This is a genomic window from Streptomyces sp. LUP47B, assembly GCF_001746295.1.
Classification (GTDB): Bacteria; Actinomycetota; Actinomycetes; order Streptomycetales; family Streptomycetaceae; genus Streptomyces.
This window is the reverse complement of the sequence record NZ_MJAH01000001.1, coordinates 115086-171843: the sequence shown is the minus strand read 5'-3', so window position 1 is coordinate 171843 and position 56758 is coordinate 115086. Positions and strand designations below refer to the sequence as shown.

Sequence of the window (56758 nt, the reverse complement as noted above, 5' to 3'; positions counted from 1 at the left end):
ACTGCTGTCCCTGCTCTGGCTGCTGCCGATCCTCCTGGTCCTGGTCACCAGCCTGCGCTCCTTCGACGACATCGCCGCCAACGGACTCGGCAGCCTCCCGCACTCCTTCACCCTCGCCAACTTCCGACAGGCCTGGGTCGACGGCGGCCAGCAGCGAGCCCTCATCAACAGCCTGCTCGTCACCATTCCGTGCGTGCTGATCACCCTGGCGCTCGCCGCGATGGCCGCGTTCGCCCTCAGCCGCTACGAGATGCCGCTGCGCCGCAGCCTGCTGCTGCTCATGCTCGGCGGCAACCTGCTGCCCCCGCAGATCCTGCTCATCCCGGTGTCCAGACTCAGCGAGCTGATGGGCGTCTACGACACCCTTCCCGCGCTGATCGGCGTGCAGATCGGCTTCGGCGTCGGCTTCTACGTCTTCGTCCTGCACGGCTTCATGCGGTCCATCCCAGCGGAGATCCAGCAGGCCGCGGTCGTCGACGGGGCCGGCCCCTGGCAGATCTTCTGGCGGATCATCCTCCCCCTGACCCGCCCCGCACTGGCCGCACTCAGCGCCCTGTCCTTCACCTGGATCTTCAACGACCTGCTCTGGGCCATCACCGTCCTGCGCAGCGACACCAAGATGCCCATCACCGCCGCCCTCATCGGACTTCAGGGACAGTACGTGTCGATGTGGAACGTGATCGCGGCCGGTTCGGTCATCGCCGCCGCACCCACGGTCGCCGTCTTCCTGCGCTTCCAGCGGCACTTCGTGGCCGGCCTCAACCTGGGAGCGGTGAAGTGACCTCCTACGAACGCTGGACGCTCCGCACGGAGCACACGAGCTACACCGTGCGTCTGTCCCCGGACGGACCGTGGGCCGAACTCGACGCCTGGGGCCCACTCGGCGTCGAGGACGGCCCCTCTGCCCTGGACTGGTCGCATCGCACCCACTTCATCACACCCGCCGACGCCGCCCCCGCCGAGTACCTGCCGTACGGACTGAGGCCGTTCACCGGTGCCGAGCTGGTGGCGGCACGCCCGGGGGAGGACCGCGGCGTGTGGTGGGAGTTCGACGGTGCCGAACAGAACGCGGACGGACTGCGACTGACGTTCACCGACAACGCCACCGGACTGCGGACCACGCTGTGCTACGCCGCCGTGCCCTGCACCGACGTCATCTTGCGCTGGACCGAGCTGACCTGCACCGGCGACGGCGAACTGCGCCTGGAGCGGTTCGACTCGGGCGCCGTCAACGTGCCCATCACCTCCGGAGCCCGGCTCACCTACCTCGCCGGACAGTGGTCGCAGGAGTTCACGCGCACCCAACTCCAGCTGGAGCGTGGCACGTTCACCATGGGCAGCAGGCAGGGTGCGCCCGGACACGCGTACGCCCCCTGGATGGCCATTCAGGACGGGGCGCTGTCCGACGGCGACATCACCCCCACGTACGGCATCGCCTTGGAGTGGCCGGGCAACTGGCACATCACGGCGGAGGCCGAACCGGGCGGCAGCGTGCGCGTGCGCGCCGGGCGCGTCCCGCACGAGGGCGCGGTCCTGCTCGCCCCCGGTGAAACCCTCGTGACACCCCGTCTCGCGTGCGCCTTCAGCCCCAGCGGACTCGACGGCCTCTCCCGTGTCTGGCACCGCTACGAACGCCGGCTGTCCGGCGCGCGGCTGCACCGCCCCCGCAAGGTGCTCTACAACTCCTGGGAGGCCACCGGCTTCGACGTCGAGGCGGCCGGACAGCTCGAACTGGCCAAGGCGGCCGCCGACATCGGGACCGAGCTCTTCGTCGTGGACGACGGCTGGTTCACCGGGCGCAGCGACGACACCGCAGGACTCGGCGACTGGCACCCCGACCCGGCGGCGTTCCCGGACGGCTTCGGCCGGTTCGTCGACGACGTCCGCTTTCTGGGTATGGACTTCGGCCTGTGGGTGGAGCCCGAGGCGGTCAGCCCCGGCAGCCGCCTTTACGCCGAGCACCCCGAGTGGGTCTACCGGATAGAGGGCCGCCCCGATCGGCTGGTGCGTAACCAGCTCCTGCTCGACCTCGGCCGCACCGACGTCCAGGACTTCGTGATCGGCACACTCGACCGGCTCCTGGGCACCTACGACATCGGTTACCTGAAGTGGGACATGAACCGCCCGCCGACCGAGCGCGGCCGGCCCGGCGCCGGCCCCGCAGACCGCCTCGACCTGGATGCCGGGCACGTCGCCGGATACCTGCGCGTCCTCGACCACCTGCGCGAGGCCCATCCCGAGGTCATCATCGAGGGCTGCGCGGGCGGCGGCGGACGGATCGAGCACGCCACGATCGCCCGCACCGACGTCGTCTGGCCCAGCGACAACACCGCCCCGCTGGACCGGCTCGCCATCCAGTTCGGTTTTCTGCACGCGCACGCGCCGCACGTCATGAGCTCCTGGGTCACCGACGCGCCCGGCGTCTTCGACCCGCGCCCGCGCAGCCTCGCCTTCCGCTTCGTGACCGCCATGTGCGGGGTCCTGGGCATCGGCGCCGACCTGCGCGCCTGGACGCCCGGGCAGCGGGCCGAGGCCGCGACGTGGATCACCCGCTACAAAGAGGTGCGGGACGTGATCCACCACGGAGAGGCACGGCTCCTCGGCACCCCCGACGACCGCACCTGCGGCGTGCAGTACGACACCGGCGAGCGCACGGTCGTGGCCGCGCTCAGTACCGGCCGCCTCGACGGCGCTCCACTCGTTCCCGGCCGCCCTGACCGGCTCCGGCTGCGCGGACTCGACCCGGCGGCGCGCTACCGGGACACGGCGACGGGAACGGCATACGGCGGTGCCCATCTGCTGCACCACGGGCTCCCGTTCGCCTGGAGCGCCGCGCACGACGCCGACCTGGTCGTACTGAGACGCGAGTGATCCCCTTATGTTTCGAGCAAGCCCTTACGCCCGAAGGAGTCGGATTCCACGATGGATCAGCCCGCACGACGGCATGGCGCACGCTTCACCGGCCGGACAGCCGTGGTCACCGGAGCGGCCTCCGGCATCGGAGCCGCAGCCGCCGCACGTCTGGCCGAGGAGGGAGCAGCCGTCGTGCTCGCCGACGTCGCCGAGGAGCAGGGCGAGGCCCTGGCGGAGCGGATCGGCAAGGACGGGGGCCAGGCCCGGTTCGTGAGAGCCGACGTCGCCCTCGAGGAGGACTGGGCGCGGGTCGCCGCCGCCGCGCACGACTTCGGGCCCGTGGACGTCCTCGTCAGCAACGCCTTCACTGTCGACGTCACGCCTGCCCACGCGATGACCCTGCCGTCGTGGCAGCGGCAGCTGGATGTGAACCTGACCGGCAGCTTCCTCGGCTTCCGCGCGGTGCTGCCCGATCTGCAGGAGCGCCGAGGGTCGGTGGTGCTGACCTCGTCCGTCCACGCCCACCGGGGCATCCCCGGGCATCCTGCGTACGCCGCCGCCAAGGGCGCCCTGCTCTCGCTGTGCGGCCAGCTCGCCGTCGAGTACGGGCCCGAGGTGCGCGTCAACGCCGTCGTACCCGGGCCGATCCTGACCGCGGCCTGGGACCGGGTGTCCGAGGACGAGCGCGAGCGCAGCGTCGCCGAGACTGCCGCCCGGCGCTTCGGCACACCCGAGGAGGTGGCCGCGGCGATCGCCTTCCTCGCCGCCGACGAGGCCTCCTACATCACCGGCACGAGCCTCGTCGTGGACGGCGGCTGGAGCGTCGTGAAGGCCTCCGCATGACCAGCCCGGGAACCCCGATACACACCACGCCCCCGAAACGCAGGACGCAGCAGAAAGGCCGTACAACATGACCCCCTATGCCCGCCGCGGCGTGCACGGCCAGACCGTGGAGGCCCTCGCGCGCCGCATTCTGGGCGGCGAGATCCCCGAGGGGGCCACGCTCGACCTGGTGGCGCTGCAGAGCGAGCTGGACGTGAGCCTCACCGTGGTGCGCGAGTCCCTGAAGGTGCTCGCCGCCAAGGGGATGGTCGACGCCCGGCAAAAGCGTGGCACCTTCGTCCGCTCCCGCGCCGACTGGAACCTGCTCGACGCCGACGTGCTGCGCTGGCAGTTCGAGGGCGGCCGGACCGGCGAGGCCGACCGGGCTCTGCTGCAGAGCCTCGCCGAGGTCCGCGCCATCATCGAACCCGCCGCGGTTCGCCTGGCCGCCGAGCGCCGCACCGACGCCGACCTGGCCGCCCTGGACGCGGCGCTCGCGGCGATGGATCGTAGCGAATCCGATCCGGCGCATGTCGTCGACGCCGACCTCGCCTTCCACCGCGCGCTGCTCGCCGCCACCCACAACGAACTCCTCGAACGCATGGAGATGGTGCTCGAGTCCGGTCTCGCCCACCGCGACCGCATCGTGCACAGCTCCCCGCACAGCGAGGACCCCCTGCCGGCCCACCGCGCGGTCCTGGACGCCGTACGCGAGCGGGATCCGCTCGCCGCCGAGGCCGCCATGCGGGCCCTGCTCGAACAGGCCGGGCGCGACCTGGACCGGGTCGGCACCTCCGACGACGAGACGGAAGGCACCCGCCCCCAGTGAAGATCACCCGCATCGAAACCTTCCTGGTCCCGCCGCGCTGGCTGTTCTGCCGCGTCGAGACCGACGACGGCGTGACCGGCTGGGGCGAACCCGTGGTCGAGGGGCGTGCCGAGGTCGTCCGGGCCGCCGTGGAGGTACTGGCCGAGTACCTGATCGGCCGGGACCCGCTGCACGTCCAGGACCACTGGCAGGTCCTGACCAAGGGCGGCTTCTACCGGGGCGGCCCGATCCTCTCCAGCGCCGTCGCCGGACTCGATCAGGCCCTGTGGGACATCGCCGGCAAGACATACGGCGCCCCGGTGCACGCCCTGCTCGGCGGCCCCGTGCGCGACCGGGTCCGGGTCTACGCCTGGGTCGGCGGCGACGAACCCGCCGAGCTCGGCGAGCAGATCGCCGAGCAGGTCGAGGCCGGCTTCACCGCGGTGAAGATGAACGCCGCCGGAGCCACCTCACCCGTCTCCACCGTCGCCGAGACGGCGGCCGTCGTGGCCCGCGTGAGCGCCGCGCGCGAGGCCCTCGGCCCGGACCGGGACGTCGCCGTCGACTTCCACGGCCGCTTCAGTGCCGCCGCCTCCCGCCGCGTTCTCGCCGAACTCGCCCCGTTGCACCCGCTGTTCGTGGAGGAGCCCGTCCTGCCCGAGCAGAATCACCTGCTGCCGGGCCTGGTCACCTCGACCAGTGTGCCGCTCGCCACCGGTGAACGCCTGTACTCGCGTGCCGAGTTCCTGCCCGTGCTCGGCGCAGGCGTCGCCGTGGCCCAGCCCGACCTCTCGCACGCCGGCGGGATCTCCGAGGTGCACCGCATCGCCTCGCTCGCCGAGACCTACGGCGCCCAGCTCGCCCCGCACTGCCCGCTCGGCCCGATCGCATTGGCGGCCAGCCTCCAGGTCGCCTTCGCGACACCGAACTTCCTCATCCAGGAGCAGAGCCGCGGCATCCACTACAACAAGGGCGCCGACCTGCTCTCGTACGTCGTCGACCCCGAGCCGTTCCGGTTCGTGGACGGGTACGCGCCGCGCGGTGACGCCCCCGGCCTCGGCATCACCGTCGACGAAGCCGCTGTACGCGCTGCCGACCGCACGGGGCACGCCTGGCGCAACCCGGTGTGGCGGCACCCCGACGGTTCGTTCGCGGAGTGGTGACCATGCCGCTCCTGTTCACTACTGATGCCGCGCACGGCGGGCGTTGGACCTCGCTGAACGCGGGCGGTCGCGAGTGGCTGTGGCGGCGTCAGGGCGTCGGGCGCGAGCGGGTGTCCCCGGGCGACGCCTTCGTGGATGCGGGCGGCCTGGAGGAGTGCGTGCCGACCGTGCGGGGCACGCCCGATCACGGTGACGTGTGGTCGCGGGCCTGGAGCCGCCATGGCGACACCGAACGCGTCGCGTGCAAGGCGTTCACCCTCGCCCGTACCGTCCGGGCCACCGCCGACGGCGTCCGGGCGGACTACACGCTCGTAGCCGACCCCGGCTACCGCTTCGTGTGGGCCGCCCACGCCCTGCTCGACCTCTCCGAGGGGGCCGAACTCCGGGCCCGCGCGGGCACACCCACCCGCGTCTTCCCTGAGGCTTCCTCCCTGCTTGACGCCCCTTGGCCGAACGGCGCTGCCTGGGTGGAGGGCAACTGGCCCGCACCGGGCGGACTGCGCCTGGACCGGTTCGGCCCGGACGACGGTACGGCTGTCGGCGCCGTCCTCACGTGCGGCCGTGCCTGCGTCCACGACGGCGCCGACCGGTTGTCCCTCGCCGTCGAAGCCGAGGGACAGCCGGTGTCAATCGCACTGTGGCGCAACCTCGGCGGCTTCCCGCCCCCCGACCCCTACCGCAGCACCGGGGTCGAGCCGATGCTCGGCCGTACCTTCGACCTCGCCGATGCAGGCCCGGGCGACGCCGCCCAGGTGCCAGCCTCCGGCGAGGTGCACTGGCGGCTCACCTTGACCGCCAGTTGCATCTGTCCCCGACCCTCCGGCTGCTGCTCTGCCGGGGGCAGCAGCGGGCGCATCCGCCCTGGGGCACGCCACAAGTAGCGAAAATCGATACAGAAGGAGCCCCTGCTCGTGGACCTTCGAGCCGCCCTGGCCGACCGCCGTCTCGTCGCCATTGTCCGCGGAAGCGACCCGGACGCCGCGCTGCGCACCGTACTTGCGCTGGCCGAGGAGGGTATCGATCTCATCGAGGTGTCCCTCAGCGGTGCCGACGCGCTCGGCGTCATCGCACGAACCGCCGCGGAACTCGGACCGGACCGGCCGATCGGCGCGGGTACCGTGCTGACCGCCGACGACGCGCACGCCTCGCGGGATGCCGGCGCCACCTTCGCCGTCACCCCCGGGCTCGGCGCGGGCTCCGTCACTGCACGCGACCTCGGACTACCGGTCCTCGCAGGAGTCATGACCCCCACCGAGATCATCGCCGCCCGCGCTCAGCACACCGACGCGCTCAAGCTTTTCCCGGCCGGCGACATCGGGGGACCGGCCTACCTCAAGGCCCTGCGCGCTCCCTTCCCGGACGCCGTGTTCGTGCCCGTCGGCGGCGTGGACCTCGATGCCGCCCGCGCCTATCTCGCCGCCGGTGCCACTGCCGTCGGTGTCGGCTCCCCGCTCGTCGCCGATGCGGCCGACGGCGGCAGCCTCGCCGCTCTGCGGGAGCGTGCCCGCGCCTTCCGCGCCACCGTTGAGGAGGCCAGCGCATGACCGAGCAGCAACTCCGGCCAACCCGGCCCGACCGCCTCGAACTTGGCGAGGGCATCCGCTGGACCGGCGACGGCATCGTCCTGGTGGACATTCTCAAGGGCCGCCTGCTCACCGCCCCTGGCGACCCCCATTCCCCGCTTTGCGAGGTGCTCCGGCTCCCCGTCTCGCTGGGTGCGGTGGCACCCGTCGCCGGCCGGCCCGGCACCTGGATCGCCGCTGCCGGTACCGGCGTCTGCCTCCTCTCTGCGGAAGGCATCACCACCTGGCTCGCCACGCCCGAGGATCGCCCCGGACCGGACATGCGCATGAACGACGGAGTCGCAGATCCCTCGGGCCGCTTCTGGGCGGGCAGCATGGCCTACAACACCACCGAGGGCGCGGGCACCGTCTACCGCGTCGACCACGACGGCACCGTTACCCCTGCCCTGAAAGGGCTCACCATCCCCAACGGCCCGGCCTTCACTGCCGATGGCCGCACCATGTACCTGGCCGACAGCGCCCACGCCGTCATCCGCAAATACCCGATCGACCCCGACACCGGCACCATCGGCGCCCCCCAGAACTTCCTCACCGTGGACGAGGGCAGCCCGGACGGCATGACGGTCGACGCCGAAGGCGCCCTGTGGTGCGCCGTCTGGGGTACCGGCACAGTCCGCCGGTACCTCCCACACGGCACCCTCGACCGGATCGTGCGCCTTCCTGCCGGACAGCCTGCCGGCGTCTGCCTCGAAGGCACGCTGCTGCACGTCACCACCGCTACCGTGGGCCTCGACGCCCCCGGCCCCTACGACGGCGCAGTCTTCAGCATTCCCGTCGAGGTGCCCGGCACGCCGACGCCTGCGTTCCGGCTCAACCCGTCGGCACCCGTGGCCGGAGGCCTCGCATGACGGACAGCTGGCGTCCGGCACGAGGACGCGTGGTCTGCATCGGCGAGACCATGGCAGCTCTCGCCCCCGACCCGCCCGCGCCCCTGGGCGACGCTCGCCGCCTGCGGTTGTCGGTCGCGGGAGCAGAATCCAACGTGGCGATGTACCTCGCGGACCTTGGCGTGTCGGCCACCTGGCTCTCGGCACTCGGCGACGATCCACTGGGCAGTCGGGTACGTGCCGCTGTGGCCGCCTCCGGGGTCGAGGTCACCCATGTACGCACCGACCCCGACCGGCAGACGGGCCTGATGTTCAAGGACCCGGCGCCCACCGGCACCCGCGTTCACTACTACCGCAAGGGGTCCGCGGCGTCCGCGCTCGGCCCGGACCTGCTCGACCTCGAGGTGCTGCGCACCGCCGCCGTCGTGCACTTCACCGGCATCACACCAGCCCTGTCCACATCCTGCCGTGAGCTGGTCACTCGCGCCCTCGCCGTCCCCGCTGCCGAACGCCCCTACGCGATCAGCTTCGACGTCAACCACCGCGCCCCACTGTGGCCCAAGGACACCACCGCCTCGCACGTACTGCGCAGCCTTGCCGGGCGCGCCGACATCGTCCTCGTCGGACTCGACGAGGCCCAGGACCTGTGGGGTACGAACCTGACCGCCACCGGCGTACGTGAACTTCTCCCGGAACCGCGGATCGTCGTCGTCAAGGACGGCTCACGCGAGGCCACCGCGTTCACCGATGCCGGTGCCGTGAAAGTTCCCGCTCTGCGCGCCGCCGTGGTCGAGCCCGTAGGCGCGGGCGACGCCTTCGCAGCAGGCTTTCTCGCCGGCATGATGCGCGGCGAACCCATGAACCGTGCCCTGCGCATGGGCCACATCACAGCGGTCTCCGCCCTGCAGGTGACCGCAGACCACGGCCCACTCCCGCCGCCCAGCACCGTCGACCAGTTCCTCGTCCTCACGGATAAGGAATGGGAGGCGTACGAGGAGCCACCGAGGTCCGCAATAAAGAGGCGCGAAGACGGGCACCGGGGGGCCAAGCCAGCCTGATGATTGTTCACATTGAGGGCAGTTGACCGTGCCAACTCATCGATCGCTACGGCCTGCACGGTCAGCCGGTCCGGCACCTGATCGTCGTCTCCTACATCCCGCGCAAGCGCAGTCGGCTGTGGACTACACCGCTATTCGCAACCTGACAGGCCGGGTGACGCTCGAAGGGGGGTTTGTTGGTGTGTGGAGTGGCGGCTGGCCTGATGTGTTGCTGGTGTGCTGAGGGGCGGCTTCGTCCTCGAAGAAGGCAAGGCTCAGCCGGTTGCCGGTGACGGAATCAGCGAGGTGATGGCCGTCGTGGATGCCAGGCTCGCTGGTTTCGGCCTCCAGCACCCCGTTGCGATCGTCGGCAGGACGCCACCCGGTCAGAGGAGGGGCGTCAGTTGCCGGCCAGTTCCTCGGCCGCGTTTCGCCCGGCGTCGGCTGTGCGGCGGAGGAAGTCGGCGAGCCGTTCGAGGTCGGCGTCGTCGTAATCGGCGCAGATCCGGTCCACCGAGGAGTTCATCCCGGCGAAGAGCTCCAGCAGTTCGGCGTTGCGGTCGCGCAGGGCTCGGACCAGGAAGGCCCGGCGGTCCGCCGGGTCGCGGTCGCGGGCCACCCAGCCGGCACGTTCGAGCCGGTCGAGAACCCCTGTCGTCGTGGCGGCGTGCAGCCCGGCCCGTCGGGCCAGCGCGGTCGGGCTCAGTGGGCCGTGGGTGTTGATGAGGTCGAGGCAGTCGAGGTCGATGTCCTTGAGTCCAAGGCGCGTGCCGACCCGGCGGTTGAGCAGAGTCAGCTCGGCGCCCAGCTCCCGCAGTCCCTGCTTGACCTCGACGGTGGCCCGCCGTCGACGACGGTCCGCATCCTCAGATGATACGGGAACCATAATGTACGCCCCTCAAACTAATATGCTACGGTTCTCGTATATTACGGCACTCGAACGAGGGCCGGATGAAGGGGGCACCGTCATGTTCGTGGTGATCGGAGCGACAGGGAGCGTCGGACGGGAAGCGGTCCGCCTCTTGCTTCAGGCCGGTGAGAAGGTGGTGGCGGTCACCCGCGATCCAGCCGCCGTTCTGCCCGATGGTGCGCAGGTGGTGACCGGGGATCCGTCCAGGCCGGACAGCCTCACAGCACTGCCGGACGGCGTGGAGGCGGTCCTGCTCAGCCCACGTGCTGTCAGTGGAGCCGCCGCTGAGCTGCTGGCGCTGGCCGCGGCGCGGGGCGCGCGGCGGGTGGTGACATTGTCGGCCTCGACCGTGGAACACCCTGCCGGCCACCGGCGGTTCGCCGACGAGTTCAGGGCGGTGGAGGAAGCGGTCAGGCGCTCCGGTCTGCAGTGGACGTTCCTGCGGTGCGCCGATTTCGCCGCCAACGCTCTGGCCTGGGCTCCGCAGATCCGCGCGACCGGCGTCGTACGGGGCGCCTACGGCGACGCGGTGACTTCGCCGATCCATCAGCGCGACGTCGCGGAGGTGGCCGTACGGGCACTCGCCGACCGTGCGCACGCGGTGCATGCGGGCCGCGCCTACCTGCTCACCGGCCCACAGTCGCTCGACCAGCGGGACAAGGTCCGGCTCATCGGCGAAGCCATCGGCTGGGACCTGGCCTTCCAGGAACTCGCCCCCGCTCAGGTCCGCCAGGCCATGCTCGACCAGGGCCTCGCCGAGGACATTCCCGACCGGCTCCTCGGCTCCCTTGCCGATTATGCGAACAAGCCGGGCCCCTCCACGGACACCGTGGAGCAACTCCTGGGCCGCCCGGCACTCACCTTCGCCGCCTGGGCCGCCGAGAACAGCGCCGCTTTCAGGCCCCCGGTCGGCTCATGAACCCGCGGCGCCGGAGAGGAGAGACGAAGATGCCGTACAGCCCGGTTGCCAAGGCGGCGCGAGGGGCCGGCTTGTTGTTCACGGGCGTCTTCACAGGCTTCCTCGTCGCCGTACTCGTCCTCGAACGGTCCCTGCGGGGTTTCGACCGTCACGTCTACACCCAGGTCCGTCAGGTCGAACTCGATGCACTGGACAAGCTTGCGGTCGTCACGCTCCTGCCTGCACTGATCATCACAGGACTGCTCGTCGCCTCCACGTTCAGGCAGGGAAGACGCACCTCCTGGTGGATGCTGACGGCACTCACCCTGCTGGTCGGGGTCCTCGCCCTGACCCTCGTGATCAACATGCCCATCAACGCCGACCAGCTCGACTGGAGCGTGCAGGCACCGCCCGCGGACTGGGCGTCCGTACGTGATCGCTGGCAGATCGCCCACAGCGTGCGGACCAGCGCGGCCGTGCTCGCGTTCGGAGCTCTGATCGCCGACGCGACGAGAACGTCGCACGGCCCCCAGCAGGAAACACCGGCTTCGCCGCCCGACGAACTCCCGGCGGCACCGGAGGACTCCGCACTGCGCCAACGGACAGGAAGGTGATCGCCGTGAGGGAGATCGAACTGTCCACCGGAACAATCGCCTACGAGGACACCGGCGGCGAGGGCCCTACGGTCGTGCTCCTGCACGGATGGATGATGGACGCCTCGCTGTGGGACGGGCCGATCGCCGACCTGTCCGCCGACCACCGGTGCATCGCACCGACCCTGCCGTTCGGCGCGCACCGTCACTCGATGTCCGCCGACGCCGACCTGTCGCTGCCCGGCATCGCACGGCTGGTCACGGAGTTCCTCGACCGCCTCGATCTCCACGACGTCACCCTCGTCGGCAACGACACCGGCGGAGCACTCGTCCAACTGCTCATGTGTGACGGGGCCGCACGTGTGGGAAGGGCTGTGCTCGTTTCATGCGACGCGTTCGACAACTTCCCGCCGGGCCTGACAGGCAAGACCCTTGCGCTCACCGTCAAGCTCCCGCCCCGCATGTTCGGACTGTTCATGCAGCAGATGAGGCTGCGGCCGCTCCGGCGCCTGCCCTTCGCGTTCGGGTGGCTGACCCTGCGCGGAGACGCCGCCACCGCCCGGTGGAGCGGCCGGTCATGAAGCAGCCCGGGGTTCGCTACGACGCCGTACGAATGCTTCGAGCCGCGCCGGCCGACGCCGAACTCCTGCTCGCCGCAGCCGAACGCCTGCCGAGCTTCGAGCGTCCCGCCCTGGTGGTCTGGGCGAGCGGCGACCGCGTGATGCCCCCCGAGCACGGCCGACGCCTCGCCGAACTGCTCCCTCACGGACGACTGGTCGACATCGCGGACAGCTACACTCTCATCCCTCTGGACCAGCCGACAGAACTCGCACGCACATCCGTGAGTTCACCCACCCCGCAGACGCTCCCCGGGACGCAACCCCAGCGGCGTAACTGGCTCTAACAAAAGTGAGTTCCTGGGAATCGCCGTCTGCCTGATCACCCACCAACACATCCAGAGGCTTTGTCAGGGCCAGTTATGCCCAGCCGTGCGGTGGCTCACGACTGTGCAGTGAGCTGGAAGTCCTGCGTGGCCGATCCGTCGCAGGTCCGCTTGGTGAGCTGGATACTGTTCGTCGGTATTGGGGCGGCCGTCAGACACTTGCCGCTGTGCCGGGCGACGAAGTGATAGCGCCCGCTTGTCTCACGCACCGGCTGCCATTGCTGATTCGTGCCACCGGAGTAGGCCCACAGCTGCAACGGCGCGTTGTCCGCCGTCGAGCGGTCGGTCACGTCGATCACCTGCGCGGGGTTGCCGCGGGCGGTGATCTGCATGTACCCGCTGTCGGTGCTCCGGAATTGGTACTGCTGCGCGGTTGTGCCGTTGCAGGCGTACTGCTGGATTGCCGTCCCGTTTACGGTGGCTGCCGAACGGGCGTCCACGCACGTGCCGTTACCGCCGTTCTGAACGGTGTACCAGGCGGTCTCGGAGATCTGGTCGCCGGTCGGCGGGGTCGTGGTTCCGCCCCCGCCCAGCCACTTGAGCCCGTCAAGCAGGAATCGGTTCTGGGTCGCGCTTGCGAACGTGGAGGAGAGCCGTGTGTTGGTCGTGTATTTCATCGCGTTGTGGCCGAAGTTTGCGTACAGCATCCGGTACTTCGTGTTGGTCCACAGGATCGGGTAATAGCCGCTGTACCAGGATTGGTTGGGGTCGGTGCCGACCGGAAAACTGCTGGGGTCGATCGATGCCAGGATCTTGATGTCCGGGTTCTGCCGCAGGTCCGTGGACCAGCTGTACCACTCGCTGACCGACGAGGTGAAGGTGGCCGGCAGGTTCACGGTGGCCGGGCTCGTGTGGTCCTCGACCTTCAGGGTTACCGCGGTCGGCCCCCAGGTGTTGGACGCGAAGTTGCCTGAACCCAGGAATGTGTTGTGGTACCAGGACCAGCTTGCCGCGTCGGTCGTGAACGCCGAGACGTGGAAGCCCATGAAGCCGCCCCCACCCCTCATGTACGCCTCGAAACCGGAGCGTTGGGCGGATGTCTGCGGCAGATCATCCAGAAATAAGACGACTTGGTAGGCGTTGACCCCGCCGTTGGCGAGCAGGTCCCAGTTGGTACTGGCCGTGTAGGTGAAGCCGTTGGCGGCCGCCTGCTGCGGGAACCATACGTTCGCCTCCTTGTCGAAGTCGATGTGCGCCGCGTCGTAAGTGCCGCTGTACAGGGCGAGGACCCTGAACGGGGTCGCGGCGGTGCTCGCCTGTGCGACGGGCGGTACGGCCGTGAGGCCCAGCAGTGTGGCCAGCAGGAGCAGGACCCGCAGCAGTGCGCGGGTGGAGCCGGATCGGACGGTGCTCATCTTCTGGTCGATCCTTTCCGTGTGGTCTACGGGTAGTTGCTCAGATGGCGATGGCTGCCGTAGTCGGATGGCTCGCGGGTGTCCGGTTGCCCTTCACCTGGTGGCCGGCCGTCGCCATGAGCGCTCTCGTCAGGGGAGGGGGCTGGTCGGTTTCTGCTCGGAGCACGGATACTGCTGTGGTGCGCGGAGTCGGGGTTCGGGTGCGGAGTGCGTGCGTCAGCCGGTGTACCGGGCGAAGATGCTGGTGAACTGCCAGTTGCTCTGGCTCACGCCCGAGCAGGTGTCGTCGTTCGGGTAGGCACCCGCACAGGGGCGGTCACGGTTCGCGGACCAGAACGTCAACCGCGCCAGGTGATGGGCCTGCGCGTAGCCGAGGATGGTCTGGAAGTCGGTGGTGGTGACGGTCTCGTTGTCGTCGGTGATGCCGTTCATCGACGAGATGCCCATGGCGCGGTAGGCCGCGTCGTCGCTGTAGCCGTACGCGTTCTTCAGCGCGGTCTTCAGCCCCTCGGCCGCCCGCTGGGTGAGGGTGCCCATGTTCTGGCCGGCGCCGCCGAAGTCGAACGGCATGATTGTCCAGGCGTCCACGGTCAGCCCGGAGGATGCGGCTCGGTTGATCAGGCTCGTGTCGGGACCGCTCTGCCCGGTGCCGATGGTGACGTACACCTTGATGCCCGGGTTGCTGGCCTTGACGGTCTTGAGCGCGTCCACGGTCCGTTGCTGCACGGTGGGGTTGCTGTACGCGTCGGCCTCCAGGTCGATGTCTATCGCCTTCAGCGAGTAGGTGCTGATGACCTTCTGGTACGCCGCCGCCAGCTCGCCGGCGCTGGAGCAGGAACTCTCCAGCTTGTTGCCGCTGTAGCCGCCGAAGGACGGGACGACATCGCCGCCGTTCGCACGCACTGTGCTGATCGTCTGCTGGTCGACTCCGCCTGTCAGCGCGCGGCCGCCGTCCCACTGCGGGTTGCAGTAGCCGTTGCTCAGGACGAAAGCCAGCGTGAACCACTTCACGCCGGTCGCGTTCATGACAGTCGTAGGGCTGGGCGGATTGCCCCAGCCGTTGTAGAGGTAGGGCGCAACGGCCATCGGTGCGGAGTTTGGGGGAGTCGTGCCGCCGTCGGCGGCGGGCGCGTTCCACTTCTGGTTGGCGGCTCCGGTGCAGGTCCAGATCTGGGTGCGGGTGCCGTTGGCGGAGGAGTTGCCGGTGACGTCCAGGCACTTGTTGGCGGCCGGGTTGACGATGTCGCGGGCGGCGCTGACTGTCCACTTCTGGTTGGCGCCGCCACCGCATGTCCAGAGCTGGAGCTGGGCCCCGTTGGCGGTCGAACTGCCAGTGACGTCAAGGCACTTGCCGAGCGCCCGGATAGTGCCGTCGGAACCGACCGTCCACTGCTGAGCAGTGGTGCCGTTGCAGTCGTAGAGCAGTACGGCTGTGCCGTCGGCCGAACTTGCTCCGGCCACGTCGAGGCACTTGCCGGCCAGGCCGGTGATCGTGCCGGTGGCGGCCGAGGCGGAGGGGGCTGCGAGCGTGCCAACGGCGGTGAGGCCAAGCGAGAGGGCGAGAGCGCAGCGCAGGGCCAGACGTTGCATGGAGAGGGGCCTTTCGTCCTGAGGTGGGGGGTGGACGCCGCCTATGTGGGCGCGATGAGAAGCGAACACGGGTGTTCACGTATGTGTGCAAGGGATGCATGCATGGAAGGTCTGCTGGCTGGTGAACCTAAAGGTCTAAACCAAAGCCGTCAAGAGGTGCGACCAGGGAAGTCCCCCATGGCATCGCTGAGTTGAGAAGTTGTAGGCGAGGCTAGGGAAGTGGGGGAGCCGCCACCCTGGCCACGGAGGAACTGAGGCCGGAGACCTCTACGAGCACCTGCGTCGGCAGCACAGCGTGCACGTCCAGGATGCCGTGCAGGCGATTGAGCCCGTCCGTCGGCATCCGCGCAGAAGCGGAACTGCTCGATGTGCCCGCACTGTCCCTGGCCCTGCTCTTCGAGTGGCTCACCTCCGACACCAGGCGGCAGCCCCTCGAATACGTCCTTTCCAACCAGGGGTACGGCGATGCCGATGACCAGCAGATCCATCGCGCTGACGAGGTCCGGCATCCGGTTGCCGTTGGGCTAACGATCTCGTGCATGGTCAGCGGTGAGACGCCACGCGCTTGACCGTTGATCACGGTCAGGTGGGGGGAAAGCGACTCATGCAGTGATCATCAGCAACCGGCCGATCACGGGCCTGACGGCCGATGTGCTGACTGAACTCGTCGCTGACCGCCCAGGCGTGCGTGGAACTTGGCCGCGGCGCTCCGCACGAGAGGGGATGTGGGGCGCTTCTCGTACGGGGTGTGCGCCGCGGGTCGACGACAGGCGTGGTCACCGGTGGGCGCCGCGGTTCATCTCGACGACGTCCCGGGGTGGGATTGGGAGTCGATCATCGCCCGCGACCAGTCCAGCTGGTCCTTCGGGCGCAGGCTTGTTCAGCAGCAGCGTCTGCCAGACGCCGGCCTCGTTCCAGGCCGCCAGGCGGCGCCAGCAGGTCATCCCTGAGCCGAAGCCCAGCTCCTGGGGCAGTAACTCCCACTGGATGCCGGTGTGCAGCACGAACAGAATGCCGCACAACGCCTGCCGGTCGGGCACTCGCGGCCGTCCCTCCACCAGCTTCGGCGCCTGCTCTGGCAACAACGGCTCGATCAACGACCACGGTTCGTCCGACACCATCCACGGCCGCGACTGACGCTTCCCTATGCCCTCATCAACCAGCAACCAGACCGACAGTCACATGATCAACTCGCTTTGTTAGAGCCAGTCAGCGTGCGCCTGTGAGCCGGGCGCGCGAGGGCTGCTCACTGAGCGCCAGTTGCCTCAGCCGTTCGCCACGCCCGAACAGTCCCGCGAGCTGCTCGAAGGCGGCCACCACGCCCTCGAACCGCTCGCGGGACTGTTCGGGCGTGGCGCCCGACCCGTGCACGACGCCGGAGGTGTCCCGGTAGAACCGGGTCCAGGAGCTGCGCACGGCCTCCACCTCGGCCAGGCCCCTCTCCTGGCGCGTCAGTTCCTGCACCAGGTGCCCGATCTGACGGATGCGCCGCCCGACCGGATTTGCTTCCTCCGCGCGCAGCGCATCGACCGCAGCAGCAAGTTCATCCAGCAGCCCTTGCGGGACGGAGCCGTCGGCACGACAGACTGCGACGGCGGACTTGGCTGCATCCGTGACAGCGTCCCTGGCTGCCTCGATGCCCTCGATGTCCGTCGGCGCCAGGTTGAGGATGCTGTTGATCGCGCCCCGGCAGCAGGACTGGGCGACCTCGTACGGAGCGCTACCGCCGAAGCACCTAAATCTAACGGCGGATCCGACGATCACGGGAGAGACGTCAAGTGACTGACACCGCCGTGGAGTTGGCTCCGAACGTGAACTCCTACGCGACCCAGCAGTAGACGTTCTGGCCCTGGCGTCGGGCTCTGCTGACGAGAGCAGCCAGATCACTCAGGATCACTTCGGCGATCTCCGGGTCGATGACCTCGCCGTCCTCCGCCCGATGAAAGGACCATGCGACAGCGGCATCCTTCAACTCGGACCGCTCGGCCTCGGCGAGCGCTGCGGACAGGCGAGGTGAGATCACGAAGACGACGCACCCGTCATCGCCCTGGCCGGCGACGAGACGAGGCTCGTCAGCTTCAACGAGTTACTCGAAGGTGACGCCGGCAAACAGGCACTCCCCACTCGACCACACCCTCTTCGGGATCAAAGTTGCCGAAGGAGAGCGACTCGAATGCGCGGCGCGGCCCGGTCTGAAGAACCAGAGCCGCTGACGCGTCATCCGGAGCCGCGAAGAACTCGACGATGGTGCTCACCCCGGCATCATGCCGGACCTTCCACGACCATGATCGGCCGGACAGGTCCTCTCGCCTCGGACAGGGCTCGGTGAGCGGGAGTCCAGCCCGGTCCACGCGGCCGCCGAGCGCGGGTCCGGTCGGGTGAGCGCGGGCCTCAGTCCGGCAGTGCCACCGGCTGTCCTGTCCGCAGTGATTCATAGGCCGCCAGCACCACCCGCAGGGACCGCAGTCCCGCCTCCCCGTCCGGGGTGGGCCGGCGGCCGGTGCGGGCCGCATCGAGGAAGGCATCGAGCATCGCCGCGTCGAGGTCGTCGCCGCCGGACTCCCAGCGGGCGCGGGCGGTGGCGGTGTCGAAGCCGCCCAACAGCCGGGGAAAGGCGTCGAGTTCGACGATCGCCCGCTCGCCCACACAGGTCAGCGTCAGGCCGCCCCAGGTGGGGTGGTCCTTGGGGTGGCTCCAGCTGCAGTCGATGGCGGCGACGGTGCCGCCGGGGTAGCGGATGGTGACCAGGCCGGCGGTCTCGACGTCGAGGCCGAGGTCGGTGTCCAGGACGGCGTTGGCCTGGGCGTAGACCTCGGCGGCCTGTTCGCCGTCGAGGAGTACGTCCAGCAGGTCGGCGATGTGCACCGTGTGGTCCATGATCGCGCCGCCGCCGGCGAGTTCGCGGCTGCCGAACCACGGGCTCGAACGTGCCGGATTCGAGCCGTTGTTGGTGCCGTGGACGCTGACCAGGCGGCCGAGGGAGCCGTCGCTGACGGCGTGGTGCAGCGCGGTGAAGGCGGGGCCGAAGCGGACCGGGTAGGCGGTCATCAGGCCGACCCCGGCGCGGGCGCAGGCGTCGATGACGGCGCGGGCGTCGGCCTCGGTGGTGGCCAGCGGCTTCTCGCACAGCACGTGGGCGCCGGCGGCCGCGGCCCGCTCGACGAGTCTGCGGTGGCGGGTGTTCTCGCTGGTGACGATGGCCGCGTCGAGGGGCTGCGCGAAGACCTCGTCCCAGGATTCGGCGTACGGCACTGCGAGCCGCTCGGCCAGGGCCCGGCCGCGGTCGGGGTCGCCGGGCGGGGCGTCGGGGTCGGCGGCGACGAGTTCGACGTCGTCGCGGTCGCGCAGCAGGGTGAGGTAGGTGGCGGCGTGCACGTGGGCGAAGGACAGGACGGCGACTCTCACGCGGGGCTCCCTTCGAGGGCCACGGCCTGCCCGGTGCGGGCGGACGCGACGGCGGCTTCGGCGATGCGGACGGCCGCCACGCCGTCTGTGGCGCTCACCCGGGGCTCGGGGCCGTGCCCGGCGAAGGCGGCGGTGAACTCGGCTATCTGGGTGGTGTACGGGGACTCGCCGAAGTCGCCGGACGGGATTCCCTGCGCTCCGGCGGCGCCGCGGTCGCTGCCGGTGACCCGCAGGCCGGGGGAGTCCAGCGAGTCGTGGCTGAGGGTGCCTCCGGTGCCGGAGACGTGGAAGGTCGTGCGGAAGGGAGTGTTCGGCGGTGCCCACACGCCCACCACTTGCGTGATCACACCGCTCTCGTGGGTGAGTACGGCGGTGCCGCAGGCCACGGCACCGTCCGGGGCGGGAGCGGTGAGGTGGCCGCGCTGGTGGGCGTGGACGCGGATGACCTCGCCGAACAGCCAGCGGGCGATGTCGAAGTCGTGGATCATCTGGTCGACGAGGATCCCCCCGGAGCGCGCCGGGTCGGCGAACCAGGGGCTCCATGTGGGGTAGCGGCCGGTGCGGGTGAACCGGGCCACCGCGACACGGCCCAGCGCCCCGTCGGCGACCAGATCGCGCAGCCGGGCGTAGGCGGGGAAGAAGCGCACCACGTGCCCGGGGTACAGGCGCAGACCAGCGGCCTGGGCGGTGGCGGCGAGCAGCGCGGCGTCGGCGGTGGTGAGCGCCAGGGGCTTCTCGCACAGGACGTGCGCGCCGGCGGCGAGCGCGGCGAGCGCGATTTCGGGGTGGGTGTCGGTGGGGGTGCACACGTCCACCACGGTCGCTCCGGCGATCGCCTCCTTGCGCGTGCCGGCGAGGGTGGCGCCGAACTCACGGGCCAGGGCGGGGGCCCGGTCGTCGGGTGCGTAGATGCGGACATGGGCACGCAGTGCGGTCCAGGCGGGCAGATGGGTACGGGCGATGCCGCCCGCGCCGATCAGCGCCACGTCGAGTTCTGCCATCTGCCGGGGGCCTCCTAGCCCTTGAGCGCGCCGCTGAGCACGCCGTTGATGAAGTGCCGCTGGAAGAACAGGTAGACGGCGAGGACCGGGGCGATGACGATGAGTGTCGCCGCGGCGAGCGAGGGCACGTCGACGCCGTACTGTCCGGTGAAGAAGCCGAGTCCGGCCGGAGCGGTGCGCCTGCTCGGGTCCTGGATGAGGATCAGGGGCAGCAGGAACTGGTTCCAGCTCCACACGAAGTACAGGACGCCGAGCGTGGTGACGGCCGGCCGGGAGCTGGGCATCAGGACCCGCCACAGCGTGGTCCAGGACGAGGCGCCGTCCAGCCGGGCGGCCTCGATGAGGCTGCGCGGCATGGTCGCGAAGTGCGCCCGCATCCAGAACACGCCGAACGGCATGAAGGCGGCGATCTCCGCCAGCGCCAGGCCCGGCACGGTGTTGGTCAGCCCCAGCGCCCGCAGGTCGTAGTAGAGCGGGATGACGGTGACCTCGGTCGGGATCGACAGTCCCAGCAGCAGGTATGTGTACAGCTTTCCGCCGCCGGGGACGTCCATGGTGGCCAGCGCGTACCCGGCGAGGGTGGCGCACAGGACCGCGGCCGGGACGACCGCGAGGGCGATGACCGCGCTGGAGCGCAGCAGCGGCCCGAACCCGGCCCGTGACCAGGCGTGCGCGAAGTTCTCCAGATGGATGCCGTGCCGGGGCAGGGCCAGCCCGGTCAGGGGTGTCCCGGCGGGCTGTACCGAGGCCAGCAGGAGGGACAGGAACGGGACGAGGACGGCGGCGCAGAACACGGCGAGCACGACGGGCGCGGCCAGGCCCCGTACGGTGCGGACGGGTGCGGGGGTCGTCACGGGGCCTCCCGGGCAAGGCGGTTGATGACCAGCACGGCGATGGAGATGACCGCCGTCAGGACCACCGCGAGCGCGCTGGCCAGCCCCACCTGGCCGCCGCCGAAGGCGAGACGGTAGATGAGGATGCCGGGCACCACGGTGCTGTTGCCCGGCCCGCCGCCGGTGGTGATGTAGATCAGGTCGAAGCTGGACAGTGCCGCGATCACGGTGATGGACAGGGCGACGGCGATCTCGGGGCGCAGCAGCGGCACGGTGATGGAGCAGAACTCCCGTACCGGGCCTGCGCCGTCCATCCGCGCGGCCTCGTAAATCTCCTGGTCGATGCGTTGTGTGCCGGACAGGAACAGCACCATGCACAGCCCGGCCACCACCCAGGTGCCGATCAGTCCCACGGCGGGCAGCGACCAGGTGAAGCTGCCCAGCCACGAGTCGGCGAAGCGGCCGAGGCCGACCGCACGGAGCAGCTGGTTGAGGGTGCCGTCCTCGGCGTACACCCAGCGCCAGATGATGGCGACCGCGACCAGCGGGACGACCTGCGGCAGGAACAGCAGCGTGCGGACGGCGGCGGTGCCGCGGCGGCCGGAGCGGCGGGCGGCGATGGCCGCCGAGACCAGGCCGATGAAGATGGGCAGCACGGAGAAGAACAGGACGAGGGCGCCCGCGTGCCAGGCCGCCGCGCGCAGTTGCGGATCGCTGAAGACCTTGCGGTAGTTGGCGAACCCGGTGAAGGACGGCAGGGTCACACCGTCCCAGTCGAACAGGGACAGGTAGGCGGTGTGCAGGGCGGGCAGCACGGCGAACAGCGTGTACGGCAGCAGGGCCGGCAGCACGTACAGCAGGGCCGTCGCGCGGCGGCGCCTGCGCCGGCGGGCCCCGGTCTGGCGCCCGGCCCGGGTGCGGGCGGGGCCGGGCGGCACGGGCGGGGGACGGTGGGTGGTGAGGGCCATCAGGCGTGGTACTGGTCGAAGTTGGACTGCAGGTTGGCCAGGAACTTCTCGACGCCGACCTTGCCGCCGGCCAGGAGTTGCAGCTGGGTGGTGAGCGTGTCCGGCATGGTGGGGGTGGAGGCGTTCTGGATGAACGGTTCCAGGCCGGAGTCCTTGGCGATCGCCTGCCAGCCGCTGCCGACGTCGCCGAGCAGCCCGCTCTGCTGTGGCATGGAGGTGGCGTCGGGGGCCATGAAGCCGGACTTGGCGATGATGGGCGCGGCCTCGGCGCTTGCGCAGAACTCGAGGAAGGCGGCGGCCGCGGCGGCGTTCTTCGTGTTGCCGGACACGCAGTAGTACACGCCGGCGCCGGTGGTGTGCAGGGCGGCGCCCTTGTCGGCGGGCGGCGCGTTGAACAGACCCGCGTTGTCGCCGAGGCCCTTGGCGACCGCGGCCGCCGCCCAGTTGCCGCTGATGCGGAAGACGCCGGTGCCCTTGGCGAAGGCGGCGGTGGCGTCGTTGTCGCTGACGCCGTTGACCTTCGGCGTCATGTAGCCCTTGTCCATCCAGCGTTTGAGGGTGTCGGCCGCGGCGACGGCCTCCGCGCCGGTGATCTTGGCGCCCTTGTGGCCGAACGCCCAGGCCTGCCGGTCGGCCGGCTTCATGTAGACGGACAGCAGCACGTTGAAGGGGTGGTTGAGGCCGCCGTCGAGGTTGCCCGCGACGAGCGCGGTCTCACCGGCCGCCTTGGCCTTGGCGAACATCGCCTCCAACTCGGCGATGGAAGCAGGGGGAACGGTGATGCCGAGCTTGTTCACCTTGGCCTTGTTGTAGTAGACGCCCTCGAAGGACAGCCCGCCGGGCACGCCGTACAGGGCGCCGGTGCCGGTGGTGCGGCCATCGGCGGTGAAGGTGATCTGGTCGAGGCCGGGAAACCTGTCCGGCCAGCCGTACGCCGTGCTGTACGCGCCGACGTCGAGCAGGAGCCGGCCCTTGACCAGGTTGTTCATGCCGGACACGAACTGGGCGATGTCGGGGGCGGTGTCCGCCGACATCGTCGTGTTCATGCTCTTGAGGTAGTCGTCCCAGCCGGTGTACTGGCGCTTGAAGGTGATGTTGGGGTGCTTGGCGTGAAAGGCTGCCAGCAGGGCGGGCGTCATGGTGGTGTCGTCCGCGTCGGCGACCACCAGGGTGATCTTCTTGTCGGTCGGGATGGCGGTCGCCGCGGGGCCGGAAGTGCTGGTGCTCGCGGCCGACTTGGCCCCTGGGGTGAGGGAACTGCCGCATGCGGCGAGCAGAGTTGTTCCGGCGGCGGCGAGGAAGAGGCGTCTGGGCAGGTGTGCCGGAGGACGGGGGCGGCTGTGGCTCATGGCGGTGTCTCCTGGAACGGCGGAGAGGGATACAGGGCGCCGGGTGGGGCCGGTCCGGGGCTTGGGCCGTGGGAAGGCGGGCGCTGCGCAGAATCCAGCGCCGCACAGGGCTTTTAATAAAGCAGCTGCGTTTTATAATCAGCATGACGCCGGTCGGCGTCAAGACTTCACGAGGAGGTGGCAGTGGCGTTCCCGGATACGGAGGCCCTCTGGCCGCTGAGCGGAGCCGCGCAGCCGACGGCACCGAGCACACCGGCGGTGGTCGCCGTGGCGGACCTGCGTGCGACGAACGCGGCGGCCGTGCTCGCCGTCGTACGCTCGGCCGACCCGCACCCGCGACTGTCCGAACTCGCCCAGGCCACCAGCCTGTCGCGCCCCACGGTGGAGGCCATCGTCGAGGAACTGGCCGACTGCGAGTTGATCGAGGCCGCGCCCGCGTTGTCCGCGCGCGGCCAGCGCTCGCCGGGCCGCCCGGCCCGCCGTTTCCGCTTCCGCGCGCACGCCGGCTTCGTCGTCGGCGTCGACGTCCGTCCCCGCTCGGTCACCGCCTGCCTCGCCGACCTCGACGGCGAACCGGTCGTCGTGCGGCGCCGGACGGTGCGCGCCGATCTCGCGGGTGCGGCCCGCGCCCGCACCGTCACCTCGCTGATCCAGCAAGCCATGGCCGAGGCCGCAATCGACCCCGCCCGGGTCTGGGCGGCCACCGTCGGCACCCCCGGCCTCGTCGACCGGGCCAACGCCCGCGTACGCAAGGCCGACAACCTGCGTACCTGGGCCGACACCGACATCGCCGCCATCCTGCGCGACCTTCTGCACTGCCCGGTGGCCGTGGAGAACGACGCCAACCTCGCCGCACTCGGCGAGCAGTGGCGGGGGGTCGGTCGGGCCCGGGTCGCGCCGCGAGGCGGTTTCGAACGCGAACGGACGGCCGACGGCCGACGGACCCGCGAGTGGTCGCCCGAGCCCCCTCCGGGTGGGGGGCGATCTGAACGGCCCGCGCAACCGTCCGGTGAGCGCCCCGCAGCACCGGCCGGTCTACGCGCGACGGCATCGGTCGGTGAGCGGTCGCAGGACCGGCCTTCCGAACCGTCCGGTCAGGGAAGCGGCGCAGCGGGCGGCAGGATGGTCGACGAGATGGTGTTCGTGCTGCTCGGCGAGCGCCTCGGCGCCGGCGTCATCACCGGCGGCCGTTTGCTGCGGGGGCATCACGGGGCGGCCGGGGAGATCGGATTCATCCGCTTTCCGGGTCCGTCCGGTACCCGCGGCTCCTCTGCCCCGCTCGGCTTCGCTGGTTCACCGGATGACCCCGGACTGGAACCCCTGCCCGCGGCCGTCGTCGCGGCTGCCGCGGCCGGTGAGGCGGACGCGGTCGCCGCCGTCGAGTCGTACGGCCGACGGCTCGCCGAAGGCATCGCTCCCGTACTGCTCGCCCTCGATCCGGCCTTGGTCGTCATCGGCACCGGCCAGTTCCCGAACCCCGAGACCGCCCCGGCCGCCGACCTCCTGCTCGCCGCCGCCCGTCGGCACGCGCGGACACTGCTGGTCGACCCGCCGCACTGGCGGCTGTCCGCCCTCGGCGACGACGGCGTGCTGACCGGCGCGGTCCGCTTCGCCCTGTCGTCCGTCGAGGTCGTCCTGCGCACCCGTCCGACGAGCCTCGCCGCCCGGGCGCGGGAGTGATCTCCAGACAGCGCACTGCCGGGAGCGTGAGCGTCCCGGGCATCCCCGGTGGGTGGTATCCGTGTGTGCGTGGCAGTCCTCGGTCCGCCGCCCGAGGGCAACCCCGACGGCGACGTCCTCTTCCGCGACCAGGAGGCCGGCCCCGCCAGCTCAAGCGCTAACCCGCCAACCGAAGTGCAGGCTGAGTGCCGTCGCGCCGCACCGCCTTGCCGTGTGCCGGGCAGCCGCTCACGCAGCCACCCTCCCCCTCCAACTCGCCCTCGCCGCGGACCAAGGCCGACTACGACCGGGCACACCGGTCGTCCTGTTCGGCATGGCCAGCGGCGCCAGCGGCAGCGTGATGCTGATCAGCTGGTAGGCGTCCTGGCGCACGTGTTCGATGGTTCCCCGCCGGCTCACGCGCCGCCCGCCGTAGCACCGTCTGCAGCGGGTATGAACGAGGTGCGACGGGTGGGCTACCGGTGCCAGGACGGGTACCAGCTCACTCTGCTGTCGAAGGTTCTGAACGGGGTGCCCTACCGGTTCGGCTGGGCCGTGCTGGAACAGGACGGTCAGCGGGGCCGCGAGGACGGGGACCTGGTGCAGGAAGGGCACCAAGTCCCGGGCGGCCGCGTAAGAGCGGGTAGCGCCGCCGCAATTCCTCCAGCCACTGCTGCTGGAAGTTCGCCCGGGCCCCCGGGACCGGGGCACGCAGAAGTGGAGGCGAGCGTAGGCGGTCAGCTTGGCGGCGAGACGTTCCGGGGCCATGGGGCGCGGTCGACTTCCACGAACGCCCGCAGCATCGGGCCGCCGTCACTGCTGACTGGGCCGCGCTGGGAGTACAGGAGGGCGTCGGGGATGACGGCCTCGCCGTTGCCGATCGGGTGGTGGACCTCGGCCATCCAGTCCAGTGGCCGGCACACGCCGCCGTGGCTCCGCGCGTCCTGGAGGAAGGCAAGCGGAGGCTCGGCAACTGTCAAGGCGCGGCCCACCGTCAACCGCACGGCGGTCGGATCGGACACCGCCCGCGAGGGCCGGCGCACGCGCAGCTCGGGCCACTTGCAGGCGAGCCGCGCACGGTAGGGGGTGGGGAACCACGCCTCCTTCCTGCCTGCGGCAGGGAAACCGGTCGACCAGTCCTCCATCCTCACCGTGGGCCAGGCGCGGAGGGTGCACGCGTGGTGACGATATGCTTGCACGCTGGCCCGGATCCAGGCTTGCTGTCGTCGAGGGGCGCCGGAAGTTGGGGAGGCCGGCTGGGCCGGTTGCGGGACCAGGGGAGGCGATGGGATGCGGCAGGCAGGGGTGCTCGATGTCGGGTGCCACAGTGCTCTGCTGACAGTGGTGCAGCGGCGTCCGGGTGCGGTGCTGGAGCCGGTGTTTTCCCGCAAGGTGCGGCTGAGCCTGCACGAGACCCTCGACCGCAAGGGCCGTCTGGACAATGACGGCATGAAGAGTGTCGAGCGGGCGGTTGCCGAGGCCGTCGCCGCCGACCCGCGTCCGCGCGGACTGGAGGTGTTCGCGTTCGCGACCTCCGTCATCCGGGACGCGCCCAACTGCGACGAGGTCATCGCGCGAGTGGCCCGCGCCACCGGCACACGCCTGCGCGTGCTGCCCGGCGAAGAGGAGGCGCGGCTGGCCTATGTGGCCGCCCGCCAATGGGCAGGCCCGACGGCCGGGCAGTTGTTGGTCCTGGACATCGGCGGCGGCACCGTGGAGATCGCCGCCGGCACCAAGGACCAGCCCCGCGTCGTCCACTCGCTGCCGCTGGGCGCCCGCAGGATCACCCGGGACTGGCTTCCCGGCGGCACAGTGCCGTCCCGACAATCCCTGGCCAGGATCCTTCAGCACCTCCGCCGGTCCCTGGAAGCCGTCCCCGGCCTGCCGCAAGCGGAGCCGGGAGTGCGGGTGCTGGCCTGCTCCAAGACCTTCGAGCAGCTTGCCCGGCTCGCCGCCGCCCAGAGCGGGACACCCCGCACGCGACGGCGGCTGACCCTGCCCCGACTGCACACGGCAGTCTCCTTGCTGGCCGACGCGGCACCGTCCCGCCGGGCCAAGCTGCCGGGCATTTCCCGGCACCGTGCCGAGCAGTCCCTGGCCGGAGCCCTGATCGCCCAGGCGCTCATGGAAGCTTGCGGAGCCACGAGCGTCGAGATCTGCCCCTGGTCCACCAGGGAAGGGCTTCTGCTCGAACACCTCGGCGTGGCATCCACCCCGGTCGGCCGCCCCCGCCGCGTCGGCTGAGCCCGCCGGACTTCACCAACCCGGGCCCATACACCCACGTTAGTCAGCAGCCCTGGATGATCAGTGGGCGGGTTCGCGAGGTGCGGGCGAGCTCAGGCGGTAGGGGAGGCGCGCTATGTCCACGAGAACGGACGGGTCTCGACAGCATCGGTGCCGAGGGAATGCGAGAGGTTGTGGACACGCCCTTCAGCTTTGCTTCGGTCAGCCAGGTGACGCGAGCAATCGTGTACATCCGTGCACACGTCGTCCCCCTCCCCACAGGCGGGGGCAGCTGGCCCGCTGCGCTGGGCAGGGGAGAACGTAGGGTCTGCCTCGTGCACCAGCTTGAGATTTCCGACCTGATCACGGCGGTGGATCCCCACAGCGGCCACCGGCTCCCGGTCCGGCGCGCCAAGGTGATCAAGCAGCTCCGCGCGAGCGGTGACGAGCGCGCGGCCGGGATCGTCGCCGGGTTGCCCGCTGACCAAGACGGCGTACTCGACCCACACGCCGTGGACCGCCTGCTCATCAGCGTGCACACCGAACTCCAGCGCCTGAGCGAGGAACTCCGGATCGGCGAACGCCTGATCCATGTGCTCGGCCCGCTCTTCACCGCCATCCGCGCAACTACCCGGCAGTCTGGGCCGTACTGCCTGGTCGACGTCGGTTGCGGCCTGGGCTACCTGGTCCGCTGGCTGGCGGCTACCAACGCCCTCGGCGCGGACGTGGAGCTGATCGGGGTCGACCTCGACGCCACGCTGGTCGGCGAAGCGGAACGCCTTGCCCACGCAGAGGGGCTCAACTGCCACTTCATCCACGGCAATGCCTTCGACCTGCCGAAGGCGGCGACCGTCTACGTCTCCACCGGTGTGCTGCACCATTTCCGTGGTCCCGCCCTGGCCAAGTTCTTTCATGCCCAGGCCACCTCACCGGCGCAGGCCTTCTGCCACTTCGACATCGCCGCAACCCGCCTCGCACCCATCGGTGCATGGATCTTCCACCGTGCCCGGATGCGCCACCCGCTCGGCCGTCACGACGGCGTCGCCTCCGCGCGGCGCGCGCACAGCGACGAGACACTGTTGCGCGCCGCCGACCTACCCGGCATCCGGCCGCTGCTGTACGAGCCGCGCGGCGCGGTGAACCCGTTCTGCACCACATTGCGCCCGGTCATCGGAGTGCGCCCGCAGTTGGAGGAGCCGCTTCGCCGGGCCCTCGGGCGGGCAGCACGCCGACTGGTCGGTCCGGAGCATCTCGCCGAGGCCGCCCGATGACCCCCGCCGTACCACTCGCGCTGCTTGGTCTGGTCGACGCGGCATTCAGCGGCTTCCGCGCTTATGCCGGCCGCGACGCCCGCATTGGTAAACACCGGGCCATCACCCGGGCCGCCCTGCGTGGACTGACAGTCGGGGCCGTCCTGCTGCTCGCGCCCGCGCTGACCGCAGCCCTCCTGCTGCTCACCGCACCAGCCCAGGCCCGGACATACAACACCCTGACTGCCGGCGGCCTCGGATACCTGCTCCCTCTCACCGTCTACGCCACCGCCGTACTGCTCTCGCTCGCCGCCTACTTCGTCCTGCCATTTCGTGCCAGCACCCTCGCGATGGTCATCGGCCTCGGCCCGCTGACCCTGATGCGTCCGCTCGCCGTTGCCGCCGCGTGCCTCGGCGCGGTCATCAACGGCGGCGGTGGTTCCGCCCTGCTGGTCGGCGCGATCGCAGGCGCCGCTGTGCTGTGCGTCGAACCTGTGGTGCACCGGCGCTGGTACCACCACCCGCTTTAGAAGCTGGCTGACGTCATTGCGGTTGCTGCCGAACGCCACGGCAATGGCTGGCGGTGCTGTCCCTTCTCGGGCTCTGGTCCACATGGTGTGGTGCAATCACTCGCAGTGTCGGCACTGTCCCGGCAGCGCCTCAGCGCGGTGACTTTGTCCGGGCAGTCATGCGGGAGCTGACACGCGAGCCTGTTCGTAGGCGAAGTCGACCGTTTCGGTGAGGCGGTCGTTGGCCGTATGGCGGCCGAGTTTGGCAAGGAGGTCGGCGTCGAACTCGGAGGCATGATCGGCGAGCACTGAGGACGGTAGGAACGAGGTAGACCGGATATGGCCGGCGAGTTCGGGAATCGTCCAGTGGTACTCGACCGAGAACTCGTGGCGTCCGGCGACGTCGAACCCGGCACGGGCCAGTACTTCGTGGTCGGGGTCCTGCTGTCGTGCTCGGTCCCAACCGGGCGGGACGCGACCGGACGCGCCGAGGGTGTTTTGCCACGAGCGCAGCAGCTTGTCGAGCGCCTGCTGCCAGTCCCGGGGCCCGGCCCATGGCGAGGTTGACCAGCACAACGCGAGGCAGCCGCCGGGTTTGAGCCAGGTGTAGGCGCGCTGGGCCACCAGGGAGCGGTTCAGCCGGTGAAACGCATTGCCGATGACGATCAGCTCGAAGCCGCCCGGCTCGGCATCCAGGTCTTCTGCACGGGCGGTGACCGCGCGGACGTGGGTTGCGCCGACGGCGTCTGCCTTGGCGCGGACCACCTCGGTCATGCCCGGTTCGGCGTCCACGGCCCATACGTCTGTGAACCGGTCGCGCAGTGGGAAGGTGAGTTGGCCGGTGCCGCATGCCAGATCCAGCAGGCGTCCGCGCCCTGAGGGGGCGGCTCGGCGTGCGAGGTCGGCGATCATCGCGTCGGGGTAGGGGAGCCGAAACTGCTCGTAGTATCCGGCCGTCCCCTGGTAGAGGTCGGGGTCGAATCTCACCTGGCTGTCCACGCGACAACCATGACATGGGGCGGCCCGGCCCAGGAACGTGGCTGCACCGCCAGCTCGGCTCCGCCCTGCCCCATCACCTTCACCCCGACGACCAGGTCGCCGTTCTCGCCCAGGTCGACGTCCACACGTCGGCCGACGAACCCCTCCTCACGGCGCTTGTAGCGGCCACCGACACCACCTCGACGTCGGTGTTCCAGCAGGCGGCTCGTCGGCTTGGCAGGGCGGTGCCCGATGACACTCAGGCGGCCCGCTCACAGTGGCAGACCGACGCCCTGCAGCTCCGACAGCTCTATCGGTATAAGTGAGTTGAAGCCGGTACCGAACCCCCTAACCCTCTTCGAGCAGCAAGTGTCGGCCGGACCTCCGTGTGTCTCCCATGGGAAGGCTCTCAAGTCCGGCTCGATTGTGCAGAGTTGGTCACTACCTCCTACCGTGTTTCCGGCAGCTCACGGACTGCCCGGACGCTGCTGGGGAAACGGGGGACCTCCTTGAAAGACTTCGTCACGGTCTGCGCGGCTGCGCTCATCAAGCACATGCGGGAGGGGTCCTGGCCGCTGGTGGGTGACGCCCTCGTCACGTTCCTCGTCGACAACGAACCGGGCAGCGTAACGCGCGCAAAGGAGGTCCGGCAGGGCTTGGAGCGGGCACGCGGTGACCTGCTCCAAGCCCTCGAGCGTGGCGAGGAGGAGACGGCTGCCGATGTGGAAGCAGAACTGCGGATGCGCTTGCGTCGTGTCCTGCGCGACCGGCCACGTGCAAGCACTCCACTCCGGCTTCTGGTGAGCCAATTCCTGCCGGCAACCGGTGGGCCAAGGGAACCCGGCCTCCGAGTCGGTCAGCCTCATGTGGTCTCCGCAGCGCCCTCTCGCGAAGTTTAACGCCGCAAGGAGGTCGTCGCGGTGCTGCTGTTCCGGGGCGGCCCCATCTTCGAGAGTTCCATTCCGCTGTCGGTGTTCGGGATCGACCGCCAGGACGCGGGCGTGCCTCGCTACCGCCTGCTGGTGGCGGCCGGCGAGGAAGGCCCGCTGTCGACCACAGGGGGCCTCGAACTCATTGCGCCGCACGGTCTGGACTCGATCTCACGCGCCGGGACGGTCGTGGTGCCGGCGTGGCGTTCGATCACCTCCCAACCGCCGGAGGAAGCGCTCGACGCGCTGCGCCGCGCGCACGAGGAAGGCGCCCGCATCGTCGGCCTCAACACCGGGGCGTTCGTCCTTGCCGCGGCCGGTCTGCTGGACGGCCGCCCGGCGACGACGCACTGGATGTACGCACCGGCGCTGGCCAAGCGCTACCCGTCGGTCCATGTGGATCCGAGAGAACTCTTCGTCGACGACGGAGACGTCCTGACGTCCGCCGGCACCGCGGCCGGAGTCGACCTGTGCCTTCACATCGTGCGCACCGACCACGGCAACGAGGCGGCCGGCGCGCTCGCTCGCCGCCTGGTCGTTCCCCCACGCCGGACGGGAGGCCAGGAACGCTACCTGGACCGGTCGCTGCCGGACGAAGTTGGCGCCGGCCCGCTCGCGGAGGTCGTCGCCTGGGCGCTGGAGCACCTGCACGAGCAGTTCGACGTCGAGACGCTCGCGGCGCGCGCGTACCTGAGCCGGCGCACCTTCGACCGGCGCTTCCGTGAACTCCCGGGAAGCGCCCCCATGCAGTGGCTGATCACTCAGCGGGTTCTCCAGGGGCCCAGCGCTTGCTGGAGACCTCCGAGTACTCCGTCGACGAGATCGCCGAACGCTGCGGCTTCCGATCGCCGACGTCCCTTCGCGCCCACTTCCGCCGCCAACTGGGCTCCTCCCCGGCCGCGTACCGGGACGCCTACCGCGCTCGTCACCCCTTGGGCGGGACCCTGCACACCTCACCCGGGCCTTCGCCCGCCCCGGACGACGACGAGTGGCCGGCCCCGCCGCCCATCCCCCCGATCGCTCCTGTCCGTGCGCAACGGGGTGCTGGCGCCTGATGGGAGACATCGCCAAGGGGGCGCTTGGAGGTGCCTGGAGTCTGCTGGTCGGGTGGGTGCTTCCCACCGCGCTCAACCTCGCCATCCTCACCACGACCCTGCTCCCCAGCCTTCGCAAGGTTCCGCCGTTCGAACACGTATGGAGCCTGGCTGCAGGACGCGGCGCACTGGCCTTTCTCACCGCCTCGCTGATGCTGGGGTTGGTCCTCAACGCCCTGCAGAACCCTCTCTACCGCATCCTGGAGGGCTACTTGCTGTGGCCCTCGCTCGCGTACGTGTACGGCTGCCGCCGTCATCAGGCCATCCGACGCGGCCTGACCGACCGGCTTCTGCTCATGCGTCTCGAACGCCGTGCCGCAGAGACCAGCCTCTCCGCCGTCGACAGAGCAGACCTCACCCTCCTACGTCACAGCCCTCACCTGGCCCGCTACCGCGACCTTGACCAGCGCAGCACCGTCACCCGCCGGGCTCTCCTGCAAGAACGCCTCGCCCGCTACCCCGTCGGCGACGGCCACCTGGCCCCGACCCGGCTCGGCAATGCCATCCGCCGATTTGAGGTCTACGCCTACGACCGATACCTGCTGGAATCGCAGCTCCTGTGGAACGAGTTGACCGCCACCGCCCCCGAACAGGCCCGCCGCCAGGTCGACACCGCACGTACCAGCGTCGACTTCTTCGTCTGCCTGCTCTACGGCCACCTCGCCGTACTACTCGCCGCAGCCGTCACCCTCACCTCCACTTCCACCGGCGCGCCGGCCGCAGCGACGACCGCTGTCGTCCTCGCCGCCCTGGTCCCCGTGTGGTACCGCTGTGCCGTCAGCGCCACGGATGAATGGGCGGCCGCCGTACGGGCCTTGGTCAACGTCGGACGACACCCCCTGGCCGCATCGCTCGGCTTGGATATCCCCAGGGAACTCGCCGCCGAGCGCACCATGTGGTCCCTGGTCTCCCGGCTGCCACGCATTCCCTACCACGAACACGCAGCGGCTCTAGACCACTATCGCCGCTCACCTTCTCCCACCACCAACGACACGGCATGAGGGCGCGGCTTGCCCGCGAACACGCGCATGAAGGCGGGAGTCCGGAGTCACGAGCGCGTGCCGTCAGTGAGCCAGGGGTACCGCTCGGACGGTTCTCCGGCGCGGCGGCGCGCAAGGTAAGCCATGAGTCCGACCATGACCTCGAGGCCGTCGCAGCGGCCTGAGCATCAGAATTCCCAGTCCAGTTCATCCTCGTCGACCGCGAGAGGCAGGTAACCGTCCACCGCCTCGCCGGTCTCCAGAGCCGTGGCTGTCGCATCCAGGAGAGCCGGGAGCGTGGCCCACATGGGGTGGCGCGAAAAGGAGCATCCAGTTTCATGATCGGCCTTGCCGATCCTTCCGCGGCGACGATAGGAGCGCTGGTCGATGATGAGGTAATCCCCTCCGCCGTTATAGGCGATAGGGATCCACTGCGCATGCCACCACGGCCCGTATTCCCCATCCGGGTCGCCTTCCTCTGCTCCCGCCAGCACCTCTCCGTAGATCCTCATGCGTGTCTGCCAGGCACTGGTGATGCCCTCCACCCCAAGCAGGGACCAGAACGGCGGCAGCAGGTCGCGGTGGCCCATGCCGTTGTGCCGCAGCAAGGACTCCACCAAGGGCTCGGGGAACGGCCGACCGATGGCTTGTTCGGCCACAGCAATTGCAGAGCGCTCCGCCGGGGGGTCAAGAGCAGCAAACGTACGAGGCGTGTACTGGGCGAGCCAAGCCTCTATACGGGCCCACGACTCGGCAATCGACGAAGTCATCCTGGGATCCTGCCAGTTCTGACGCGCCGCTGAACGGGAGAATTTGAGATGGGTTCGGAATCGTCTCGGCCGGTGTCGCCGTCGCTTGCGCGGCCAGCGCGGAGTCCTGTGACCTTCCCCAAGACACGGACGTCGATGACCGAGGCCACCGCCTCATCTGCCTGTGCCCTCCGGCGAACTCGCGCCAGTAGGTGAGGCCTTGATGCTGTCGAGCAGCTGCCCAATAGTGATCTTCTCGTCCCGGGGACCATAGTCGAGGGCCTTGAGCAGGGCCTTCCACCTTTCGGGCTGGTTGCCGCAGAGGTCAAGCAGACGGGGCAAGGCGAGGTTGGGCTCGGTGGCGACGTCCCTAGCGGGCAGCTGGCGCAGGTGCTGCAGGGTGTGGTGGCGGGATTTGAGGACGGCCCGGTGAACCTCCCCTTCCGTCCACACGCCGTCAGTCTCGGGAGCGTCCAGCCACGACTGCAGCACGGCGCCCGGGTCAGCGTGGCCATCGAGTTCATCGTCGGTCAGCAGCCGCAGTACGGCCTCGGTCTCGTCGGCCGGCGCGAGGCCGGCCGCGGCGGCGCGCAGCCAGTCAGGGACGTCGTGCTGGTGGCAGATCCAGGAGAGTTCGAGCGGGTGCAGCATGGGGAGCGCGTCGGTGACCGCGGTGCGCGGGGTGTGCGGATTGCTGGCGAGGGCGATCAGCGTTTCGGCACGGCGGTGCTGGTAGTTGCTCTCCAGGAGACGGACCGGAGTGAGCAGGTCGGTGCCCTCGGTGATGCGATCCAGCTGGGCGCTGGGCGGACGGGAGACGACGGTGGGCTGTTCCAGCGTGGTGAGCAGGGCGCAGGCCTTGGCCAGGTGCGTGGGGTTGGCGCTGAGCAGTGCCAGGTCCTCGGCCACTGTGACGCTCTTGTAGCGCAGATCGTCCTTCGGCTTGTGGGGCGGGGTGAGCAGGCGGCCGCGGCGCACGCATTCGTCGGCGGCCGCATGCAGCTGCTCGGCCACGATGTCGAGGAGGCGGGGGTTGGAGCGCACCCGGTCGGCGATGCGGTGCAGGCGGTGGCGGGCGGTGATGCTCGGCTTGGGCAGGCCGGCCATCTCTGGCAGACACAGGGCGGGCAGGCAGGCCTGGAGCAGATTGTCGTTGAGTGACAGTCCTGGCTCCCGGTTCTCTTGCGCATCGTCGTGGATGCCGCGCATGAGGAAGGAGCTGCCGGTTTCTGCCTTCTTCCGGTTGAGGTCCTGCTCCGCTTCAGCGTGGTCCAGGAGGAGATGCTGCACGGCCGTGCCGAGGGTGGGGTGGTCGACCAGCTCGCGCCAGCGTTCGGGGCAGGTGGCGAGGATGTGCCAGGAGGCGCCATCGCCGAACTCATGCGGCATGCTCAGCCCGGGGTGTTCGGAGATCTCCCATCCGGTGTGGGGGCCGGGGTTTTGAAGGAGGTGGGCGAGCGGGGTGAGGGCATACTCCAGCACCGCATCCAGTAGGGCCGGCGGCACGGGCGGGTACTGCTCGGCATTCGAGCGGTAGCGGTTCGGGTTCCACGCGCTGACGACCTGCTCGAGCTCGGTGTCGGGGAAGTGGCAGAGCAGGCCGATGGCGTCGTCGATTTGGTCAGGGTGGCGGGCCAGGCCGATGGCCAGTTCAGGTGTCGGGGGGCGGGTGCGCAGGATTGCTGGAAGGTCGGCCGCGGTGATCACGCCCTGGTCGCCAGGTCGGCGATCTGTTTGTCGTCGGCCTGCTCCAGCAGCCGCCGGCGCAGCGCAGGATCGGTCGTGCGCGGCAGCAGGGCGGGCAGCGCGTCCGCGAAGGCCTTCTTACGCCACTCTTCGCCGCGGTTGTCGATGCCGTAGAAGGCGCGAGAGGGCGCACACAGCGCCTCGATCACCGTGGGCAGAGCCTCCGCCGGCAGGCCCTCGGTGGCGGCGAGTTGCTGCCACAGCGGATACGTCCCAGCGTTCACCATGTTCGGCCCTCCCCATAGCCATTGACCCGGCGTGACCAGCCAGTCACAGCAGACCGTACGCGGCCGGACCTGCCAGCCGGCCCGGATTTCGCCAAATGGGTCTCCGAGGCGTGGCCGTGGCTGGACAGGATCAGGGGTTCGGGTCTGCCGTCGGTGGGGATGGAGGTGGCAGCATCGAGTTCAGGAACTGACTCACCGTGCGGGGGTGCGGAGTTGGGCAGTGGCGGGTTACCGGTCGGGGACCGGCGGCGGATCCAGACGGCGGTGCTGGGATCGACGGATTCCCAGCAGCCTCTCGTGCTGCCGCTGGAAGCGATCGAACTGGACGAGTTCCGCAAGCAGTACGAGGGCCAGACGTTCTGGTGTGGAAGCTGGCTGGGCGGCTGCGGCCGGCAGCTGACGACGAAGCTGTACGTGGATCGCGTGTGCCACTTCGCCCATCACCCCGACACGGACACGACGCGGACGCCGTGTGCGCGCCGGGCCCGGGACGTGACCAGCGCCGATCACCTCTACGTGAATTCCCTGATGATTGAGCGAGTTCAAGCTTCAGGGGAGGTGCCTGTTGAGGGCGTGGTACGTGGCCAGGGTCCCGGACCCGGGGCGGTGGGGGACGATGCCCGCGGAGGGGGTTCTCGGCGTCGGGGACCTGCCGGAGGCGGTCGCCCGAATCGGGCTTCGTCCGGGGGATCCGGTCTTCGTAGGGCCGGACGGCATGATCGATGCGGACCTGTTGGACTTCGTTCGCTCCAAGGCGTTCCGAAATCTGGAGCCGGAATCAAAGCGCAACTACGCCACCGACATTCGTCTGTTACTGGAATTTCTGTCCTCCCGCGGCGTGCCGTGGCGCCAGGCGAGTGAACAGGACCTGGCCGATTACCGAGACTGGCGTTGCTCGGCGCCGGCAAATCCGGAGCGAATCAGCGGTACGAAGTGGAACCGGGAGGGAGCCGCGTTCACCAAGCTGTTCCGCTGGGCGAAGGTCTCTCCGCTGCCTGTCGACCTCTCCCGCCGGGAGGACCGGGCCCCGGACTCGGTCAGCGCACGGGTGTCGTGGCTGACGCCGCGGACCTGGGCCCTGTGGTCGGACATCGGACTGCGCGGTCACGCGGCTGGCGGGGGCGCTGCACCGGGTTGGGATGCGCGGACGGAGCTGCGGAACACCAGTTTCGTGCAACTGCTCCTTAGTTCCGGACTTCGCCGGCAGGAGGGCGGGGCGCTGCTGACATTCGAGGTTCCGACCCAGCGGCTTCGCTCCGGCCGGTACTGCCACGGCCGGGTCGCGGGCGCCGTCACCAGGTCGAAGTGCGGGCGAGTCTTCTACGCCTCGGTCGATGCGGTCGGTCAGGTCGAAGCGTATGTGGCGTCCGAGCGGGCCTGGGCAGTACAGCGCGCTCAGGCCGCGGGCCGCTACGAGCGGCTGCCTGAGATTCGGCTGCTCACGAAAGTGACCCGTGGCCCGAAGCCGAAGGTCGAGTGGGTAGACCGGGACGGCGTCGCTGGGGGCCGCGAGCTTGGTCTGCTGGGCTGGCGAGAGCGTCAGTGGCTCTTCCTGGATGGCCCGGAAGGGCCCGAGCCGGCCTGGTTGTGGCTGACCGAGCAAGGGCTTCCGATGCTCCCGGGCCGGTGGAACGGCGTGTTCAGGAGCGCGAATCTGCGTTGCGACGAGGTGCTGCTCGCCCCGGCGGAGCGGGTGGTCAAGCGGGAGCTGCGGCTGGCAGATGTCCGCGGGAAGAGTCCCTACGCGACCCCTCACGCCGCGCGGCACTCATTCGCGCTCTACATGCTCATCGTGCTGAACCAGCTCATGGAGACCCGCTACGGGCTCACCGCGGCAGACCGGCGGGACTTCGCGCTGCTGTTCGGCGACCCCTGGTGGTTGGTGAAGACCCTCCTCGGGCACGCGGACGTGGAGGTGACCAAGCGCCACTACCTCGCGCCCGTCGCGCACCTGCAGCTGGAGTCCATCCTCGCCACTGCTGAGATCACCGACGGCCAGGGCGCGGTGGGAGGCGAGGGCATCGACGACGTGTTCACCCGGCTGGCTCGGGAGACGGCCGGCATCCAGGACGTCGACACGCTGCTCAGGGTGACCGGATGAGCGGGCGGGGACGGAGGGCCGTGTTGCCGCCGGCCGACTATCGCACCGGACCGCCGCGTCCCCTGGACGGACTGGTAGTGACGGTAGGCAACAAGGCCGGCGAGAAGAAGGAGTTCGACTTCGCGAAGCTGCCCGCCCCAGAGCGTATGCAGCACTCGCTGGCCGCGCTCTTTGCTGCCCAGTCCCGTCGGTGGACGAGCCACTCCTCCGCCGACCACTACTGGAACCAACTGCTGGTCTTCGTGCGCTTCCTTTCCCGCCTGGACAACCCGCCTCAGGATCTCGACGGCCTGACCGCCGCCGCCCTGAAACGCTGGCGCGAGCGGAACATCAAGACCAACACGGGCAGGATCACGCTGGCCACCATTCGGGTCCTGCTACGCGCGGACCCGAGGCTGCACACCGGCCAAGTGGCCGAAGAGCTCGCCCGCCGGGTGCCACAGGGAACGCCGAGCAAGCAGTCGTACGAGGATGCGGAACGCGAGCAAGTGCTACTCACCGCGCAGCGCCAGTTCCGCGCCGCCTGGATGCGCATCCGGGACAACACCATCGTCCTGGAGCGCTGGCGGCTCGGGCAACTGCCCGAAGGCAGCCATGAAGCGCAGCTCGGCCAGATCCTCGACGTGATCGCGTGCACCGGAGACGTGCCCCGCGCACGGCGGAGCGATGGCCTGACCAACCTGAGGCACCGTGGTCTCCTCGGCGGGGGCAGCGTCGAACGAACGTGGGGCCGGCTGTTCTTGACCCGGCACGAGCTGACTGCCCTGGCCGTGCTGCTGACCGACCGCTTTGCCTGGAATCTGTCCGTCTACGACCGCATGCCCGCGCCCACCCGTGCGCCGTCGGTTGGTGAGAGGACGACGGTGACATACCTGGTGCAGGTGGAGAAGCGACGACCCGGGGCGGGCCGGTGGTTCAGCACGGAGAACATCACCGACTCGGGAGCCGCCTCCCCGGGACGTCTGATCACACAGGCCCTGGACGCCACCGCACACGGCCGCGCGCTCGCCGCGAAGCTGGCCCCCGGCACCGACCTGCTGATGACCGCACGCCTGCAACAAGTCGGGCGCGAGCGCCGCGATCTGGATCGCCCACCACGCATCGGCCCCCTGGTCTTCGGTGTCTCCCGTGTCGACGCCACCAGCTGGGCTCGAAGCCACGGGCTGAGCGGATCGCCGTTCCAACGCACCAGGCGCACGACGGTCACCCGCGAGGGCAGACCCATGCAGCACACCCAGGGCACCCACGAGAGCGTCTACGTGCTGCCCGACCAGCGAGTCCAGCGAGCATCCCAAGCAGTCTTCGAAGCCGGCGCCCACGAAGCACTCCAGCAAGCGCAGGCAACCGTCTTCGGCGGACACCTCGCACGTGAGCCGAACCCCGCGCATCACGAGACCGCGACGGCCGATTGCGAGGACGACACCACCAGCCCCTGGCCCGCCCCGGACGGGGGCTGCGCAGCGGACTTCCTACTCTGCCTGGCCTGCGGCAACGCCCATGTCCACCCCGGTCACCACCCCCGCCTCGCCCATCTGCATCAGCAACTGATGAGCCTTCGCTCGGTGCTGCCCGATCACACCTGGACGGCGCGCTGGCACGACCACCTGCTACGCCTGAACGACATGCGCGACAGAGTGGGCCCAGCCGCCTGGAATGCCGCGCTGGGCCGGGTCAGCGACCGGGACCGCACGGTCGTCGCGCTCCTACTGAAGGGAGAGCTGGCCTCGTGACCTCCGCCCTCGTCGATGAAGTCGACCCGTACGTGCTGCCCATGCCGACGCCGGATTCCCCCGTCGTGATGGACCGGTGGATCAGCGCCGGCAACCGGCACCCCAACGGCCGCTACGCTGATGCGGTCTGGCCCTTGGCGCCACTCATCGACAATCCGGGCGCCACACTCTCCAAAATCCATTGGAGCAGGTGCCCGATCGGGCTGCGCGGCCAGTTGAAGCTGCCAGCCTGGACCATGATCAACGGCGAGCTGCGACCCACCGTTGTCCAGACCCGCGGACACCGCGCACGGACCCGCGGCTCCGCCGACGACATCCTGGAGACATGCCGCGAGTGGATCCGCCTTGCGCACTGGGCGCACGAGCGCGGCATGTCCGACCTCGGAGCTTTTACCGACGAGTGGTGGAGCGCATACACCACGGAGCGCTGGCAGAGCGGCATCACACGCGCTTACTCCGAGAAGGTCCTCGCCCGGCTGACCGACCTATGGGCCTACGACCAACTCGCTGCCCACCCCTCGGGGATCCCCCGACCTCCCTGGGACACCGAGGGCGTCGACGACTACCTGCCCTCCGCCACCGGTGAAGGCGGCCGTGAGAACACCACCGAACCCTTGGACCCGCAGGTCATCGGCCCACTGCTGGTCTGGGCCGGCCGCATGGTCGACGACCTCGCCGAGGACATCCTGGCCGCCTGGGCCGAACGGCGCCGGCTGCTCAGCATCGCTTCCGCCAGCACCGCCACCCCCGCGGGACGCGCCCGAATTGAGGAGACCCTGCTGCCCCTCATCACCTCCGGAGCCCCGATACCCAGCACAGGATGCGACGGTGGCCACACCCTGGCCCGCGCTTTCATCGCCGCAACCACCGGTGCCAGCCTCGGCCAGGTCGATCGCTTCAAGAAGCAGCACGGGTTGACCAACCTGGCCGCGTACCGGCCCGGCCCATGCCCACTGGACGTTCCGGTTACCGGCCAGGTCGCCGGACGCCCCTGGCGCCAGAGCCTCGACTTCAACGAGGCCGCCGACCTGATGAAGCACCTCGGCACGGCCGCCATGATCATCATCCTCTATCTGACCGGCATGCGGCCGCAGGAAGCGCAAGGCTTGCGCTCCGGGTGTTGCCCTGACCCGGCGCCCCGATCCGACGGCACCCCTGGACGCCACCTCATCCGCAGCCATCACTACAAGGAGGTCACCAACGACAACGGCCACCACATCTCCGCTGGCGTCGAGCGGGGGGTCCCCTGGGTCGCCATCGCCCCTGTCGTCCGCTCGATTCGCATCCTTGAGCGCATCGTCCCCGAAGGGGAGCTCCTTTTCAGCGCCGCCCATCACGACTTCCAGGGGGTCAAAGCCCACCAGGGGGCGCTGAAGAACGGGACTCTGAACCGCCGCATCGGCAGCTTCGTCGCCTGGGCCAACCGCGAAGCCGTCGCCCAGGGCCTTCCGGAACAGGCCATCCCCCAGGACCCGCACGGTGAGCTCGGCATGGCCCGGTTCAGACGTACGCTGGCTTGGCACATCGCCCGCCGCCCGGGCGGGCTGATCGCCCTCGCCATCCAGTACGGCCACATGCGCACCGTCCTGGATGCACGCACATCCACCGGCTACGGAGCCCTCGGCCGCCGGGGCATCCACGGGGTGCTCGATGTCGAGACAGCCCTTGCCGCGGCCGACACCGCCGCGCGTCTTCGTGACCGCATGGCCGCCGGTGAGAAGATCTCGGGACCGGCGGCCCGTCGCGCTGTCACCGGCGCGACCCAAGCCCCGCACTTCGAGGGCCGCATCGTCCCCTCCACGTTCGCGAGGAAGGCGGCCGCCTATCTCGCCCGGGACGGCATTGTCCTGTTCGACAACTCCGACGCCCTCCTGATCTGCGCATTCAAGCGCGAGACGGCATTGTGTGAACCGGCAGCGAACGCGACCTCGCCGAATGTGGTCGACTGCCGGGCGGGCTGCGGAAACATGGCCCGCACCGACACTCATGCCAGTCAACTGCGTGATCGTGCCGACGAGATCGACCAGCTCGCCGCGCATGCACCCATGCACATCGGCAACCGGCTGCAGGCCCACGCCGCCCGACTCCGCCAGGCCGCCGTTACCCACGCCGCCACTGCCGAGACCGCCGAGGTCCTGAGATGACCGAGCAACCCACCGACGAGCGCACGCGCATCCGCGAGGCGATGGACCGCCTCCTGGCCGGGCAGGCCACCGCTTCCAATGGGAGTCTCACCATCGCGGCCCTCGCCGTCGAGGCAGACGTCCACCGCATGGCGCTGATGAAGCGGCACGCGGATCTGAAGAACGAATTCTACGAACGGGTACGCACCGAAGCGCAGCAAGTCCCCGAGGCGGAGCGCCGACTGCGCGAGTCCGTGGTCAAGCTCAAAGAGACCGTCTCGAACCAGCGAAGGGAGATCAAGGAACTGCGAGAGCTAGTCACCCGTCTCACCCTCGCCGCCGCGGTCCTGACCGACCAGCAAAGCCAGTCGGCGCCCCGCTCGCAGGTCCCAGACAACGTCGTTGCCTTCCGTCCGTCGGAGCAATGAAGATCTGCCATCCTGATTTCCGCTGGTCAGCAGGGCTGGTGTGAGGTCTCCGCGGGGTTCTCGTGCTGGTCGGGCGAGAGATCGTTAGCACGTGATCGTCCGTCACGGGCGGCCTCTGGGATTCCCGGGGCCGGGGCAGCGGGCCGCTGCATAGCCTCCTGGTGGGAGGTGTGTATGACGGAGTGCTGACATGGACGGTCCAGCAACGGCTTGAGCTGGAAGGACGGGCTGAGCTGCTCCGCAAGGAACTGTCCGGGATCGAGTCGCAGTTGGCCCGGCTGGAAGCAGCCGAGGTGGTGTTCGGGCAGTGGGCCGAGGCAACCGATGGTGGACGTCGGTCGTCGGGCATCGTGGAGCCGGAGCCGGAGCCGGAGCCGGAGCCGGAGCCGGAGCCGGAGCCGGAGCGTGTCGTGGCGGGGCCGGGTACGGGCGGGATGCGTCTGGTGCCGGACCGGTCCGAGGGGATGGGGGTGGAGTCCCTGACCCCGGAGTATCGGCGGATCATGGAGATCGTGGCCGGGGCGGAGGGTCCGGTGATGGCCAAGGACGTCGCTGGGATGCTGGGTCGGGAGCTCACGCCGGGCAAGGTCGAGCCGGTCCGTGGCCAGCTGTGCAAACCCGCTGGCGCAAGGTCAGTTCCGGAACCCAGGCGGTCATCGTGCTCGCCGTGCTCCGTCACGACCAGCGTCTTGCCGACATGGCCGGCGGCAACGCGGTCTCCGCCTCCACCGTGCGCCGCTGGGTGATGGAAGTGATCCGCCTGCTGTTCGCCCGCGCCCCGCGCCTGGACCGCGCGCTGAAGAAGATCGCCCGTGCCGGCGGGGTCGTGGTCCTGCTGGGCGGCCCTCATCCGCACCCGGCGCCGCACCGGGAAGGACAACCGGAAGAACTACAGCGGCAAACACAGGTCCCATGGCCTGCTGTTTCTCGCGCTGACCGACGAGCAAGGCAACGTGATCTGGATCCCGGCGGCGAAGCCGGGCCGGTCCAGCGAGATCACCACCGCCCGCCACAACAAGATCACCGGACACCTGCGCGAGGCCGGTCTCGGAGCCCTGGCCGATCTCGGACTCGTCGGCCTGGACGACGACCCCGACGACCACCCGGTGATCATCACCGGCCGCAAGGCCACCCGCAACCACCAGCTCACCGACGCGGAGAGAGAAGCGAACCGCCTGCTCAACCGCGAACGCGCCGCCGTCGAGCACGGCTTCGCCAACCTGAAATCGGTCATCGTTGCAATCCTCGAGACGGAGTTCGCTTGACAACAAACATGAGGGGCTGGCCCTTGGGCTCGTGCCCACCTTCGTGAGCCGCCGTGCGGATGGGCCGCTGCGATCAGGCGAGGGTGACTTCGACGGGTAGTTTCTTGATGCCGTTGACGAAGTTGGAGCGGACGCGCGGGACATCGCCGACGAGGCGGATGTCGGCGATCCTGGGGATCAGCTCCTCGAACATGATGCGGATCTCGGTGCGGGCGAGCAGGTTGCCCAGGCACAGGTGGGGGCTGCCCTTGCCGAAGGTGACGTGGTCGTTGTCGGCGCGGGTGACATCCAAGTCGTACGGGTTGCCGAAGGCCGCCTCGTCACGGTTGCCGGAGGCGTACCACATGACGACCTTGTCGCCCTCCTTGATCCGCTTGCCGCCGAGTTCGACGTCCTGGGTGGCGGTGCGGCGGAAGTGGTAGACGGGGGAGGCCCAGCGCAGGAACTCCTCGACCGCGCCCGGGATCAGGGACGGGTCGTCCTTGAGGCGGGCCAGCTGGTCGGGGTGCTGGAGGAGGGCCAGCATGGAGTGGGTGATGGTGTGGCGGGTGGTCTCGTTGCCGGCCACGACGAGGAGCAGGAAGTAGTTGTCGAAGTCCTGTGACGAGAGCGGCACACCGTCCTTCGGGATGGTGTTCACCAGCTTCGACACCAGGTCGGTGCCGTCGCCGCCGCGCCGCTGCCGGGCCAGCTCACGGCCGTACTCGAAGACCTCCAGCGAGGCAGGGGAGCGGAAGGGCAGGTGCCGGTACTGCTCGCTCTCCGCGCTGTCCAGCAGGACATCGGCGTAGTCGGGGTCGGTGTTGCCGATGATGCGGTTGCCCCAGTCGATGAGCTGCTGGTTGTCCTCCGGCGGTACGTCGAGGAGGCGGGCGAGGACGTTGATGGGGAAGTCGGCGGAGATCTCTTTGACGAAGTCGAAGGTCCCCTTGGCCAGCGCCGCGTCCAGCGTGGTGGCGGTCAGGCCACGCAGGAAGTCGGTGTAGCTGTTGATGACGCTCGCGCCGAACTGGCGCTGAAGCAGACTGCGCAGCGCGCGGTGGCGGACACCGTCCAGCTCCAGGATGGAGGCGCGGGTCTTGATCTGATCCTCGTCGACCTCTTCGAGGTTGACGAACTTCGTGGAGGTGAAGGTCTCGGCGTCACGGTCGACGCGGGCGATGTCGGCGTGGCGGGTCACGGCCCAGAAGCCGGAGTTGGGGGCGTCCTCGGGCTGCCAGTGCACCGGGTCCTGGTGGCGCAGGGTGTGGAACATGCGCCATGGGGTGATGCCGTCGGTGAAGTTGTCCAGATCGGCGAGGTTGACGTCTGCCAGTGGCATCGGTTCGTTCACGGCGGCGGTCGGTGTCTCGGTCGTCATCGCATGGCTCCCAGTCGTCACAGGTGGTAGGCGTACTCGGTGAACTCCCAGTCGGTGACGTGCCGTTGGAAGCGTTCGATTTCGTTGCGCTTGTAGGAGAGGAACGAGGCGGTGAAGTCCTTGCCGAGGATGTCGGTCAGCTCCGTGTCCGCTTCCAGGGCGTCGAGCGCGGCCGGCAGGTTCATGGGCAGCATGGCTGCCTTGGCAGTGTCGTAGCCGTACCCCTCCAGCGGGGCGGGGGGTTCCTCGCCGGTCAGAACCCCGAGCAGTGCGGCGGCGACCGTGCCCGCGATCAGCAGATACGGGTTGGCGCTGGCGTCACCGAGGCGCAGTTCGAACCGGGCGCCGGAGCCGCGCTCGGGCGGGATGCGGATCATGGCGCTGCGGTTGTCCAGGCCCCAGTCGATCAGCCAGGGGGCGAGGGTGTCCGGGCCGAAACGCCGGTAGGAGTTCACGGTCGGGTTGGCCAGTGCGGCCAGGGCCGGGGCGTGGGCGAGGATGCCGGCGACGGCGTGGCGTGCGGTGGCGGACAGTCCGTACGGCCCGGCGGGATCGTCGAAGGAGTTACCGGCGCCTTCCTCGTCGGAGGAGCTGTCGCAGGACAGGTGGAGGTGGAAACCGGAGCCTCCGGCGTCGTTGAACGGCTTGGCCATGAAGGTGGCGAGTTTGCCCTCCTGCCGGGCCAGTTCCTTGATCGCGGACTTGAAGCGGAAGGCGCGGTCCGCGGCGGACAGGGCGTCGGAGTGGGTGAGGTTGATCTCGAACTGGCTGCCGTCGAACTCGTGGTTTCCGCTGGTCACGCCGATGTTCATGTCCCGCAGCAGACGCAGCGTGCGGAGCAGGTGATTGTCGCCGTCGGCGCGCAGACCGGCGGTGTAGACGACGCCGGTGGCACTCGAGTAACGCTTCCAGCCGCTCGGGGAGGCCGGGTCCTCGGCGCAGAGGAAGTACTCGAGCTCGGGGCCGACCACCGGACGCAGGCCGTGTTCGGCACATCGGTCGAGGACGGTGCGCAGCAGATCGCGGGGTGACTCGGGCGCGGGCAGGCCGGTGGCCGGGTCGGTGACGTCGGCGAGGCAGGAGGCGACGCCGGGTTCCCAGGGGAGGGGGACCAGGGTGTCCAGGTCCGGTCGCACGGTGATGTCGGGCAGGCCGGCGTCGAGACCTCCGGAGACGGGCACCACGTGGCCCTGGGGGCTGGTGTGGTACACGGCCCGGCAGAAGGCCAGGCCGTGGTCGCAGGCCGACGGCAGGTGGTCCAACAGCACGTCGCGCGCTCGGTCGGTGCCGATCAGGTCGGGATAGGTCACGCGCACCACGTCGATGCCGTCGGCGGCGAGTCGCTGCATGTGCTGACGGAGGCTGGGGGTTGGGTCTGCGCTCACCGATGTCTCCTCGGGCGCTAGGCGTGTGGATGGTGAGGGGATTCAGAGGGCCGGTACGGGTGGGGGCGCGGCAGGAATAGCTTGTTTGATGCCAAACGGTATGAGGACTTCGAGTACCCCGCAAGGGGCGGCAGGAAAAAAATTATCCGCATGGATAGGTATTGACCAGGGTCGGGCGGCTTCCTATGTTGTTTGAAGCCAAATGAGTAAGGGTTCGGTCAGTTGCCGGACCTTTGGCCGGGGCCCGGCCGACGCCGGTCGGGCCCCTCTCCCTCCGCTCGTCCCCGCCCCGACGCCCTCACATTCAGGAGGACCGGCCATGAAGGTCGTCGTCGACATGAACAAGTGCCAGGACCACGGCCAGTGCGTCTTCGCCGCACCCGATGTCTTCTCCATGGACGACAGCGGTCACCTGGCCTACGTCCCCGACCCCGACGACGCGCTGCGCGACGAGGTCGAGGAAGCCGCCGATGTGTGTCCGCTCCAGGCCATCCGTATCGAGGGCTGACCATGACTTCGCGGAGTGCACGCATCGTCGTGGCCGGCGCCTCCATGGCCGGCCTGCGCGCGGCCGAGCAGCTGCGGGCCGCCGGCTGGACCGAAGCCATCACCCTCGTCGGTGACGAGCCGCACATGCCCTACAACCGGCCGCCCCTGTCCAAGGAGGTTCTGGCCGGCAAGGCACCCTTCGAGTCACTCGCCTTCCGCCCGCGGGCGAGTGTGGCCGATGCGGAATGGCGGCTGGGCGCCAAGGTCGTCGCCACCCGGCTCGCGGAGAACATCGTCGAGTTCGACGGCGGCGAGGCACTCTCCTACGACGGTCTGGTCGTCGCCACCGGAATGCGGCCCCGGCGCCTGCGCTGCCCCGGCCCGCTCGCGGGCCGGCACACGGTCCGCACCATCGACGACGCGCAGGGTCTGCGGCAGGCCCTGACCAGGCCCGGAGCCCGCGTGGTCGTCGTCGGAGGCGGCTTCATCGGCTGCGAGGTCGCCGCCACCGCCCTCGCTCTGGGCGCCCGGGAGGTGACGGTCGTCGACCCGCTGCCCCTGCCGATGGTCGGCCCCCTCGGCGAGCTCCTCGCCAGGGTCCTGCTGAAGCGCCACGAGGAGCGCGGCGTGCGCTTCGCCCTCGGCACGGGCGTGACCGGCTTCACCGGCGACGACCACGTCACCGGCGTTGCCCTCGGCGACGGCACCGTCCTTCCCGCCGACGTGGTGGTCGAGTCGGTCGGGTCGGTCGCCAACACCGAGTGGCTGGACGGCAACGGCCTCGACCTGAGCGACGGCGTGCTCACCGACGAGCACCTGCGCGCCGGCGGACGGCCCGACGTGGTGGCCGTCGGCGACGTCGCCCGCTTCCCCAACGCCCGCTACGACGGCGTACCACGCCGTGTGGAGCACTGGTGCATCCCCACGGACACCGCCAAGCACGCCGCGAAGACCCTCGTCGCCCAGCTGGCCGGCACCAGCCACGGCCTGTCCCCGTTCGCGCCGCTGCCCACTTTCTGGAGCGACCAGCACGACTTCCGCCTGCAGTCCTTCGGCGCACCGGTACTCGGCAAGGAGGACGTACGGGTCCTGGACGGCGACCTCGACGGAGATGTCGTCGTCGGCTACCACGCCGGCGGCCGACTGGCCGGTGTCGTCGCCCTTGGCGGTCCGGCCGCGGTGGCCGCCGCCTCCCGATACCGCGCCGAACTGCTCGAGCAGCCCGCCCTCACCGCCAAAGGACTTCGCTGATCATGAACACTGTTCACGGATTCTTCTTCCCCAAGACGGCGAGCGGTGCCTCGTCGCTGGTCCCCTCACCGCCCTGGCGGTACTCCGGGGACCTGCTCACCGTCGAGTACCGCACCGACCCGGCGCGCGTGCGTGAACTGCTTCCCGAGCCACTGGAGCTCGCCGACGAGGACCCGGGCGCGGTGGCGCTGATCTGGGCCGACTGGCAGTCCTGCTCGGCGTCCGGCGAGGAGCTGCTCGATCCCGTGCTCTCCCAGTACAAGGAGGCGTTCGCGGTCGTCCGCTGCAAGTACCGGGGCCAGACGTACTCGCGGTGCGTCTACATCTGGGTCGACAAGGACTTCGCCATCGCCCGCGGCCTGCACCAGGGCTACCCGAAGAAGCTCGGCTCGATCCACCAGACCCGCCCGCACCCGTACGGCCCCGCGCCGCGCATCGAGGCGGGGGCCCGTTTCGGCGCCACGCTCGCCGCCGCCGACCGGCGCCTGGCCCAGACCACGGTCACCCTGCGCGAGCCGTCGCAGACGAACGGCTTCGTCAACGCCCACTCGATGGCCCACCACCGCTGGCTGCCCTCCATCGAGAAGGGCAAGGGCCTCGCTCTGGACGAGCTGATCGAGTCGGGCGCCGCGTCCTTCGAGGCGGGACAGGCCTGGCGCGGCGACGCCGAGCTGGAGCTGTTCGAGGCGCCCACCGAAGAACTGGCCCGCCTGGAGATCCGCGAGCCGATCGCCGCCTACTACCGCCAGGTCGGCGTCGTCTGGGACGGCGGCCGACTGCTGGAATCCGGCACCTCCGGCGCCGAGTAGACCCCACCACCTCGTGAGACCGGAGGAGCAGAGCATGAGCGAACACACCATCACCGTTGCCGGGGTCGCCGTCGACACCCGGCACTGGATCGGCGGCGAGCGCGTCGCCTCGGCACAGACGTTCCCGGACGTCTCGCCCATCGACGGCAGCACGATCGGCGGCATCTCCCGGGGCACGGCCATGGAGGCAGCCGCCGCCGTGGCCGCCGCGAAGGCCGCGTTCCCCGCCTGGGCGGCCACCTCCCGCGCGGAACGCGCACGCATCCTGCACGCCATCGCCGACGGGGTCGAGAAGCGGATCGAAGAGCTCTCCATCGTCGAGACCACCGACAACGGAGCCCTTCTGCGCTCCCACCGCCGGGGCGTCATGCCCCGCGTCGCCCACAACTTCCGCTTCTTCGCGGACTGGCTGCTGAAACTGGAGCACGAGGACTTCGAGACGCGCGGGCACACCAACCACGTCAGCTGGGACCCAGCGGGCCCCTCCGTGCTGATCACACCGTGGAACGCCCCGTTGATGCTGGCCACTTGGAAGGTCGCCCCGGCTCTCGCGGCCGGCAACACGGTGATCCTCAAGCCCGCCGAGTGGACCCCGCTGACTGCCTCCCTGCTGGCCGACATCGCCGCCGAGGCCGGGCTCCCGGCAGGTGTGCTCAACGTCGTCCAGGGCTACGGCTCCGAGATCGGCGACGCGCTGACCTCGCATCCCGACGTGCGCCGGATCAGCTTCACCGGCTCCGTGCCCACGGCCAAGCGGATCGCGGAGTCGGCGGCCGCGAACCTCACGCCCTTGAGTCTCGAACTGGGGGGCAAGTCGCCGCTGTTGGTGTTCGCCGACGCGGACCTGGACCTGGCCGTCGACCTGGCGGTGGAGCAGTACGACAACGCTGGCCAGGTGTGCCTGGCTGCGACGCGCTTCCTGGTCGAGGAGTCGGTCGCCGAGGAGTTCACCCGCCGCTTCGTCGAGAAGGCCGGGCAGCTCACCCAGGGCGACCCGCGCGGCGAGGCTACCGACATCGGGCCGAACATCCACCCGCTCCAGCTGGAGAAGATCGACGGCTTCGTGCAGCGTGCCGTGGCGGCCGGTGCCCGCGCGGTCATCGGCGGCCACCGCAAGGACGGCCAGTACTACGCGCCGACCCTCCTGACCGCCGTCGCCCAGGACTCGGAGATCGTGCAGGAGGAGGTCTTCGGCCCGGTCCTGACCCTGCAGACCTTCGCCACCGAAGACGAAGCCGTCCGCCTCGCCAACGACACCCGCTTCGGGCTGGCTGCCACGCTCGCCACCGGTGACCCCGAGCGCGCCGAACGCGTCACCGCCCAGCTTGTCGCAGGCACGGTCTGGACCAACTGCTTCTTCGTCCGCGACCTGCAGGCGCCGTTCGGCGGCTCCCGCCACTCGGGCGTCGGCCGCGAGGGCGGCACCTGGAGCTTCGACTTCTACTGCGACCTCAAGAACACCGTGACCTCGCCGAACGGATGGAACAACCATGGGTGAGATCGTCGGGGCGGGCCTCCTCGCCCACGTCCCCACCATCGTGCTGCCCGAGGAGACCCGGCTGGAGCTGAACGGGGGCAAGGAGATCACCCTCGTCACCGGCCTGCACCAGCTCCGCAAGGACGTCTTCGAGCGCGACGACTACGACACCGTCGTCGTCCTGGACTCCCACTGGGCGACCACCGTCGAGTTCGTCGTCACAGCCCAGCAGCGCCGCGCCGGTCTGTTCACCTCCGAGGAGCTACCGCGCGGCATGTGCCGGATGCCGTACGACTTCCCCGGTGATCCTGAATTGGCCCACAACATCGAGAAGTTCGCCGACAAGCACGGGACCTGGATCACCGCGATCGAGGACGAGTACCTGCCGATCTACTACGCCACCACCAACCTCTGGAAGTTCCTGGGGGAGGGGCTGCCGGACAAGCGGTGGGTGACCATCGGGGTCTGTCAGACCGGGGACATGGAGGACCACCTGCGGCTGGGCCGGGCGCTGGCCGACGGGATCGCCGCCACCCCGGGCCGCCGGGTCCTGGTCATCGCCTCCGGTGCGCTGTCGCACACCTTCTGGCCGCTGCGCGAGCTGCGCGACCACGAGTCGAGCGACCCGGTGCACATCTTCACGCCCGAGGCGCGCGAGGCCGACTACGAGCGGATCGCCTGGTTCAAGGAGGGCCGCCACGACAAGGTCCTCGACACCATGCCGGAGTTCTCGAAGTACAGGCCCGAGGCGAAGTTCTTCCACTACCTGATGATGGCCGGTGCCCTCGGGGAACAGGCCTGCGTCGCCAAGGCCCGCCAGTACGGCGAGTACGAGAACTCCATCGGCACCGGCCAGGTCCACCTCTGGTTCGACCGCCCGGCCGATGGCTGGACCGGCGCCGGCCTGCCCGCCGCCCCCTCCGCGCACAGCCCTCACAGCCGTATCTAGGAGTACTGCCATGCCCGAATACCGCCGCATCCTCCTCGACGGCGCCGCCGTCCAGGTCACCGTCGACGGTGACGAACTCGTCGCCGCGGACGGCCGCCGCGTCAAGACCGAGGACGCCCAGCACCTGCCCCCGGTCGTCCCCTCCAAGGTCATCGCGGTCCATCTCAACCACCGCAGCCGTGTCGACGAGTTCGATATCGACCTCCCCGACACGCCCACCTACTTCCACAAGCCGACCTCGGCCCTCAACTCGCACAAGGGCGCCATCGTCCGCCCCGAGGGCTGCAAGTGGCTCAACTACGAGGGCGAGGTGGCCATCGTCATCGGAAAGACCGCGCGCAACATCTCCCCGGCCGAAGCGGGCGAGTACATCGCCGGATACACGATCGCCAACGACTACGGATTGCACGACTTCCGCGACACCGACGCCGGCTCCATGCTCCGGGTCAAGGGCTCCGACACGCTCTGCCCGCTCGGCCCCGGCCTGGTCACCGACTGGGACTTCCACGGCAAGAGCCTGCGCACCTACGTCAATGGAAAGGTGGTCCAGGACGGTTCGACCGACGAGATGAAGTGGGACATGCACTATCTCGTCGCCGATATCGCCCGCACCATCACCCTGTACCCCGGCGACGTCCTGCTGTCAGGCACCCCCGCCAACTCCCGCCCCGTACAGCCGGGCGATGTCGTCGAGGTCGAGGTCGAGGGCCTGGGCCGCCTCACCAACCACATCGTCACCGGCCCCACCTCCATCCGCACCGACGTCGGCGCCCAGCCCACCGAATCGGAGGAGGTGCTGTCCACCGCGCTCGGCGGCGACTGGGAGTTCCGCGGCATCCGTCCGCCGAAGCGATGACGCCCCTGGGCGGTCTGCCGGTCCCGACGCGCGGGTAGGGTCGCGTCCATGAGCGATTCCTCCGAGAAGCCCCCCGCCAGGCCCCGCAAGCGCGTGGACTACGGGACCGGCCGTGAGGCCCTGCTCAACGCGGCCGTGCGCGTGGTGGCCCGGGGCGGGCTGCGGAAGCTCACCTATCGTGCCGTCGCGGAGGAGGCGGGTGTCACGCACGGGCTCGTGGTGCACCACTTCGGTTCGCGGGACGCACTGATCGAGGCAGCCCTCGAACACGCGGTACGCACCAGCGCGCGCACGAGCTCCCTGGAACCCGGCACGGGCGACATCGCGGACTTCGCGGCGGGACTGGCGGACATGGTCACCCGCGAGCCGGCCATGCAGATGTTCCAGTACGAGCTCATGCTCGAGTCCCGGCGCAGGCCCGAGCTGCTGCCGCAGATCCGCGCGCTGTACGAGGAGTACTTCGAGGCCACGGAGAGGGAGCTGTCCCGCAGCCTGCCCGACGGCACCAGCCCTGCCCTGACCCGGCTCGTCTTCGCCGCTCTGGAGGGTCTCGTACTGCACCAGCTGGTCCTCGACGAGCCGGACGTCACCGAGGCCGCGCTGAAGGAGCTGCGGTCACTGCTGACCCGGCAGCGTGAAGGCGCAGAGTAGCCGCCATGTCGTAACCCCTGCCATAACGGCAGGTCAGGACGAGTCCCCGTCGCCCAGCGACGGGGACTCGCCTGTTTTCGGCGGCATAAAGAGTTGATTACGTGCGCGCGAAGCATTGACGAAATTATCCGCGTGGATAATTCTCGGTGGTGCAGGGCCCACTGGTCGCCCTCTCTTCTCCTCCCCAGTTCCCTCCGCCTCGCGCCCGATACGAGGAGTGTCACGACATGACCGTCACCACGGCCGGACCCGCGTCCGCCACCGAGGATCTGCTGCCCTTCCGTGACCCCGGCTTCCGTGCGGACCCGTACCCGTACTACGCGCGGCTGCGGCAGGAGCACCCTGTCTACAGGCATCCGGTCGGCCTGTACGTCGTCTCCCGCTACGAGGACGTCGCCCGGCTGATCCGCAACCCCACCCTGAGCGCGCAACAGCTCGACTTCGGGCCGGCCACCCCGATCCACCACACCATGCTCGGCAAGGACGCCCCCGACCACACGAGGCTGCGGCGGATCACCAACCGCTGGTTCACACCCAAGGCGGTCGAGGAGTGGTCCAAGGTGATGCGTGCCGCCGTGGAGGCTGTGTTCGACGAGGTGGAGAAGGGCGACGGCACCCTGGACGCGGCCGACGGCCTCTCCCTGAAGTGCACCTTCGACACCACCTGTCACATCTTCGGCATCGAGCCGACCGAGATGGACACCATCCAGCGCAAGACCTACGAGATCGGGCTGAGCCTCGGCCCCGGCTGCAACGACGACGAGGCCCGCGCCACCACGGAGGCGTTCGCCTGGTACGCCGAGCACATCCGCCGGCTCGTGGCCGACAAACGAGCCCATCCCGGCGAGGGCCTGATCGACGCCTTCATCGCCGCGCAGGACGAGGGCAGGATGACCGAGGAGGAGGTCGTCTACACCATCCTGCTGTTCTTCGCCGTGGGCCACCTCGACGTCAAGCACCTGATCAACCACGGCATCTGGCTGATGACGCAGCAGCCCGGGCTGTTCACCGCCTACCGGGACGAGCCGGAGGCACGGCCGGGCATCATCAACGAGATCCTGCGGATCGACACGCCCGAGTCGATGGTGGTGCGCCTGACCACGCAGGACACGGCCATCGGCGACACCACGGTACCGGCCGGAGAGGCGCTGGCCCTGCTCATCGCCTCGGCCAACCGCGACCCGGAGGTCTTCGCCGACCCCGACACCTTCGACCACACCCGGCCGGTCGCCGCCGGCCAGCACCTGGCCTTCGGCTCCGGCATGCACGGCTGCGCCGGCCAGATCCTGGCCCGCGCCGAGGCCGACATCGTCTTCAGCTCGATCGTCAACCGTTTCTCCGGTGTCGAGCTGGCCGGTGAACCCGCCTACGCCCACACCGAGTTCCTGCGCACGATCACCCGCCTCCCCGTCCGTTTCCTCTGATCCCCCGACCCCTCCGAGAACCGAGAGAGACAGGAGCCGTCATGAAGGTCGAAGTCGACCTCAAGAAGTGCCAGGACCACGGCCAGTGCGTGTACGCGGCCCCCGGCCTGTTCGCGCTGGACGACGACGGACGCCTGTCCCTGCGGTCGAGGGCGACCGACGTCTACGTGGCCGACGTGGACGAGGACAGCGCCGAGGAACTGCACGAGGCCGCCGAGGTATGTCCGCTCCAGGCCATCACGGTGCACGAGTAGACGGAAACGCGGCATGTCACCGATGGCGCCGGGCCACCGGAGAACGGCCCCGGCGACAGCGGTCCGGCCGTGGGCCCGCCACAGGAGTACGCGGCGGGCATCTTTGCCGTCATCCAGCCGCACGCAGCCTCGACGCAATCCCCGCGAGTGAAGGACATCCCCCCGTGCCCGCACCCACCCCTCCCCGCATGCTGCTCGTCCTGAGCGAGAACTGGACGCTGACCGGCGGCCGGGCGGACCTGCCCACCGCCGTACGGTGGGCCCGCGAGGCCGAGGACGCCGGCTTCGACGCGGTCATGGTCAGCGAACACATCGTGCTCGGACCGGACGCCGGGGCCGCCGGTGTCATGGGAAACCCCCGCGACTACGCCCTCCCGGGCAACCAGGACCCCTACACCCCCTGGCCGAACTCCCTGCTCCTGCTCGCCTCCATCGCCTCCGTCACCTCCCGCCTCCGGCTGGCCGCCGCGGCCGTCCTCGCACCGCTGCGCCACCCCCTGCTGCTCACCCGCGAACTCGGCACCCTGGACCTGCTCAGCGAGGGCCGCCTCGTGGTGCAGCCCACGGTGAGCTGGAGCAGGGACGAGTACGCGGCCCTGGGCGTGCCGTTCGGAAAGCGCGGGCGGCTGCTGGACGAGCACCTTCAGATCTGGGCGAAGGCCTGGGGACCGTCCCCGGTCTCCCACGACGGCGAGCACTATCCCTTCCAGGACGTCTACTTCGAGCCCAAGGCGTACCGTCCTGACGGCCCGCGGCTGTGGTTCGGAGGACAGGGCATGCACGGCCCGCTGCTGCGGCGGCTGGTGCGGTACGGGCACGGCTTCCACCCGCTCGGACGGCCCACACCCGAAGACATGCGGCAGCTCGGGGACGCCATGGCCGGAGCAGGACGCGACATCGCCGACCTGGAGATGATCGGCGGCACCCAGGCCGTGTTCCCCGACGACCGCTCACCGGCCGACCTCGGCACCGCCCTTGCCTCCATTCCCGAGCAGCTGGAGCTCGGCTTCACCACCTTCTGCATCAAGCCGAACCAGTTCATCGACGACCCCAACGGCATCGGAACCTTCTGCCGGGACGTCATGCGGCGCGTGGAGAGGGTGACCGCGTAATCCGTCGCACGTGCCGCGAGTCCCCCGGTTTCCACCGTGTAAGAACTCCGCCGCCGCGCAAAGGATCTCCCCACACCCCTTGTCAAACGGATAGTTCCGGCCCACCATGGGGCAACTCGTTTGGCCCAAAACAAACTCCGCCCTTCCCCGTCCCCGGCAGGTGATTCGAGTGGACAGTCAGACCGCGGTCGTCACGCAGACTGCTGATGATGCATCCATGGCAGGCAGACTCAAGCCCAACTCTCTCGGTGTCCTCGGCATCCTCTTCTTCGTTCTCTCCGCCCAGGCGCCACTGACCGGCATCGCCGGCGCTGTGCCGATCGCCATCGCCATCGGCAATGGTGCAGGCGCTCCGGCCGCCTATCTCGCGGCCGGCGTCATCGTCCTGCTGTTCTCGGTCGGCTTCGTGGCCATGGGCCGCCACGTCGTGGACGCCGGCGCCTTCTACACCTACATCGGCAAGGGACTCGGCCGCTCGGCCGGCTCCGGCAGCGCCGCGGTCGCGCTCTTCTCCTACTGTGCCGTGCAGGCCTGCATGTACGGGCTGTACGGAAGCATCATGAGCGGCCTTGTCGAGCACCACACCGGAGCCCACGTGGCGTGGTGGGTCTGGGCCCTGGTCACCATGGTGATCGTCCAGGTGCTCGGCGCCTCGGGCATCGAGATGGGCGCGAAGATCCTCGCTGTCTTCGTGCTGGCGGAGTTCAGCGTCCTGATCGTCTTCGCCCTCGTGACGCTCTTCCAGGGCGGCGGCCCGGAGGGGCTCGGCCTCACGGACAGCTTCTCGCCGTCCGTCGCGCTCCAGGGTGCTCCCGGCGTGGCGCTCATGTTCGCCGTGGCGTCGATGTTCGGCTTCGAGGCCACCGCCATCTACGGCGAGGAGGCCCGTGAACCTCGCAAGACCGTTCCCCGGGCCACCTACCTGTCCGTCGTGGTGATCACCGGCTTCTTCGCCTTCACCTCGTGGATGCTCATCTCCGCGCACGGTGCGTCCCAGGCCACGGCCGAGGCGGGCAAGGCCCTGGAGAGCGGTGACGCCGCGGCCTTCGTCTTCGCGCCGATCGCCGCCCAGTTCGGCGGCTGGGTCAACGACGTGCTGCCGATCCTGCTGGCCACGTCCCTGTTCGCCGGCCTCCTGGCCTTCCACAACTCCGCCAACCGCTACCTGTTCTCTCTCGGCCGTGAAGGGCTCCTGCCGCAGGGCCTGACCGCCATCAACCGGCGTCACTCGCCCTGGGTGGCGGGCACCGTGCAGACCGTGATCGCGGTGCTGCTCGTGGTGCCCTTCGCGGTCCTGGGCAAGGACCCGGTGCTGACCCTCTTCTCCTGGTTCAGCGGAGTCGCGGTCCTGGGCATCATGCTGCTGTACTTCCTGACCTCGGTCTCGGTCATCGTGTACTTCCGCCGCTCCGGCGCCGACACCCGCCTCTGGAACACCCTGATCGCCCCCGTACTGGGCGCGCTCGGCATCGCGGGTGCCATCTGGCTCATCATCGCCAACTTCACGACGCTCATCGGCGGCGACCGGACCACGGCCATATGGCTCCAGGCCACCGTTCCGGTGGTGCTGATCCTCGGCGTCGTCGCCGCCAGGCTGACGCGGCCCAGGGCAGAGACCAGCGACTGAACACCGCGATCCTCACCGATACGGCCGGAGCCCGCGCCCCGGCCGTATCGGGCCTTTGTCGAACACGTGAGTCGTCTGTCATCGAATGACGTGGATGAAACGGAGATGGAGAACGCGTGCTGAACGCCACCCATGAAGAACTGCTGCGCCGCGCCAAGGAACTCGGCCTGCCCACGCAGCACCAC

At 69.7% G+C, this 56758-nt stretch carries 52 protein-coding genes and 4 pseudogenes (2 of these 56 only partly in view); 37 read left to right on the top strand and 19 right to left on the bottom strand.

Annotated features, from left to right (window positions below; all coding sequences use genetic code 11):
* The 9 genes from BFN33_RS00780 to BFN33_RS00740 all read left to right on the top strand — a co-directional run.
* Positions 1-781 carry the 3' portion of a carbohydrate ABC transporter permease gene (locus tag BFN33_RS00780; RefSeq protein ID WP_069757882.1) on the top strand. The gene continues 68 nt to the left of window position 1, outside the view, so 781 of the gene's 849 nt are visible here — the last part of the coding sequence; the start codon falls outside the window, past its left edge; its stop codon occupies positions 779-781.
* Positions 778-2871, top strand: coding sequence for an alpha-galactosidase (locus BFN33_RS00775; RefSeq protein WP_069757881.1), 2094 nt, complete (start codon positions 778-780; stop codon positions 2869-2871). Before BFN33_RS00780 ends, BFN33_RS00775 begins: the two co-directional genes overlap by 4 nt.
* A 51-nt stretch (positions 2872-2922) precedes the next feature.
* Positions 2923-3696 (top strand): SDR family NAD(P)-dependent oxidoreductase, encoded by a 774-nt coding sequence (locus tag BFN33_RS00770; protein ID WP_069757880.1) that lies wholly within the window; start codon positions 2923-2925, stop codon positions 3694-3696.
* A 67-nt stretch (positions 3697-3763) separates the two neighbouring features.
* Positions 3764-4504, top strand: coding sequence for a FadR/GntR family transcriptional regulator (locus BFN33_RS00765; protein WP_069757879.1), 741 nt, complete (start codon positions 3764-3766; stop codon positions 4502-4504).
* Entirely contained in the window at positions 4501-5646 is a 1146-nt protein-coding gene (dgoD, locus tag BFN33_RS00760) for a galactonate dehydratase (protein ID WP_069757878.1), read from the top strand. The genes BFN33_RS00765 and dgoD overlap by 4 nt, the downstream gene beginning before the upstream one ends.
* A gap of 2 nt (positions 5647-5648) precedes the next feature.
* Positions 5649-6527: a hypothetical protein gene (locus BFN33_RS00755; protein WP_256122572.1), complete on the top strand. Its 879-nt coding sequence runs from the start codon at positions 5649-5651 to the stop codon at positions 6525-6527.
* A gap of 30 nt (positions 6528-6557) precedes the next feature.
* Entirely contained in the window at positions 6558-7190 is a 633-nt protein-coding gene (locus BFN33_RS00750) for a bifunctional 4-hydroxy-2-oxoglutarate aldolase/2-dehydro-3-deoxy-phosphogluconate aldolase (RefSeq protein WP_069757877.1), read from the top strand.
* On the top strand, positions 7187-8077 hold the full coding sequence (locus BFN33_RS00745) for an SMP-30/gluconolactonase/LRE family protein (RefSeq protein ID WP_069757876.1): 891 nt from the start codon (positions 7187-7189) through the stop codon (positions 8075-8077). Before BFN33_RS00750 ends, BFN33_RS00745 begins: the two co-directional genes overlap by 4 nt.
* Positions 8074-9114, top strand: coding sequence for a sugar kinase (locus BFN33_RS00740; RefSeq protein WP_079140458.1), 1041 nt, complete (start codon positions 8074-8076; stop codon positions 9112-9114). Before BFN33_RS00745 ends, BFN33_RS00740 begins: the two co-directional genes overlap by 4 nt.
* A gap of 379 nt (positions 9115-9493) precedes the next feature.
* On the opposite strand, the gene BFN33_RS00735 is transcribed toward BFN33_RS00740, so the two are convergent.
* Positions 9494-9979, bottom strand: a complete 486-nt coding sequence (locus tag BFN33_RS00735; RefSeq protein WP_069757875.1) for a MarR family transcriptional regulator — start codon at positions 9977-9979, stop codon at positions 9494-9496.
* Positions 9980-10061: 82 nt separating this feature from the next.
* On the opposite strand from BFN33_RS00735, the gene BFN33_RS00730 reads away from it, so the two are divergent.
* The 3 genes and pseudogenes from BFN33_RS00730 to BFN33_RS00720 all read left to right on the top strand — a co-directional run bounded on the left by BFN33_RS00730 (position 10062) and on the right by BFN33_RS00720 (position 12388).
* Positions 10062-10922 carry an NAD(P)H-binding protein gene (locus BFN33_RS00730; RefSeq protein WP_069757874.1) on the top strand — a complete coding sequence of 287 codons (861 nt, stop codon included), beginning with the start codon at positions 10062-10064 and terminating at the stop codon, positions 10920-10922.
* Positions 10923-10951: 29 nt separating this feature from the next.
* Positions 10952-11515: a DUF1772 domain-containing protein gene (locus BFN33_RS00725; protein WP_256122571.1), complete on the top strand. Its 564-nt coding sequence runs from the start codon at positions 10952-10954 to the stop codon at positions 11513-11515.
* Positions 11516-11520: 5 nt separating this feature from the next.
* A pseudogene (locus BFN33_RS00720) lies at positions 11521-12388 on the top strand (alpha/beta fold hydrolase).
* 105 nt (positions 12389-12493) lie between these two features.
* Here the strand turns inward: BFN33_RS00720 and BFN33_RS00715 are convergent.
* Together BFN33_RS00715 and BFN33_RS00710 are read right to left on the bottom strand one after the other, a co-directional pair.
* On the bottom strand, positions 12494-13792 hold the full coding sequence (locus BFN33_RS00715) for a ThuA domain-containing protein (RefSeq protein ID WP_069757873.1): 1299 nt from the start codon (positions 13790-13792) through the stop codon (positions 12494-12496).
* Between the two features lie 216 nt (positions 13793-14008).
* Positions 14009-15382 (bottom strand): chitinase, encoded by a 1374-nt coding sequence (locus BFN33_RS00710; protein WP_069757872.1) that lies wholly within the window; start codon positions 15380-15382, stop codon positions 14009-14011.
* 253 nt (positions 15383-15635) lie between these two features.
* Between BFN33_RS00710 and BFN33_RS55315 the strand changes: the two are divergent.
* A pseudogene (locus BFN33_RS55315) lies at positions 15636-15831 on the top strand (UTRA domain-containing protein); the annotation flags it as partial.
* Between the two features lie 371 nt (positions 15832-16202).
* Here BFN33_RS55315 and BFN33_RS00700 read toward each other — a convergent pair.
* The 9 genes and pseudogenes from BFN33_RS00700 to BFN33_RS00665 form a co-directional block, all read right to left on the bottom strand.
* A pseudogene (locus BFN33_RS00700) lies at positions 16203-16503 on the bottom strand (transposase); the annotation flags it as partial.
* Positions 16504-16591: 88 nt separating this feature from the next.
* Entirely contained in the window at positions 16592-17146 is a 555-nt protein-coding gene (locus BFN33_RS00695; RefSeq protein ID WP_069757870.1) for a hypothetical protein, read from the bottom strand.
* Positions 17147-17201: 55 nt separating this feature from the next.
* Entirely contained in the window at positions 17202-17405 is a 204-nt protein-coding gene (locus tag BFN33_RS53875) for a hypothetical protein (protein ID WP_256122570.1), read from the bottom strand.
* 55 nt (positions 17406-17460) lie between these two features.
* Positions 17461-17637, bottom strand: a complete 177-nt coding sequence (locus BFN33_RS53870; protein WP_256122569.1) for a hypothetical protein — start codon at positions 17635-17637, stop codon at positions 17461-17463.
* A gap of 136 nt (positions 17638-17773) precedes the next feature.
* On the bottom strand, positions 17774-18787 hold the full coding sequence (locus BFN33_RS00685) for a Gfo/Idh/MocA family protein (RefSeq protein ID WP_069757869.1): 1014 nt from the start codon (positions 18785-18787) through the stop codon (positions 17774-17776).
* Positions 18784-19788 carry a Gfo/Idh/MocA family protein gene (locus BFN33_RS00680; RefSeq protein WP_069757868.1) on the bottom strand — a complete coding sequence of 335 codons (1005 nt, stop codon included), beginning with the start codon at positions 19786-19788 and terminating at the stop codon, positions 18784-18786. The genes BFN33_RS00685 and BFN33_RS00680 overlap by 4 nt, the downstream gene beginning before the upstream one ends.
* Before the next feature lie 14 nt (positions 19789-19802).
* Positions 19803-20642, bottom strand: a complete 840-nt coding sequence (locus tag BFN33_RS00675) for a carbohydrate ABC transporter permease (RefSeq protein ID WP_256122568.1) — start codon at positions 20640-20642, stop codon at positions 19803-19805.
* A complete protein-coding gene (locus BFN33_RS00670; RefSeq protein WP_069757867.1) occupies positions 20639-21589 on the bottom strand; it encodes a carbohydrate ABC transporter permease in 951 nt (316 codons plus the stop codon). Before BFN33_RS00670 ends, BFN33_RS00675 begins: the two co-directional genes overlap by 4 nt.
* Positions 21589-22938 (bottom strand): ABC transporter substrate-binding protein, encoded by a 1350-nt coding sequence (locus BFN33_RS00665; RefSeq protein ID WP_079140454.1) that lies wholly within the window; start codon positions 22936-22938, stop codon positions 21589-21591. The genes BFN33_RS00670 and BFN33_RS00665 overlap by 1 nt, the downstream gene beginning before the upstream one ends.
* 183 nt (positions 22939-23121) lie before the next feature.
* Here BFN33_RS00665 and BFN33_RS00660 point away from each other — a divergent pair, with 183 nt between their 5' ends.
* On the top strand, positions 23122-24618 hold the full coding sequence (locus BFN33_RS00660) for an ROK family protein (RefSeq protein WP_069757866.1): 1497 nt from the start codon (positions 23122-23124) through the stop codon (positions 24616-24618).
* Positions 24619-25334: 716 nt separating this feature from the next.
* Here the strand turns inward: BFN33_RS00660 and BFN33_RS00655 are convergent.
* Positions 25335-25796: a hypothetical protein gene (locus BFN33_RS00655; protein WP_141757910.1), complete on the bottom strand. Its 462-nt coding sequence runs from the start codon at positions 25794-25796 to the stop codon at positions 25335-25337.
* A gap of 91 nt (positions 25797-25887) precedes the next feature.
* Between BFN33_RS00655 and BFN33_RS00650 the strand changes: the two genes are divergently transcribed.
* The 3 genes from BFN33_RS00650 (at position 25888) to BFN33_RS00640 (ending at position 28600) form a co-directional block, all read left to right on the top strand.
* On the top strand, positions 25888-26841 hold the full coding sequence (locus BFN33_RS00650; RefSeq protein ID WP_069757864.1) for a Ppx/GppA phosphatase family protein: 954 nt from the start codon (positions 25888-25890) through the stop codon (positions 26839-26841).
* Positions 26842-27155: 314 nt separating this feature from the next.
* On the top strand, positions 27156-28091 hold the full coding sequence (locus BFN33_RS00645; RefSeq protein WP_069757863.1) for a class I SAM-dependent methyltransferase: 936 nt from the start codon (positions 27156-27158) through the stop codon (positions 28089-28091).
* On the top strand, positions 28088-28600 hold the full coding sequence (locus BFN33_RS00640; RefSeq protein WP_069757862.1) for a hypothetical protein: 513 nt from the start codon (positions 28088-28090) through the stop codon (positions 28598-28600). Before BFN33_RS00645 ends, BFN33_RS00640 begins: the two co-directional genes overlap by 4 nt.
* 156 nt (positions 28601-28756) lie before the next feature.
* On the opposite strand, the gene BFN33_RS00635 is transcribed toward BFN33_RS00640, so the two are convergent.
* On the bottom strand, positions 28757-29491 hold the full coding sequence (locus BFN33_RS00635; RefSeq protein WP_141757908.1) for a bifunctional 2-polyprenyl-6-hydroxyphenol methylase/3-demethylubiquinol 3-O-methyltransferase UbiG: 735 nt from the start codon (positions 29489-29491) through the stop codon (positions 28757-28759).
* Positions 29492-29592: 101 nt separating this feature from the next.
* Between BFN33_RS00635 and BFN33_RS00630 the strand changes: the two genes are divergently transcribed.
* The 3 genes and pseudogenes from BFN33_RS00630 (at position 29593) to BFN33_RS00615 (ending at position 32581) form a co-directional block, all read left to right on the top strand.
* Entirely contained in the window at positions 29593-29883 is a 291-nt protein-coding gene (locus tag BFN33_RS00630; RefSeq protein WP_069757860.1) for a hypothetical protein, read from the top strand.
* A 594-nt stretch (positions 29884-30477) separates the two neighbouring features.
* Positions 30478-31541, top strand: a pseudogene (locus BFN33_RS49115) (helix-turn-helix domain-containing protein).
* Complete coding sequence (locus tag BFN33_RS00615) at positions 31541-32581, top strand: hypothetical protein (RefSeq protein WP_069757857.1); 1041 nt, start codon at positions 31541-31543, stop codon at positions 32579-32581. Before BFN33_RS49115 ends, BFN33_RS00615 begins: the two are co-directional and overlap by 1 nt.
* A 167-nt stretch (positions 32582-32748) precedes the next feature.
* Here BFN33_RS00615 and BFN33_RS00610 read toward each other — a convergent pair whose 3' ends face one another.
* The 3 genes from BFN33_RS00610 to BFN33_RS53865 all read right to left on the bottom strand — a co-directional run bounded on the left by BFN33_RS00610 (position 32749) and on the right by BFN33_RS53865 (position 35282).
* Entirely contained in the window at positions 32749-33330 is a 582-nt protein-coding gene (locus BFN33_RS00610) for an SMI1/KNR4 family protein (protein WP_069757856.1), read from the bottom strand.
* 153 nt (positions 33331-33483) lie between these two features.
* Positions 33484-35016, bottom strand: coding sequence for a hypothetical protein (locus BFN33_RS00605; RefSeq protein ID WP_256122567.1), 1533 nt, complete (start codon positions 35014-35016; stop codon positions 33484-33486).
* Complete coding sequence (locus BFN33_RS53865) at positions 35013-35282, bottom strand: hypothetical protein (protein WP_256122566.1); 270 nt, start codon at positions 35280-35282, stop codon at positions 35013-35015. The genes BFN33_RS00605 and BFN33_RS53865 overlap by 4 nt, the downstream gene beginning before the upstream one ends.
* Positions 35283-35898: 616 nt before the next feature.
* On the opposite strand from BFN33_RS53865, the gene BFN33_RS00600 reads away from it, so the two are divergent.
* The 5 genes from BFN33_RS00600 to BFN33_RS00575 all read left to right on the top strand — a co-directional run bounded on the left by BFN33_RS00600 (position 35899) and on the right by BFN33_RS00575 (position 42929).
* Complete coding sequence (locus BFN33_RS00600; protein WP_069758868.1) at positions 35899-37383, top strand: site-specific integrase; 1485 nt, start codon at positions 35899-35901, stop codon at positions 37381-37383.
* A gap of 20 nt (positions 37384-37403) precedes the next feature.
* Positions 37404-39113 carry a hypothetical protein gene (locus tag BFN33_RS00595; RefSeq protein WP_370743251.1) on the top strand — a complete coding sequence of 570 codons (1710 nt, stop codon included), beginning with the start codon at positions 37404-37406 and terminating at the stop codon, positions 39111-39113.
* The gene (locus BFN33_RS00590) at positions 39110-41257 is read left to right on the top strand and encodes an integrase (protein ID WP_069757854.1); all 2148 of its coding nucleotides are present in this window, start codon (positions 39110-39112) and stop codon (positions 41255-41257) included. Before BFN33_RS00595 ends, BFN33_RS00590 begins: the two co-directional genes overlap by 4 nt.
* Entirely contained in the window at positions 41254-41664 is a 411-nt protein-coding gene (locus BFN33_RS00585) for a hypothetical protein (protein ID WP_069757853.1), read from the top strand. Before BFN33_RS00590 ends, BFN33_RS00585 begins: the two co-directional genes overlap by 4 nt.
* 812 nt (positions 41665-42476) lie before the next feature.
* Positions 42477-42929 (top strand): transposase family protein, encoded by a 453-nt coding sequence (locus BFN33_RS00575; protein ID WP_069757851.1) that lies wholly within the window; start codon positions 42477-42479, stop codon positions 42927-42929.
* A 73-nt stretch (positions 42930-43002) separates the two neighbouring features.
* Here the strand turns inward: BFN33_RS00575 and BFN33_RS00570 are convergent, their stop codons facing one another.
* Together BFN33_RS00570 and BFN33_RS00565 are read right to left on the bottom strand one after the other, a co-directional pair.
* Positions 43003-44289 (bottom strand): cytochrome P450, encoded by a 1287-nt coding sequence (locus tag BFN33_RS00570; protein ID WP_069757850.1) that lies wholly within the window; start codon positions 44287-44289, stop codon positions 43003-43005.
* A 17-nt stretch (positions 44290-44306) separates the two neighbouring features.
* Positions 44307-45638, bottom strand: coding sequence for a glutamine synthetase family protein (locus BFN33_RS00565; protein WP_370743250.1), 1332 nt, complete (start codon positions 45636-45638; stop codon positions 44307-44309).
* A 355-nt stretch (positions 45639-45993) separates the two neighbouring features.
* On the opposite strand from BFN33_RS00565, the gene BFN33_RS00560 reads away from it, so the two are divergent.
* The 12 genes from BFN33_RS00560 to BFN33_RS00505 form a co-directional block, all read left to right on the top strand.
* Positions 45994-46182 (top strand): ferredoxin, encoded by a 189-nt coding sequence (locus BFN33_RS00560; RefSeq protein WP_069757848.1) that lies wholly within the window; start codon positions 45994-45996, stop codon positions 46180-46182.
* A gap of 2 nt (positions 46183-46184) precedes the next feature.
* Positions 46185-47414, top strand: coding sequence for an NAD(P)/FAD-dependent oxidoreductase (locus BFN33_RS00555; protein ID WP_069757847.1), 1230 nt, complete (start codon positions 46185-46187; stop codon positions 47412-47414).
* 2 nt (positions 47415-47416) lie between these two features.
* Entirely contained in the window at positions 47417-48223 is an 807-nt protein-coding gene (locus BFN33_RS00550) for an acetoacetate decarboxylase family protein (RefSeq protein WP_069757846.1), read from the top strand.
* Positions 48224-48257: 34 nt separating this feature from the next.
* The gene (locus BFN33_RS00545; RefSeq protein ID WP_069757845.1) at positions 48258-49721 is read left to right on the top strand and encodes an aldehyde dehydrogenase; all 1464 of its coding nucleotides are present in this window, start codon (positions 48258-48260) and stop codon (positions 49719-49721) included.
* The gene (locus BFN33_RS00540; RefSeq protein ID WP_069757844.1) at positions 49714-50649 is read left to right on the top strand and encodes a 3,4-dihydroxyphenylacetate 2,3-dioxygenase; all 936 of its coding nucleotides are present in this window, start codon (positions 49714-49716) and stop codon (positions 50647-50649) included. Before BFN33_RS00545 ends, BFN33_RS00540 begins: the two co-directional genes overlap by 8 nt.
* Positions 50650-50659: 10 nt before the next feature.
* A complete protein-coding gene (locus tag BFN33_RS00535; RefSeq protein ID WP_069757843.1) occupies positions 50660-51505 on the top strand; it encodes a fumarylacetoacetate hydrolase family protein in 846 nt (281 codons plus the stop codon).
* A 48-nt stretch (positions 51506-51553) separates the two neighbouring features.
* Positions 51554-52156 (top strand): TetR/AcrR family transcriptional regulator, encoded by a 603-nt coding sequence (locus tag BFN33_RS00530; RefSeq protein ID WP_069757842.1) that lies wholly within the window; start codon positions 51554-51556, stop codon positions 52154-52156.
* A 227-nt stretch (positions 52157-52383) separates the two neighbouring features.
* A complete protein-coding gene (locus BFN33_RS00525) occupies positions 52384-53580 on the top strand; it encodes a cytochrome P450 (RefSeq protein ID WP_069757841.1) in 1197 nt (398 codons plus the stop codon).
* A gap of 41 nt (positions 53581-53621) precedes the next feature.
* Positions 53622-53834, top strand: coding sequence for a ferredoxin (locus tag BFN33_RS00520; protein ID WP_069757840.1), 213 nt, complete (start codon positions 53622-53624; stop codon positions 53832-53834).
* 188 nt (positions 53835-54022) lie between these two features.
* Positions 54023-54946, top strand: a complete 924-nt coding sequence (locus BFN33_RS00515) for an LLM class flavin-dependent oxidoreductase (RefSeq protein ID WP_069757839.1) — start codon at positions 54023-54025, stop codon at positions 54944-54946.
* A gap of 169 nt (positions 54947-55115) precedes the next feature.
* Positions 55116-56573: an APC family permease gene (locus tag BFN33_RS00510; RefSeq protein WP_069757838.1), complete on the top strand. Its 1458-nt coding sequence runs from the start codon at positions 55116-55118 to the stop codon at positions 56571-56573.
* 116 nt (positions 56574-56689) lie between these two features.
* Positions 56690-56758: the start of an aldehyde dehydrogenase gene (locus tag BFN33_RS00505; protein ID WP_069757837.1), read on the top strand. 1422 nt of this gene lie beyond the right edge of the window; only the first 69 of its 1491 coding nucleotides appear in the window; it begins with the start codon at positions 56690-56692; the stop codon falls past the right edge of the window.

Bases quoted from the DNA above. Each gene is read 5' to 3' on its own strand.
- BFN33_RS00520 (WP_069757840.1), top strand. From the start codon at position 53,622: ATGAAGGTCGAAGTCGACCTCAAGAAGTGCCAGGACCACGGCCAGTGC.
- BFN33_RS00650 (WP_069757864.1), top strand. From the start codon at position 25,888: ATGCGGCAGGCAGGGGTGCTCGATGTCGGGTGCCACAGTGCTCTGCTG.
- BFN33_RS00600 (WP_069758868.1), top strand. From the start codon at position 35,899: ATGCCCGCGGAGGGGGTTCTCGGCGTCGGGGACCTGCCGGAGGCGGTC.
- BFN33_RS00730 (WP_069757874.1), top strand. From the start codon at position 10,062: ATGTTCGTGGTGATCGGAGCGACAGGGAGCGTCGGACGGGAAGCGGTC.
- BFN33_RS00710 (WP_069757872.1), bottom strand. From the start codon at position 15,382: ATGCAACGTCTGGCCCTGCGCTGCGCTCTCGCCCTCTCGCTTGGCCTC.
- BFN33_RS00610 (WP_069757856.1), bottom strand. From the start codon at position 33,330: ATGACTTCGTCGATTGCCGAGTCGTGGGCCCGTATAGAGGCTTGGCTC.
- BFN33_RS00535 (WP_069757843.1), top strand. From the start codon at position 50,660: ATGCCCGAATACCGCCGCATCCTCCTCGACGGCGCCGCCGTCCAGGTC.
- BFN33_RS00555 (WP_069757847.1), top strand. From the start codon at position 46,185: ATGACTTCGCGGAGTGCACGCATCGTCGTGGCCGGCGCCTCCATGGCC.
- BFN33_RS00515 (WP_069757839.1), top strand. From the start codon at position 54,023: ATGCTGCTCGTCCTGAGCGAGAACTGGACGCTGACCGGCGGCCGGGCG.
- BFN33_RS00635 (WP_141757908.1), bottom strand. From the start codon at position 29,491: ATGATCGCCGACCTCGCACGCCGAGCCGCCCCCTCAGGGCGCGGACGC.
- BFN33_RS00745 (WP_069757876.1), top strand. From the start codon at position 7,187: ATGACCGAGCAGCAACTCCGGCCAACCCGGCCCGACCGCCTCGAACTT.
- BFN33_RS00525 (WP_069757841.1), top strand. From the start codon at position 52,384: ATGACCGTCACCACGGCCGGACCCGCGTCCGCCACCGAGGATCTGCTG.
- BFN33_RS00680 (WP_069757868.1), bottom strand. From the start codon at position 19,788: ATGGCAGAACTCGACGTGGCGCTGATCGGCGCGGGCGGCATCGCCCGT.
- BFN33_RS00640 (WP_069757862.1), top strand. From the start codon at position 28,088: ATGACCCCCGCCGTACCACTCGCGCTGCTTGGTCTGGTCGACGCGGCA.
- BFN33_RS00630 (WP_069757860.1), top strand. From the start codon at position 29,593: ATGGGGCGGCCCGGCCCAGGAACGTGGCTGCACCGCCAGCTCGGCTCC.
- BFN33_RS00545 (WP_069757845.1), top strand. From the start codon at position 48,258: ATGAGCGAACACACCATCACCGTTGCCGGGGTCGCCGTCGACACCCGG.
- BFN33_RS00735 (WP_069757875.1), bottom strand. From the start codon at position 9,979: ATGGTTCCCGTATCATCTGAGGATGCGGACCGTCGTCGACGGCGGGCC.
- BFN33_RS00540 (WP_069757844.1), top strand. From the start codon at position 49,714: ATGGGTGAGATCGTCGGGGCGGGCCTCCTCGCCCACGTCCCCACCATC.
- BFN33_RS00725 (WP_256122571.1), top strand. From the start codon at position 10,952: ATGCCGTACAGCCCGGTTGCCAAGGCGGCGCGAGGGGCCGGCTTGTTG.
- BFN33_RS00670 (WP_069757867.1), bottom strand. From the start codon at position 21,589: ATGGCCCTCACCACCCACCGTCCCCCGCCCGTGCCGCCCGGCCCCGCC.
- BFN33_RS00550 (WP_069757846.1), top strand. From the start codon at position 47,417: ATGAACACTGTTCACGGATTCTTCTTCCCCAAGACGGCGAGCGGTGCC.
- BFN33_RS00585 (WP_069757853.1), top strand. From the start codon at position 41,254: ATGACCGAGCAACCCACCGACGAGCGCACGCGCATCCGCGAGGCGATG.
- BFN33_RS00765 (WP_069757879.1), top strand. From the start codon at position 3,764: ATGACCCCCTATGCCCGCCGCGGCGTGCACGGCCAGACCGTGGAGGCC.
- BFN33_RS00560 (WP_069757848.1), top strand. From the start codon at position 45,994: ATGAAGGTCGTCGTCGACATGAACAAGTGCCAGGACCACGGCCAGTGC.
- BFN33_RS00755 (WP_256122572.1), top strand. From the start codon at position 5,649: ATGCCGCTCCTGTTCACTACTGATGCCGCGCACGGCGGGCGTTGGACC.
- BFN33_RS00665 (WP_079140454.1), bottom strand. From the start codon at position 22,938: ATGAGCCACAGCCGCCCCCGTCCTCCGGCACACCTGCCCAGACGCCTC.
- BFN33_RS00740 (WP_079140458.1), top strand. From the start codon at position 8,074: ATGACGGACAGCTGGCGTCCGGCACGAGGACGCGTGGTCTGCATCGGC.
- BFN33_RS00615 (WP_069757857.1), top strand. From the start codon at position 31,541: ATGGGAGACATCGCCAAGGGGGCGCTTGGAGGTGCCTGGAGTCTGCTG.
- BFN33_RS00570 (WP_069757850.1), bottom strand. From the start codon at position 44,289: ATGACGACCGAGACACCGACCGCCGCCGTGAACGAACCGATGCCACTG.
- BFN33_RS00530 (WP_069757842.1), top strand. From the start codon at position 51,554: ATGAGCGATTCCTCCGAGAAGCCCCCCGCCAGGCCCCGCAAGCGCGTG.
- BFN33_RS53865 (WP_256122566.1), bottom strand. From the start codon at position 35,282: ATGGTGAACGCTGGGACGTATCCGCTGTGGCAGCAACTCGCCGCCACC.
- BFN33_RS00715 (WP_069757873.1), bottom strand. From the start codon at position 13,792: ATGAGCACCGTCCGATCCGGCTCCACCCGCGCACTGCTGCGGGTCCTG.
- BFN33_RS00770 (WP_069757880.1), top strand. From the start codon at position 2,923: ATGGATCAGCCCGCACGACGGCATGGCGCACGCTTCACCGGCCGGACA.
- BFN33_RS00565 (WP_370743250.1), bottom strand. From the start codon at position 45,638: ATGCAGCGACTCGCCGCCGACGGCATCGACGTGGTGCGCGTGACCTAT.